The organism is Acinetobacter sp. UBA6571, assembly GCF_002434085.1.
GTDB lineage: Bacteria > Pseudomonadota > Gammaproteobacteria > Pseudomonadales > Moraxellaceae > Acinetobacter > Acinetobacter radioresistens.
In genome coordinates this window covers 1-43,001 of sequence record NZ_DJJJ01000024.1, presented here as the reverse complement: position 1 = coordinate 43,001, position 43,001 = coordinate 1, and the positions used below count along the sequence as shown (strand labels likewise).

Here is a 43,001-nt window from a genome sequence, read left to right as displayed (position 1 = left end):
GAATCTCCCCTTTTAAAGCCAGTTTTGCACCTTGGGATATACCATTATCCATCAGGTGCTTGATATTTTTAACCTGTTTACCGTTGATGATTGGCCCAATTAAGGTGCTCTCTTGAGCAGGATTACCATAGGGTAAGGATTGTACTTTTTATCAGTTTTTCTAGGAATTCGTTGTGACTTTTTTAATCCACAATTATCCGTAACCATACTAGTTTTTACCCTTATTTAAATTCATTATTCCATGTAATTTTCAAATTTAAGATAAATTAAAGCTTGTATTCCTGCTGACCAATATGATGATAACAGCGATTGAAATATATCAAGCCATGACAACTCTCTTTATTCTCATTCATTTTAATGGCCTCAACCTCACAGTAAAAAATTGTATGTGTCCCAACATCATTCATTTGTCTGATCCGGCAGTCGAAACTGACCAGCGCATCTGAAAGAACTGGGGACCCAGTCAGCAGTGTAGTCCATTCTCCATGGGTAAAGCGTTCGTCCATAGGTATTCTGGAAGCAAAAGCTTGAGAAATCTGCTGATGATGTGCGCCCAGCACATTGACCGATAAAATTCCATTATTCTTAAAATGACAGTGAGAACTTGATGAACGATTCATGCAGACCAAAAGTGTGGGAGGCGTGTCAGTTACGCTACACACAGCCGATGCGGTAAAGCCGAACCGTCCTGTTTCCCCTGCTGTGGTAATTACATTGACTGCGCCCGTCAGCAATGACATGCCATTACGAAAATCTGTTGTTTCTACCATGACTGTCTCCTTTGTCATCAGATATCCAGTACCAGGCGAGCCGACTTAGAACGCGAGCAGCACACCAGAATCTGTTCATTACTTGCCTTTTCTTCATCGGTAAAATAAACATCCCGATGATCCGGCTCTCCTTCAATTACATCACACATACAGGTACCGCATACACCCTGCTCACAGGACATTTCTATTTCAATACCTTCTCTGGCTAAGGCCTGTAAAATGGTTTCTTCGGCATTGACCAGAACAATTTTACCGCTACGCTGAGCCATAACTTCAAACACTTCACCGCTGGTGTCAGTATCAACCTGAAAGTATTCTTTATGGATCTGCTGCTCTGGGAAATTCTGGGTTTGTGCCAGATTAATCACCCAGTCCATAAACCCGGACGGACCACAGGTATAAATATGGCTCTGTCGATCAAGATCCTTTATAGCTGACTGAAAAAATTCGCGGTGACTGGCACCTTCAGATTTGAAATGAAACCGGGTAAATGCAGCCAGTTCACCATTTCGAATTTCATTTACGAAAGCACAGCGTTCGGGGCTGCTGCCACAGTAATGCAGTTCAAACGATGCGCCTTGATGCAGCAATTCATAAGCCATGGTAATAAGAGGCGTAATGCCAATTCCCCCACCAATCAACACAGTATGTTTAGCCTGTACCAACGGAAATAAATTACGTGGTTCACTGACCTGAATCTGCATGCCGTTTTGAATATCGTCAAATGCCGAGACCGAGCCACCACGTGATGCCGGCTCTTTCAATATACCCAAGCGAAAAACACCCTGCTTTGCCGGGTCCTGACACAGTGAATATTGACGGATCATCCCATTAGGCAGGTGTACATCAATATGTGCGCCTGCTTCCACTTTAGGTAAAGGCTGGGCGGTTGCTGATTCAAATTCCATGACTGCAATATCACCGCCTTCGATATGCCGATGTTTCACGACTACATCATAAAGTGCTGTCATTCCAAACTCCTTTTACTTCATCAGCCGCAGGGCTATCGCATAAATAATCCACCATTAATGTCCCAGGTAGCACCTGTGACAAAATGGGCATTCGGGCTGGCCAGCAAGGCACAGGTTTCAGCAATAAACTCCATACTGCCGAGTGCCTTGACCGGAATATTCTGGATGAACTGCTCTATCTTTTCATCCGGCACTACGCTATGCACAATGGGTGATTCCATCGGTCCAGGCGCTACCGCATTTACGGTCACGCCTTTGGCCGCGAACTCCTTGGCGAAAATTTTAGTCAGCGTTACGATTGCCCCCTTACTTGCCGCATAATGTGCGCCTGTAGCCGTCCCCCCATTTTGACCCGCCAGTGAAGCCATATTGATAATCCGGCCATAGCCCTGTTCAGCCATGTATTTGCCAATAATTTGACAAGCCTGGAAAGTCCCGCGCTGGTTTACCTGGGTGATCCAGTCAAAATCTGCAGCAGAAATCTCCAGTACAGGAGTAGCTTTGGTTACAGTGGCATTATTAATCAAGACATCAAGCTGGTTAAATTGCTGTCTGATGCACTCAACTGCTTTATGAAAATCTGTTTCTACAGAGATATCCAGTTTCAGGGGAAAGATATTTTCTGGAAAGCGGCTATTTTTTTTTGCATTTTCAGCTTTTTCCAGTGTGCTAGCAGAAAGAATAACCTGATGGCCCTGCCCGGCAAAATGCTCCGCAATTACATTGCCAAGGCCGGAAGCAGCACCTGTCACTAAAACCACTTGTTTCATCTATATGCTCCTACAGGATATAGCTAATACCAGCCAAGGTATCAGTTGAGTTGACCAAGCTGATAATCTTTCGATGAATACGAAAGCTGTTATCCTGATCGCGCATCAGATGATAGGTTACATCTGCCGTATAGTGACGCAGGTTTTCTTTACGGAACTCACGCAGATTTTGGGCACAGCGCAGGACAATCTGGTCATCCTGCTCGTCAATAATCCGTATCCGCGAGATACTGCGCACCGTATTGGCTTTAGGTGAAGTTGAAATGGCTTCACCATTAATCAGACGCTGAACACGTAATGTACGCATATGATGATCGTCATAGGCATAGTTCAGGTTATTTTCATAATCAGTCAATGCCGGATCAATCGGGATAATATATCTACCTTCTTCATCCCAGAGAGCAAGCCATTGCTGGTATTCAGCATGATCCAGCATATCTGCCTCAGTCCAGATAAAAGCAGTGACTTCATTTAACAGGTTTAAATTGATTTTCATTGCTCTCTCCTTAAGCCGTCATCATCTTTTTCCACTGCTGATAGGCACCGCGCATACCTGTCTCAGCACTGACATCGCTTTTTAAACCATCCTCAGTTTTAACTTCACTTGGCAAGCCGCGGTTTAACATGATCCATAAATCATTTCCGGCACTGGCTCCATGCTGTACACGTTCCCAGGCTTCTGCATCATCAGGTGTACCAAATCCAAATGGTCCCTGAAAATGTTCATGCAACCGCAAGCGATACTGGTTGGCAATCTGTGGGCCGCCATCCATGGTAATAACCGAATGATGAATCTCAGTTTCCTTGACTGAAACTGGCTGTAAAACGCGGAAAAATGCCATAGAGCAGGCAATGTTAGGGAACAGGTTCAGGTTAAAACCCGAGCCTCCTACTGCACGGACAATACGTCGCACTTGTAGTTCTTCATGCCCTTCATTGCGCAGGGCCTGTGCCAATTCTTCAAAACGTTCCTGAATCGGACGTTCCATCAGGTCTTCTTCAAGGTCAACCAGCTCAGGTATCATGACCATAACACTGTGGCCATTGCCTAAATCTTCTACAAAACCTGGCTGATTTTCAAAATTAAATAACTCTTCAGTTTTATCATCAACCGAGCTTAAGAATGACTTGTGCACCAATGGAAAATGATAGGCATCAGTTGTATTTTCCAGCTGTATTTTCCAGTTACCCGGAAAGCGGAAACGATGTTCGCCTAGCACCTTGACCGGATAACCGGCACCCTGTTTCATAAACAGGTCGATCCATTTCTTGGCTGGCCCCAAGAATTCTTCCAGAGATTGAATGTCCTGCTTAAATGAGGCAAAAATCATACCGTTATATTCTTCAACGCGCAGGCTGATCAGAGGGAATTCAGATTTATCCAGACATTCGCCATAACTCTCTGGTGAGGGCACACCACGCAGGCTGCCATCCAAGGCATAGCTCCAGCCATGATAAGGACAGACAAAACTATTGGTTTTGCCCTTTTTATGTTCACACACGGTAGCGGCACGATGACGGCAACGGTTTAATAAAACGTGAACTTTCTTTTTACGGTCCCGTACAGCCACGACTGGCTGCTTACCAATATTAATCGTTTTATAACTGCCCGCCTCAGGAATTTCGCTGGCATGGGCTACCCAGACCCAGGTGCTATAAAAAATTTTTTCCATTTCATCTTCAAAGATTTTTTCATCTTTATACAAAGAAGTATGGACACGGTCATGCTGGACCAGTTCATTATAATCGGTATCAATGTTATGCATCGGAATAATACTATTCATGGCAACTGTCCTTTTAAATTTTTCCTGTCTTCATTCCTGAGCCGGTACTGGCAGTTCAGCTTCACTGTTCCAATGCGAAACAGGACGGCTAAATATATTTTCAGTCTGGAAATGCTTGATTTTCCACAAACCGTCATACTGTTTTCTAAATTTCACAGTGAGCCTGGCTGCATTTAAGTGGCTATGGGTATCACGGAAGGTCGAGGTCTGTAACATCAGCCAGCGACCTGTCGCCTCATAGCCATTGATATCAATCTGTTCTGAGCTGACAAAGTGCGCATTCAAGACAAAATGTGATTCTTTCTGGGTATAGCTTTTGAACATGTCATAGATTGCTTGCCATGATTCAAACTGACCGAAGGACCTGGAGTATTTTTCTCCGATTCCTTCCCAGATACTGTGACGGTCAAACAGGCCCATTAACTCGTTCAGGTCAGTATCTGCATCTAGAGCATCGCAGATTTCCATATAACGGTTTATGCAGTTACGAATCGCATTTTGTGCCTCAAGCTGTTCAAGCCGCATTAATACAGAGGCCAAGACTACTCCATCAGTCATTTCTGTTCATCCTTAACGCTGGATCACCAGTTCACGGCCTACACGTGCTTCAACCTTGCAGTATTTCCAGAGCTTGAATGGCCCTTCTCCTACCACTGTGGTTCTAAACAGGTTGCAGGCTGCATGAACCGTTTCTATATCTGGCACATCTGCCAACAAGTAGGTTGTCCATGGCCAGCCAGCACTTGGCCCTACCATACTTTGGTCATCGTCTAAACTTCCATATACGGTTACGCCCGGGAGGTCATGAATACCGTGCCACATTTCACCAAAAGCAGCCCAGACTGCCTTAGCTTCTGCTGGCTCTGCATCAAAAAAGTTCTGGTTAATCCCCATACAGAACAGCACACGTAAAGTCTTTTTCGCTTCCATTTCAAGATTCCTTTTTTAAATAATGCGTTAAGTTTATAAATAGCCGGGTGTCGGATTCAGCCCAAAACTGATTGCACCTGCATTTTGTAAAGTAGCGTCTCCCATAAAGGCATGCTGGGTGACCACGTTGGTATCATTTACAAAACGGCTAAACGGATGATTAGTATAGATCGCGGTCATACCGGCAAGCATTTGCATCTTTCGGGCGACTTTGGCTGCTATACGGGCAGCATGTGTGCATGACAACCGCATATCGCTAACCTGCTGGGCGGTTGGTTTGCGCCCTTCACTTACTTCCTTCCATACCACATCCATAGTCTGATAAAACCAGGTTCGGGCAGCCAGAAATTCGGCTTCTGACTGGGAAAATTCATATTGGGTGACTGGTCGCTGAGCGATCTCTGTCCCGCCCGTAATTGATGCCTTACCCGGTGCAAGCTTTTTAAACTCATCCAGGGCTGCAGCGGCCACTCCAATCCCTACCACCGTTAATACCTGAGTGGCTAAAGATAATGATGGGTACTTAAAAAATGGCTCGGGTAATTTTGAAGGCTCACCACGAACAAAGGTCCATTCCTTGGGTACCAGTACATTTTCCACAACCAGGTCATGACTGCCCGTTCCTTTCAGGCCCACAGTATCCCAAGTCATTTCAATTTTAGCTTTACTGGCGGGCATAACTGCCATACGTGGCAGGCCATGTGCTTCATTATCTTTTCGTGGTGCAATACCCACGCCGACAATATCAGCGCCCATGCAACCGCTTGAAAACTTCCAGCGTCCCTTGACCAAAACCCCGTTATCCGTAATTTCTGCCGGCTGAGGTGGAAAAATCCCCCCTGCAAAAACTATATCAGGGCTATCCTTGTAAAGTTCCTGAAGAGTAGTTTCAGGCAGGCTGCCCAAATAAGCCGGACTCATGCCGAAGCTTGCAACCCAACCGACTGAACCATCTGCCATAGACAGCTTTTCAATCAGTTCGCAGAATTGACGTGGTGAGCACTCATCTCCACCAAAACGTCGTGGTACCAAAGCACGATATACGCCCAACTGCTTCAAGCGCTCAATAATATCTTGGCTGACATACGCCTGATTATCAAATTCTCCAGTGCAGGCGCGCTCACGAATTTCCTGACATAAGGCATCCAGATTGACCACTGGCCTGACTTTTATATCCAATTCCTTGGCAGATAATTGATTCATTAGCTAACTCCTTGTCATTTAATGCGCTGCCTTAATAATAAAATCCGCGACCGCACATAGCTGCTCGTCTGCATTTTTCCTGCCTACCAACTGCAAGCCCACTGGCATACCTGTCATAGTTTGTAAAGGAATATTCAAAGCAGGATGACCTGATAAATTGAATGGACGCACCAGTGCAGTAAGATTTAAAAATGCTACAGTATTTTCAGCCTCTGCCACTCTAGGGGGTATCTGCGGTAAGGTAGGTAGAATCAGGACATCATACTGTTCAAGTAGCTCATCAATTTCCTGAGTAAACCTGGCTTTTACATCTTCTGCCTGCCGAACCTGCTCTAAAGTCGTTTTCGCCGCGTTAAGTAGTCGCTGTTGAACATCTGGACTGATTTTTCCGCTTTCTGTAAGCGTTCCATAAGCTTGCCAGTTTTCATAATTAATAATCTGCATCCCGGCTTGAAAGGCTTCACTAAACGTAGTTACCTGTACTGGCTCTACTTTTAAATTTGTCTGAGTCAGATAGTCTTTAACACAATCCCAGACTGCTGAATCCGCTTCTACATTAAGTACCGCCAGTTTAGGTTGATGCTGGATTTTTTCTGAAGACTTAAAAGTAGGGTCAATAATCTGCATTGCGGTAATAATCATTTCGACTGAACTGGCAAATGGTCCGACACAGTCCAGTGAGCTTTGCACAGGATAAACACCTTTACGGCTTACCCGCCCAAAACTGGGTTTAAAACCAAATACGCCACAGCAGGCTGCCGGCATGCGGATAGAACCGCCCGTATCTGTGCCCAGACTAAAATCGGCCAGGCCAGCAGCCACCGCGGCAGCCGAACCGCTGGATGATCCCCCTGGAATCAGATCTGGATACTTTGGATTAACAGGTGTACCAAATACAGGATTAATTCCTGTAATACCAAATGCCAGTTCATGCAGATTGGTTTTTGCAGTTATGACGCAATCAGCTTTCAAAATAAGGTCTACAACTTCTGCATTTGCCAATGCAGGCTCTACCTCCATGAGTGCCTTACTTCCTGCCATAGTTCTTAGGCCCCGAATGTCGATAGAGTCCTTAACCATGACTTTCAGTGCACCTGTACCTTCATGGACTTCCTGTGCGATAATATTCATTCACTTTTCCATGTATTTTTATTTTATAAGCTTAATATCTGAAAATTTAATGTAATTGTCAAGTAACTTTTATGAATGATAAGAAAGAAAATATTTCATAATTTTGTTTATAATGAATTTACATTTTTTCAAAGATATGGCTTTGTCATGCTGAGTCAGCTAGAACAGTTTTTACCTAATAAAGATCCAAATAGCTTAAAAAATTTCCCATTTTTCTGGATTTCTCAAATTAATGGGAAATATACTCAACTTATTGAAAAATCTATAAAAAAATTAGGAATAGATAATACCCGACGTAAAATTATTTTAAGTGTAAATGCAGTAAGTGAAGCCAGTATTACTGAAATTGCCAATCTTTCAACAATTAAATTGACGACCGCAACCAAAGCTGTTTATCGTCTGGTTGAAGACGATATTGTGGAAGTTTTTTCCTCACAACTTGATGAGCGGGTGTCTATGGTGAAACTTACTGAAAAAGGCCAGCAGATGGTTGAACAGATCAACCAGATCAGCCAGGTAACCCTGGCCGGAATTCTGCATGCTTTTGAAGAGGATGAGCTGCATGACTTAAACAAGCAGTTAAAAAAATTGTTTGACCTGATGCCTTCTAATTGATGCCAGTCTTATTTATTGATACCGGATGCTTTAAAATATCCGGTTCAGGCTGTAGACCTGCTACAGCAATGCGAGTGGTAAAGGCCTTCAATACCTGTAATTTATAGCTATCAATATCTACTGTATGATAATTATAAAAGCCCTGTTTTTCACGTAGCCCATTTCTTTTATTTTGCATGTTTTCAGCAATAATAGCCGGAGCGCTATGACGTGTACCCAGTTCTTTTTCCAGATACTGTGAAGCATAAAACAAAATATCACCTCCACCCCAGTCAATAAACTCAAGCAGGCCCAGTACAGAAAAACGCAGGCCAAATCCGGTTCTAATCGCAATATCAATATCTTCTGCCGAAGCTACACCTTCTTCAACCATACGGGCAGCTTCATTCATGGCCAGTGCCTGAATACGCGGCACAATATAGCCCGCACTGGCCTGACATACGACGGGTACCTTACCAATAATTTTTAAAAATGCTTTAAGGCGCTCTACCACTAAATCTGAGGTTTCTGCTGTCCGGCTTAACTCTACCAAAGGCATCAGATAAGCCGGATTTAGCCAATGTGCATTGATTACCCGTTCCGGTACAGAAAGCATCTGGGCAATCTCGCTCACCAAGAAAGTCGAAGTAGTAGATGCAACAATACATTCTGATGGCAGATACTGATCCAGCCATTTAAATATTTCCTGTTTAATCTCTTTAAGCTCAGGGACAGCTTCCATTACCAGCTCACAATGACTTAAAAAGTTCTGTGATTTATTTCTGCTGGTTACTTCAATACGTTTTAAAATAGTTTCAACGTATGTTTCCTGAATAAAGTTGATACTAACCAAGAGCTGCAACTCCTGAGAAATATCGCTAATAATCTTCTGTCTGTATATATGGAATTCTTCTGGATCGCGTTCTCTGGCATCTATCAACTGAATATTTAATCCTGCATAGGCAAAAGCAATCGAAATTGCCTTCCCCATACGCCCTGCTCCAACCACAGCAATTTGTTTGATTAACTGCATATCAGGCTCCCTGCTGTAAAATGGCAGACATTTCCTGACGGCTTTTTTGTGCTAGTTGCAGATTTTCCAGGGTACGACCAGTTTGATAGAAATTCTCTCCTGTGACTGCCGAGGCAAGATTCAGTAAACCCTCGGCAACCGGTGTCGGTACTCCAGCCCAGCGCCCAACAGAAACTAGAAAAGACAACCCCAACTTGGTATCTTCGAGCATATATCGGTGGGTATGCAGATCGATATCTTCACGCCAGTCTCCACTGTCGGTCAATTTTCCATGTGCCCCGCGGCCATACATCCACTCATCACCCTCTCCTTCTTTATTATAATGATCTGCCAGAGGAAAATGTGGTGCACTATAACCAAGCGCTTCACGAACTTGAATACGTTCAGTATCCAGCTGAGTAGTCACCCTGCGAATAGACTGTTGAGTCCCTTCATTGTGAATATCCCAGGTTTCAAAATACTCTAGTGCTCCGGCATTCATTAGTATCAGGGGTGGATGGATTACTGGTCCGGCATTCATCAGTGCTCCACTTAGGCTATTTTCAAGTGGCTCAATACTCGGATAAGCCTGCTGAAGTATCTGAAAAGCCCGCTCAGATAACTGGCTCGGAAAAACACCGGTAGGTAATCGGGTAGCGTAGCCACTCACCACAATCTGGTCAGCAGCGTGTTTACGGACCAGATAAGGTAACGTACCTGTTTCTGCAAATGCGACTTGGGCATAATTTTCTGCCTCTTTCATGGCTTGCGCGAAGATATAACTTCCAAAAGTCCCCGGCGGCAGAAAAACCACTTGCCCTTCCTGCAAGTAGGGCGCTATCTGTCGGGCCAGATCCTCATGAGTTGTCGCTGGTAAAGGTATAACGATAAGCGCTACCTGTTGAACCGCTTGCTGTAAATCCTCACATAAAGTGATCTGACTATTCTGAAATCCGACACTGACTGAACGGTTACCCTGATAGTCCTTGATTTTTAACTTGCCTGCTTCTGCTAGCCGCTTTAGAGCCTGTGTATCACGGCGCCACCATATTACCTCGTGATTTTTTTCAGCCATTTCTACTGCTGCTGCATAACAGCCATGGCCACCGCCCAGTACCGTAATTTTCATTGGTAATTTTCCTGATCTGCTTTTACTTGATGCTAAACAGGAGAAATCGGGCTGTCTTACCCGATTACGAACAGATTGTTCAGTTTACGAAATAAGATGAGCAATGCGGATGTGCCTGCCTCAAAGTCTGTGATGGCAGACAACCGTACCGTTTTTTATAAAGTGTAGAAAAATGCCCTAAACTGTTAATACCATTACGCAGCAGAATATCAGTTACAGTTTCATGCGCTTGGCTATGCTGTAACTCATGATGGATGAGTTTAATACGCAAGTCTCGAATATAGTCAATTGGGGTTTGATGGAAATACTGGTTAAAGCCTTTTTGCAGGGTCCGCACCGATACTCCGCACTGCTTGCCCAGCTCTGCCAGTACAATATTATTTCGGATATGCCGGGCAATATACTGTCTGGCTTTGTTCATATAGCCAGGTAATATAACTTTCCCCCTTTGCTGCAGTTGCGCAGTATAATTATTCGGAACCTTCAGTAAAATCAGCTCAATCAGATATCGGCCGAAGCTTTCAGAAATAGTATCCCAATGCTGGATGTTGTAATGGGCATGACAAAGATAGTTCAGAGTTTCGATAATCGCCTCGACACCTTCTGTCGTACAGGATATACCGCAGTCAAACAGTAGTGGCTCTGCTACCATATGGCCGAGCATTTTGTAGAGCTGTGTATCAACCTCCTGTCTGGACAGCTTCAGAATAATATTACGACAGTGCTGGCTGGTAATAATCCGATTTTTACTATGGGGATGTGAAACCGTCATAATACCAGGTGACTGTATAATCAGCCGGGCATCATGTTCGATCTTGCACTCGCCCTCAAGCGTAACTCTGAACAGATAATGGGCAGAAGATTCATCTATAGTAATTGCCACAGGCGCACTGTATTTCAGATCATAGAGTGCTGATGTGCCAAAGCTAAAACCATTAAGACGCGTATTTAGAATCTGGCTGGAATCTACCTCAAACTGATGGGGGCACAGATAATGGCTGATCTGCTGTTTAATAGTGTGATAGTCGGTCGAACTGAACAATAAAAAATGATCAAGATAATGCAGACGGTCTAGTTGTGAAATCAGGCTCATATTCCAGCTCCATCTAAGTTTTATTTATTTTTAAATAAAAAATGCCTACTGCAAGCAATAGGCATAAATATGATATGTTCTCTTCCTAAGCTGCATGTTCCTTTTGCATACTTTGGGCAAACGCTTTACAGCCAAATTTCAGCAGCAGAAAAGCCACTACACATGAAATTGCGCCAACAATTGATAAAGACATGCCTACCATCAATGGATTTTCAAAGATTTTGTCAGTAATTAATGCAACCAGTGTCGTTCCAATTCCTACTGCAACCAGATTACTGATTAGCAGAAAAATTGCCGAGATCTGAGCACGTAACTGGTTTGGTGCCAGCATTTGCATCGCCGTAGTGGAAATAGGCATTGGAAATGACGCAAAGAACATTGCAGGCACCAGCAAGGTAACAGAGAGCCATAATGGTTCAACTTGCGTAAAAAACATGATCGGCAAAATTAACCCTGTGATTCCAATAACACCTGTAATCATAGGGGCATCTTTACGGCCTTTTTTAACAAACCAGTCATTTAACCAGCCTGCACAGAATACACCTAAAGTATTAGCTACCAGCAATACACTACCTAGCATATAACCGGCTTCTGTCGGGGTCATTCCATATTTCCGCATATAAAAAGCAGGTGTCCAGCTGGTTAAACAGTACAGTGCCATCGCATAAAATGTAAAACCCAGATAATGGCAAGTAAAAGTTTTACGGTGCTTTCCAATAAAACTGAAGCTGGATTTAAAACTGACTTTTTCTACTTCACCCTGAGCATTAAGACGCTGACCTTTACGCTTTGGCTCTTTCACAGTGAGTATAAACAGCAGGCCAATAAAAATGCCGGGTAATCCAACAATAATAAATGCCATTTGCCAGGCTTTTAACATACCAAAAAATGGCACATCAATCAGGCTTGTGTCCTTCAGCAATCCAATAACATAGCCACCGACCAGAAAGGCAATGCCGCCTCCAACAAAAGAACCAATCGAATAAACTGCTACTGCACGTCCCAGTTTTTCTTTGCTAAACATGTCGCTAAACATTGAGTAAGCAGCAGGTGACAGAGCAGCTTCACCAATTCCGACCCCCATACGGCTCAAGAAAAGCTGCACGAAGTTTTTACTGAGTCCGCAGAATGCTGTAGCCAGACTCCAGAAAATAATTCCGATAGAAATCAGTTTTGGCCGGGAAAAACGGTCAGCAATATAGGCAAGTGGCAATCCCATAAAGGCATAAAACAGGGAAAAAGCCAAACCATGCAGCAGGCTAAACTGGGTGTCAGTCAGATTCAGGTCAGCCTTGATCGGCTCGATCATCAGTGCCAGAATCTGCCGGTCAATAAACGAAAAAATATAGGCCAGCATACACAGCAGTACGACGTACCAGGTATATACACTTGATTTACTTATACTTCCTTCTGTCTGTATATTGAGATTACTCATATACTTACCTCCATGTCGGTCCTGTGTATCGGTTCAGGACCATTTTTCTGTTCAGTACTTATCATTTTTATATAATCTTCTTCTCATACTGTGCTCTACACCTGATCCGTGGCGCTTGAATAACAAAATCTAGTGAATGTAAGCCTTATTATTCAAAATTATTGTTATTCATTGAGCTAAATTGCTGCTGAGCTCCGGGTCTATATTATGAAAAGTACTCCCCCTCTATACTGAATAATTATTTGCTTTTTATCTGTAATTTTCCACAACTTTTTAAGTATAATTTTATACCTTAACTTGTTTTATCTCTAAGTATTCCTGTTGGTAGTTTTAATAAGTTAATGAAAAAATTAATTAATCTAGAATTATTTTATTTCTAGAAGAATAAAGCCCTAAATAAATGCATTATTTGTTTAATATGATGGTTTTGATTAGCCTTGTAATCTGTTTTTTCACCGCCTTAAATATAATTATATTTATTATTTTAAAACATATAGTTAAATTAAAAAATATAAACCAGTTTTAGCTTGAAATTCTATAATTACTCTTCTGCTTTGTAGGCTTGGCATTCATTTTGCTTAATCAGTATTACGTTTTATAAAATTTGTAATATTGAGGGGCAACACTATGAGTTACGTTGCACATGAACTCAGTTCAAGAAACAAACTGCTATTTGGCTTGGGGTCTTTTCTAATACCAGTTTTAATTTGGTGTGCAGTCAGTTATTTACCTTGGATCTGGCATCCACAAGTCCAAATTACGGATTCAGGTAGTGTTGCCTATTTACAGGTTGATAGTCGTATTGATAAAAATACCTTTTTTTCTGCTGCCCAGTCTGCAATAGATCAAGGTCTTGCTCCACCGCAAGGTATACTCGTCAATCCAATTTATTTGCCCGCACCGCACGAAGTTGCAACTGCACTGGTCACAGCTTTTACCACTGCACCTGCTCAGGCCAATGTTCCCTGGTTTCATGAAAGCCTTTGGCACAGTATCAAGCTGGTGTTTACGGCATTCTTTATTTCTTCACTGATTGGTATTCCACTCGGTATTTTATGTGGTTTTTCCAATAAACTTTCCCAGTTGACCGAACCTTTTATCGAGTTTTTCCGCTACCTGCCTGCCCCGGCCTTTGGCGCGCTTGCCGTCGCTATTTTAGGAATCAATGATGCACCCAAAATAGCCATCATTGTCATCGGCACCCTGTTCCAGCAAATTCTAATTATTGCCAATACCACACGTCTGGTCGATCGTAGTCTGATTGAGGCCGGTTTCACTTTGGGTACTAATAAAATTAAAAGTCTATTTCATGTGGTGATTCCGGCAGCCATGCCAGAAATTTATCGTAATCTGCGCGTGCTGCTGGGTTGGGCATGGACCTATTTAATCGTGGCTGAACTGATTGGTAGTACCTCGGGTATTACCTGGTTTATTACCCAACAGGCTCGTTATCAGAACTTTGCAAATGTCTTCGCAGCTATCTTGATCATTGGTGTGATTGGCCTGGTTTGCGATTTAATTTTAATGAAACTGGGACAGCGCCTATTTAAATGGAAACCGGGAGCAAACTAATGCAACACACTGAATTTAATACCCGTGAATACTTTGACAAAATTTACGCCCGTCCGGTGATTCTTGAAGCAAAGCAACTGACGCAAAAATTCAGTCATGGCAAAACCGAGCGTACGGTTTTAAATGCACTCAATTTGAAAATTCATAAGCGGGAGTTCATCTGTGTGATTGGGCCTTCCGGTTGTGGCAAGTCAACCTTTAGCCGTGTAGTTGCAGGACTTGACCCTTATAGCAGTGGTGAGATTCTGGTGGATGGCCAGCCGATTACCAGCCCAAGTCCGGAGCGTGGCATGGTGTTCCAGGGCTATACCCTGTTTCCATGGAAAACCGTCAAGGAAAATGTCATGTTTGGTCCGCGCATGAAAGGCCAAAGTAGTGCAGTAGCCGAAGCACAGGCCCGTGAATGGATCAATATTATTGGTCTGGAAAAGTATGAAAACCAGTATCCGCATGAGCTGTCTGGCGGGATGAAACAGCGTGTCGCGATTGCCCGTGCATTGGTCAATGAACCGAAAATCCTGCTGATGGATGAACCTTTTGGGGCACTTGATCCGCATACGCGGCAAAAAATGCAGCGTCACCTGATGGATCTTTGGCAAAACATTGATATCACCATCATTTTTGTGACTCACGATATGGATGAAGCCATTTTACTGGCTGACCGGATTGTGGCACTGAAAGCCAATCCGGGTGAAATCAAGGAAATTATTGAAGTAGATCTCCCTCGTCCACGCCACCCGGAACTGATGCTGACTCCAGAATTTAAACAGTTAAGACAGCATGTCGATCATCTGGTGCATGCTGAAGAAGATGAACTGGATCCGGCACTGGCAGAACTGCCGGTCATTCCGCGTATGACCAAGGTCAGCAGCAAGAAATAATCTTATTCAAAATGCCTTTGGGACGACCTGAAGGTTTTAATCGCTGTGTTGGACGACCAACATTAGAGGTGATTGTCATGCAAGCGCAATATGTACTCCCACTGGTTGATATTTCAAAATTGCAAAGTCCGGATTTAGCTGATCGTATTGAAGTTGCTCATGCTCTGGATCAGGCTTGTAAAGAGGTTGGCTTTCTTTATCTCAAGGGTGACCAGTTCAATTTTGATCACGCCAAAGCCCTGATTGAAATGGCCCAGTCCTATTTTTCTCAGGATCTAAACACCAAGATGCAGCACTATATTGGCAAATCAAAAAACCATAGTGGCTATGTGCCGATTGGCGAAGAACAGTTTGCAGGCAACAGTTATGATTTAAAAGAAGCCTATGATGTCAATTATGATTATCAGGGTACACAAAAAAACTGTCCTTTACTTGGCCCTACCTTATGGCCAGACCATCCGGATTTCAAGACTGTTGTCAGCCAGTATTATGGCCACTTGCGTGGAATCAGCCAGCAGATTTTTTCTGCCTTTGCACTGGCATTGGGCGTTCGTGAGGATTTTTTCGAAAGCAAAATTACTGATGCACCAAGTCAGCTACGCTTGATTCATTATCCCTATCATCCGGAAGTGCAAGATGCCGAAGGTATAGGTGCCCATACCGATTACGAATGCTTTACCTTGCTGTTACCGACCGCACCCGGCTTACAGGTTTTGAATAAAGCCGGTGAATGGATCGATATTCCATTGATTGAAAATACTCTGGTGATGAACATTGGTGACATGATGGAAATTCTGTCCAATGGTAAATATCTGGCCACCAAGCATCGGGTGAAAAAAGTGTCGGAAGAACGTTATTCATTTCCGCTGTTTTGTGCCTGCAATTATAACACCGTGATTGAACCGGTTATTCACACTGAAAACAGCAAATATGCTGCCCTGATTGGTGGTGAGCACCTGTTTAATCAGACCGCCCAGACCTTTCAATATTTAAAACAGCGCGTCGCTAGCGGTGAATTGGTCTTAAAAAATGCTGTACCACTTTCCTCTTTTGGACTTGAAGAACAGGCGGAGACAACATCATGAATCTGTTCGAAGTGATTAAGACTTTAAAACCTACGACTACTCAGCCAGAGATGATTCCGGACTTTTTATATGGGGCTTTCCGGCGTAAAAGCATCAGCTTTTTTAATGGCCTGACTGATGAAAATACCATTGTGTATTGGTTTCAGTCGCGCAGTTTTACCATTGATCTTCGTCTAAAAAGCCAGACAGGAACAGCTGTTCAGGAACGCCAAGGCTGGATTGGCAATACGCTTTGGGATAGCGCCAGCCAACTTTTGTCCTGGGAAGTGAAAGACTACGCCAATTACCAGAATCATGTGCAGTGGCCGGAACCAGCCAAGTTACATGCGATTGGCAACTGCATTCTGGAATTTTCTCCAAGTCATGTCTATGTCGAAGACTGGCGCCAGCAGGTACAACGTGGCCTGTTTTTAAGCTTGCGGCTTCAGTCTGCAATTGAAGTGCAATCTGGTCAGACACTGGAAATGGATGGTGGCCTGATTATTTGTGCTGATCATATTGCCTATGCCCTGACGCGTTTGCCTGAAGTGCAAAGCGCAGTCGCTCAAATGGACTTTAAAGCTGTCGATCCGACCGTGTTTGCCTTGTTGGAAAGTTTTGAGGTTTCTATCGGGACTGATGCTCAAGCTAAAACTTACAGCACCCGCACAAGCGAAACAGGCAAAGCCTTTAATCTGGAAAATTTTGAAGTGCTCAATGAAAGCAGTCTGATTCAGCGTGTGGTTCTCGATGACCGTAAAATCGATCTGATTTTTGAGCTGGATATATACCAGCCGGATTACCACTTTCAATATACAACCTCCACGACTACACAAGCTGAAAACTGGCTGAAATCAGAACAGGATCACCTGATGCATCATGCAGAACGGGTGCTATAGGGAGAAATATGTCTTTTTTATATCTTTCAATTGCCATTATTGCAGAAGTTATTGCAACATCTGCACTCAAAGCTTCAAATGGTTTTAGCGTGTTCTGGCCTTCACTTGCCACCATTGCCGGCTATGCAATTGCCCTGTTTTTTCTGTCACTGACTATGAAAACCATTCCGATGGGTATTGCTTATGCGATCTGGTCAGGGGCTGGTATTATCCTGATTTCAACAGTTGGCTTGCTGGTATTTAAACAGCAACTGGATCTTCCTGCACTGATCGGTCTGGCGTTTATGATCATTGGCATTATTTTTATCAATGTCTTTTCCAAAAGTACGCAGCTTTAATTTTTTAATCTTCATCTGACTATAAAAATCCCCAATCTGGGGATTTTTTATAGCTTTAGTTTACATTCCGGAATGAGGCGGCAAGCTCTATTTGAGTTCTTGTACCAAAGTTGGAACAATCACACCATCCACATTCATTTCCGTTGTATAAATGCCGTTAGCCACATTGAACTTGTTCACATGATAGGTTGAGCCATAAATTGAATCAAAACCATTACCTTTGGTAAATACTTTCTTGTTGGCTGCCAGATCCAGTAAATGTGTACCGTCAATAAACTGCATATAGGTTTTTGGGTCAACACCGACCCGTTTGGACATGATCTGTGCAGCGTCTTCTCGAGTCGCCGGATCATTGATGTATTTGACGGTTTTATCCCAGACCTGAATTACCTTTTTCCATTGCTCTTTATTGGCTTCCAGATGGGCCGGGTTTACAGTCAGGGTATCGTAGATCAGGCCAGGTTTATCTTTAGAGGTAAAAATGATTTTTGAACCAGCTACCGCAGATAGAGCCTGATTTGCCACCGGCTGCCATACAGCAATCGCATCAATATCAGGTGTGGCAAACACCTGTGGCAATTCATTGGTCATGGTATTGACCAGCTTAACCTCATTCAGGCCAACTTTGGCATCATCCAGTGCAGTGGATAGCAGCAAGTGATCCACCAGACCTTTTTCAGTCGCAACAGTTTTTCCTCGCAAGTCCTGTATAGAGTTAATTCCGTTCTTGGCAATGATTACATCATTTCCAGCTGAATAGTCAGTTGCCATGATCATCACGCCTTTGGTACCCCCTGAACCGGTGACCAGATTATCGCCATTAGTGACCATTACGGCATCCAGCTGATTGGCTGCAAATGCAGAGAGTGAAGAAGAATAATCAAACCACTTAAAATCGGCATTGATACCTGCTTCTTTAAGCCAGCCTTTTTCAATCGCTACCTGCCAGGCTACAAAGCCCGGCCAGTCGCTATAACCAATCCGAATCGGCTGGTTTTGCGTACTCTCACTTGCTTTGGTATTTGATGCAGGAATTTTTGCAGTATTGTCACAGCCACTAAAAAGGATTACAGACAGTACGGAAACGGACATCAGTGCTTTTTTGATCATTTTGCGACTTCCCCTATGCATTCACATTTAAATTTGGTATTTGAAAGTTGTCTAGATTTCATAAATTCGCGCCAGCCACCGAAATGACTGATATCTGTGGCATCTTCAAGCGCATAACCTTCACAGATAAAACTTTTGACCCAAGTACCATCAATCAGCTGGGCATTGCCAATGCCCAATGGTGCCGGTACTTCTGCAACAATGTCCCCGAATAGGGCACGCGGAATGTCCCAGACCTCTACTTCAATCGAGGAACCTGTCGCGTTGTATTGCAGGCCAGGTTTTGGCGGTGTGGTATTTTTTAAGGCATAGAGTTTGTAATGCGAAGCAGTCCGGGTCTGTTTGATCAGGGTGCCACCACGTGTGGTCAGCTGAAAATTCAGCGGCATGCCGGTCAGATGTGTACCGACGACAGCCAGTTTGACGCTGTGACCCGATGAGATTTCAGTTGTTTTTTCATAGTTGCGTTCAGAAGTTCCCAGTTTTAACTGGCTTGCCTGCTGCCATTTTTGCCCGAATTTGGCCAGTGCCTCATCCATCCAGGCTGGCGCAATAAAGGTCACGCCCGTTGGCAAACCATCGGCACGAATGCTATTTGGTAGCGCCAAAGCCGACAGATCGGCAAAATTGACAAAATTGGTATAAGCGCCCATGTGGCTGTTTTTGACCAGAGGATCAGCTTCTACTTCTGCAATACGATAAATGGTAGGTGCGGTCGGCACCATCAAGGCATCATACGCTGCCAGCGTATTTTGAATAACACGGCTCAGGCGGGCGCGTTCATATTCATCCTGCATGACATCGACCGCACTGAACCGGTCTGCCTGCGCAATGATTTGACCAATGACCGGATGGGTCTGCTTGCGTTGCACCATTTTTTCCACGGCACTGGTACGTTCAGCCACCCAAGAGCGATTATACAGGGCCGCTGCCAGTTGCTGAAATGGAGTAAAATCAATCGGCTCAACCGTATAACCCAAACTTTGCGCACGTGTGATTGCCAGTTGAAATACTTTTTCAGTTTCGGCGTCGCCATAAAATTCTAGTGTATCCGGAATGGCAATTTTCCCTTTTGAAAATTGGCTCGGTACATTCTGAGGATGCATTCTGGAATAATCATCGCTGGCATCATAGCCCTGCATGACTTGCGCTACCTGCCAGGCATCATCCACCGTTAAGGCAAAAATCGAAATCACATCGATGGTGCGACAAGCCGGAATCAGGCCGGTAGTCGAGAACCAGCCTTTGGTCGATTTGAGCCCGACAATGTTATTGTGCCCTGCCGGTACACGTCCTGAACCTGCAGTATCTGTACCCAGTGAAAATGGCACTAATCCGTTTGCGACGACTACACTGGAACCCGAACTCGAACCGCCACTGATATATTCAGGATTAAAGCTGTTCTTCACCGCGCCGTATGGAGAGCGCACCCCAACCAGACCCGTCGCAAACTGATCCAGATTGGTTTTACCCACGACAATCGCACCGGCAGCTTTTAATTTGGCTACTGCTGTTGCATCGGAAGTCGCCAGATAAGCTGCCTCTTTACATGCTACTGTGGTATAGAACCCTGCAACATCAATATTGTCCTTGACCGCAAATGGCACCCCATAAAGTGGCAAGCTTGCACTATCTGCACCAGTCAATGCATCAATTTGTGCCTGTAATTGTGCTGCCGTCGCAATTGAAATCCAGGCATGATCCTCATTATTCAACCCGGCAACATACTCAATCAGGTCACTAAGCTGGATATTGTTATTCTGGTAGGCGTGTTGCCAGTCCTGTACAGTCCATAAATTGTGCACAGCTGTTCTCCTTAAGTGTGTTCGGTATTTTGTGGAATGGGCGGCATGACGGCATCCATCAGTTCGAGATGGCCTTTAATCACGCCTTTCAGTGCAATAAATTGTTCGCTAATTTCTTTCAGATCACTGCTCGCGCCCTGCATCAGCATGACTTGCAAGATTTTTTCATCATCCAGCTGGATATGAAGTGAATTGATCACTTGCGCCAGATACTGCTGCTGCAGATCGACCAGCTGACTGCGCAGCGGTTTCAGACTGACGTCATAGAGCAAAGTGAGTGTGCCAACCATGACTTCATCGCGAATCACCAGATCATCAATCAGGTGACGGTTAATCATGTCGACAATGGCTTGCGAGCGGCTTTCATAGTGCTGCTCGACAATTTTTTGATCCATTGCATGCAGTGTGGTTTCTGGCACGGTAATACTGATACGTGCCAATTTTTGTTTAGGCACGATGTTGATCCTTGGATTGATATTGTGAAGATTGTTTAATGTGAAAGCCTGCGCGTACGCTAAGCAGCTCAACCAGAAAGTGAAGCCATGGATGCATTTTTTTATTTGATGTCGGATTGTTCATGTGCATCTCCTGTGGATATTACAAAACCAGAATTTCGTATTACTTAGGAAAATGCAGAAAGCGTGCCAGTTTTTACTTATTTGGATGAGGTAAATAAAGTTACATAAAAGGGTGAAAAAAAGCCCCATAAGATTGAAATGGGGCTTGTTCTAAAGCAAAAGTAAGTTTTGTATTTCACCGGTTTATTCCATTTTGATTGCTCATGTCCTTGCTATTCTTTTTATACATGAATGGTTAACCGATGTTTGGAATTTAGTGGTCAAGTGCTTTATTCTCCTCTATTTATAGTTGTATATAAATAAAAGCATAAAGCATGCCATAATATAAAATAGAATAGATTTAAGCAGAATGCGTGGGGAATTAATTACATACGCAAATTGAGGCAAAACAAGAATGATTTATTTTTTAAGTATGCCTAAAAAATATGCCATTTTGCACCATTGGGGTTCGAGTGTGCATCAAAGTGTGGCTAAAGGATGTTTAATAATGGCAAGCACTTCTTAGATAATTTTTTACATCTTTTATAGATGGCATCTCGACGATCTACATCTAGTACCAAAACGACAATTTTGAAGTCGATAAGCTGATATACTAAGCGATAGCCTGCCGATCTAAGTTTTACTTTAGATAAATCAAATGATCCACTAAGTTTATTTTTGGAATCTTAGAATTTTCCAAAAAAATGGTTTCGAGCTTACGAATGAACAATCGTAAAATTTAAAACCGTTATTTAATTTCTGAAATTAATTTTTTTGTAAGTTAAAAGCCTCTAAAGAAACCTCTCGATTTAAATAACTAGTTTCATCCTTAGGTAGAACCTTATACTTATATTCTATTCTACCTTCTTTATTTTTTGTTTTTTCAACCACCTCAAAAAGAGGATTAATAATGGTAGTTTTTATATAAATCTTGGTTGACTTAACCTTAGTGTCTAACAATATGAAATTACTCAATTTTCTATTTTCAAGAATAATAATTTCATAGTCTTCTTGTGCAAAGATTGCATCTAATTCTTGTTTTTCATTATTTGGAATAAAATTACTGAACGCAGAAAATTTCTTTTCGTGACTTTTATTTGCTAACAACTCAACTATTTCGTAAGAATTGTTAATTTCTGTATTATTTAGTGGAAAATCAGACCTAAAAAGAACATCTACCTTTAATTTTTCGCTGATTTTTCTAGCATTTTCTACATATTCTAATAATATATACATAGAGTTTATCCAATCTTTTTGAAAATTTTCAGTAATTACAGATGATATTTCAATTCCATTTACTGAAAGTCTAACCTTTAATTGATTACATTCTGCGAGAAGCTTATATACTCTTTTAATCTGATTAAAATAAGTTAGTCGTTCGACTGGTATATCATCCCAATTTTTAAGATGGATAGAAATCTCAAAATGTATTTTATTCGGCTCTCCAATTTTGATAGGTGAATTTTTATACTTTATGGTCATTAAACCTTCAAATTTCGTAATTTCTAAAGAATGTGATTTTTCTCCATAAACCACCTCAGAATTACCACTCAAGATAAGATTTTCTTTTTCATCAAAAAACTCTAACTCTCCTCTTAAATCGCTATTTTTCTTAACATATAGCTTTCCATCCTTTATCTGAGAAGGAAAAATAACATTTAAAGCTTCTGAATTAGAACTAATGGCATCAACATCTATTTCAAAAGTTTCCCCACCTTCAATTAACTTAGTATATTTCTTGGTAAACTCTTCAGCACTATTAGGTTTAAAATTAATTTTTACTGACTCTTCACTATCTTCTGCCACATCTATTCTATAATGAGTTGTGCTATTGATATAGTCACAGGAAATATTTAGTCTTGGATCAAGTATCCTAAGCTCTTCTTGAACTATTTTAGAAATAGTATTTAAAGAAGAATTTGCCACACCTATAAAGCTTTGACCTGATCTATGACTTTCAAGCACCCTTAATTGTGCTTCCTTTTGAAACTCACTTTCCGCATATAGAGGACTATTACTATTCGCCAATAATTTAAGCTCAGCTTTATTTTTCCACTCTTTTAATAACTCAACAGAATATGCATCAGGTTCTATATCAATTTTTCTAGCACAATGATTACATAACCAAATTCCATTCTCTATAGATTTTCTCTCTTGCTGAGACATAGTTTCATCATATCTTGGTCCTCCTACACTTGCTGCACATATATGTGCGGCTGTACCAGTAAGATTAATTTTATCTAAGGTAGCTTTTTGTGGCTCAATTGTTTGCTTACCACAATCTGGATTAGAACAAAGATTATTTACCCGTTCTCTTAATGCTCTCACAACAGGTTTTGAAAAATTATCTCTTCGTGTATTTGTCATAACATTAGAAAATTTATTGTAAGTATAAATATCATTTTAAACTAAACTATTAATTCATTGAATAAAAAAACCGCCCTTACGGACGGTCTTTTTTATTCCTATCTCATCAAGCCACTGGTGCCAATGTAAACAACACCTGCCCCGTTTTCACCGTTTGCCCTTTTTCAATGGTAACCGCATCGACACGCATACGCTCAGGCGCAATAATTGGAATCTCGATCTTCATCGCTTCAATCACCGCAAGCGTCGCACCTTCTTCCACAATATCACCCGACTGACATTCAATTTTCCAGATTGAACCGGGCATATGCGATTCCACCGCACAACCACCTTCAGGCACTTCAACACCTTCACCATCATCCACAGCATCTAGGCTTTCAGAGACATATTCCGCCAGTCCTGCTTCATGCCAGCGACGGCGCTCTGCATCAAAATTAGCTTGTTGCACCGCTTTAAATGCTGAAATAGATTCTTGGTTTTCAGTTAAGAATTCGTTGTATTCTTTAAGGTTGAGTACGCCTTCTTCAATGCGCAGTTTTAAACGCCCTGCTTTAAAGTCCTCACGCATGTGCATCAACTCGGACTCAGACACTTCATAAAACTTAATTTGGTCAAAGAAGCGCAATAACCACGGCATATCTTGTTCAAAATCAGGGTTTTTACGGTAGCGTGACCACATTTGCGAAGTACGACCCACAAACTGATAGCCACCCGGACCTTCCATGCCGTAAACACACATATACGCACCACCAATACCGACGGCATTTTCAGGTGTCCAAGTCCGTGCAGGGTTATATTTGGTGGTGACTAAACGCTGACGTGGATCAAGCGGTGTTGCCACAGGCGCACCCAAATACACATCACCCAAGCCCATAACCAAATAACTCGCGTTATACACCACATCTTTCACGGCTTGTTTGTCTTTTAAACCATTAATACGGCGGATAAATTCGATATTGTCCGGACACCACGGTGCATCTGGACGTACGGTTTGCATATAACGCTCAGTTGCAAGCTGTGTTTGTGAATCTTCCCAAGCCAGTGGTAAATACACAGTACGTGATGGCACTTGCATTTCCGTCACATCAGGCAATTGTTCTTCTGCGACTTGAAGCATATGCAATAAATCAATTTGATCGAGCTTGGTCGAATCAAAATGGATTTGCAGTGAACGAATACCCGGTGTCAGGTCAATAATGCCTTGGATATTTTGCTCTTTGACCCATTGCATCAGCGCATGAATACGGAAACGCAGGTTTAAATCTAAAACCAGATCGCCATATTCCACCAGCATATAGTTGTTGCTCGCAGGACGATACACCACATCAGGCGTACCATTTTGACCTTTCAAAGTGTCTAAAATGGCGGTTTTCAGCGTACTGATTTCAGGATAGAACGATTCATTAAAAGTGACTATTTGCGTATCTGTTGATACCAATTGTGCATGATATTTTTCATTGAGTACTTTGGCTTGGGTATAGCTCACAGGCACAAATTTCACTTTATCGCCTGCTTTGAGCTGACCCAATTTCCACAGTTCAGAATTGATCACCACCGCAGGACACACGAAGCCACCAAGGCTTGGACCATCTGGACCCAAGATAATCGGCATATCACCAGTGAAATCAATCGCACCAATGGCATAGGCATTATCATGAATATTGGATGGATGCAGACCTGCTTCACCACCGTCCTGACGAGCCCATTCAGGTTTTGGTCCAATCAAACGGATACCGGTACGGCTTGAGTTAAAGTGAATTTCAAATTCATTGGCAAAGAAGGTATCAATGTCATTTTTGGTAAAGAAATCAGGCGCACCATGTGGACCATACATCACTGCAATTTCCCAAGAATTTGAGAATGTCGGGATTTGATCTTGGCTTAATGCTTTGCCATCACTTGATGTAAATGCCGTGATTGGAAGCATATCGCCAATGAGTAAATTACGCCCTGCATGCCCACCAAACTGACCTAGGGTAAAGGTTGCTTGTGAGCCTAAATATTCAGGGACATTGAGACCGCCGTTAATACCAATGTAGGTACGACAACCTGTGGCGATCTTGCCACACTTCAGCACCTGACCTTTACGCACATTCACGGTTTGCCACATTGGTACAGTTACGCCATCCAAAGTCGATGGCATATCGCCACCTGCAAGCACGATTTGACTGTCACAATGGAATTTTAAGCTTGGTCCTTGCAAGGTACATTCTAGACCTGCGGTATTCGGTGCATTACCTAACAGTTGGTTGGCGACATTTAAAGACAGCGGATCGATTGCACCCGATGGTGGCACACCGACATCCCAATAGCCCAAACGCCCTGTAACATCCTGCACGGCGGTTTGAATGCCTGCTTGCAGGACTTCAATCTTTTGGGTTTTCCACTCAAAGGTATTTAAGAAGCGTGTGGTTTGCGTACCCGCTTTAAATACATCACAGTCGATAATGTTTTGTAGATATTCAAGGTTGGTTTCAATGCCTGCCACAGAAGTTTTGGCAAGTGTATCGGTCATGGCTTGAATGGCAGAATCACGATCATCCGCAGTCACAATAATTTTGGCAATCATTGGATCATAGAATGACGATACGTTGGAGCCTGTTTCTACCCACGTTTCATTACGGGCATTGGCATCAAACTCGACATGAGTCAGTAAACCTGCGCTTGGTTGGAAGTTTTTAATTGGGTCTTCAGCATATAACCGCACTTGAATGGAATGACCTTTAGAATCAAGCTGTGCTGTTGGTGGCGTCCAATCACCACTGCCTAAAGTCACCATCCATTCAACCAAGTCCACACTAAACACTTGTTCGGTGACACCATGTTCGACTTGTAGACGAGTATTCACTTCCAAGAAATAGAATTCTTGCGTGTCGGTATCCATCACAAATTCAACCGTACCTGCCGAGCGGTAGTTCACCGATTGCATCAGTTGGATCGCAACATTTTGAATATAGGCACGTTGTTCATCGTTTAAATGTGGTGCAGGTGTTTCCTCAATCACTTTTTGGTTACGACGTTGTACCGAACAATCACGCTCGCCCAAAGCCAAGACTAAACCGTGACCATCACCAAAAATTTGCACTTCAATATGACGGGCATTTTGCACGAACTTCTCTAAGTACAAACCTGCATCTTTAAAGTTGGCTTGCGCTAAATATGACACCGTTGCATAAGCATCTTTCAGCTCTTCAGCATTCCAGACCAAACGCATGCCGATGCCACCACCGCCTGCGGTACTTTTCAGCATCACAGGATAGCCAATACGTTCCGCTTCTAGCAGTGCTTCGGCTTCATCAGCCAACAATTGACTGCCCGGAAGTAATGGCACATTGGCTTGAATTGCCAATTCACGTGCGGTGTGTTTCAGACCAAAAGCTTTCATTTGTTCGGCATTTGGCCCTAAGAATACGATGCCTTGTGCTTCACACAGATTACAGAATTCGGCATTTTCAGAGAGGAAGCCATAGCCCGGGTGAATCGCTTCTGCACCGGTTTGTTTTGCGACTTCTAAGATTTTATCGACATTTAAATAGCTTTGGCTCGCAGGTGCATCACCAATGAAAACAGCTTCATCTGCTAAAGTCACATGTAATGAATCACGGTCGGCTTCTGAATAGACGGCAACCGATTGGATGCCTAATTTTTTAAGGGTACGAATAACACGACACGCAATTGCACCACGGTTGGCGATGAGAACTTTATTAAACATGGCTTATTCCTCGCCTTCACGGACAATCAGTTGAATTTTTGTCGGGTTATAGGCATTACACGGATTATTCAGTTGTGGACAGTTTGAAATGAGGACAATCAAATCCATCTCCGCTTTAATCTCCACATATTTCCCCGGAGCAGAAATACCATCATCAAATTTCAAATGACCATCTGAAGTTACAGGTACATTCATAAAGAAATTAATATTTGGACCGATATGGCGCACATTCAAATCATGCTTTTTCGCAATCGGATGTTGTGACAATGCAATCATGAAATTGTTACGGCAACTGTGCATTGGGTATTTGTCATGGGCATAGCGCACTGTGTTACTTTCACATGAACATGCACCGCCTAAGGTGTCATGGCGACCGCAGTTATCATCGTTGATGGTGGCGATTTTATTGCCAAAATTGGTGTATAACGCTGTGCCTTTTTCTAAATATATTTGACGATTCATCGCCAAAGTATCGGTTGCGCTATAACGCTCTTCAGGGTTATGTGCGGAGATAAATAAGGTATCTACCGCCTGGTTGCCTTCTAGATCTACAATACGGAAATACTGTCCTTTTTTGACTTCGCACATCCACGCTTCACCGGCAGGACAAACTTCGCTGAGTACTGGTTTTTCATGATTTTGTGTTGGGTTTACGAGTGCAGTCATGATCATTCCCCTTAAGCAGTTAAAGCGTAGTAGCGGTTATTATTTTGGAATGCACGCTGATTTTGCGGGCATGAATCACGGCAGACATCTGTCTCGCCTAAAGGAAGTGCTTTAAAGAGTGATAGTTGAATATCAGCTGGTGCATATTCAGATGAGTTATCTAAGGCATGCGGTGCACTCGATAAAAACACCAGACAATCTATTTCAAAACGTAGTTCAATCACTTGATGAGTATTGTCAGATGCCACATAGCTGAGGTTGCCGTTATCATCAGGTTGAACTTTAGAAAACAGATTTAAAGTACTGCTGAGGTCAGTTGCCGATAATCCAAATTTGGTCATTTCCAGTAATAAACTGTCTTTGCCGTTGCGGTACATCTCATTACGGGCATCTTGAAACGTTTTTGAACCAAATTGATTTTCGATTTGCTGTGCAGTACTTGGTGCGCAGAAGGCATCATTCCAACCGTGATCATCTTTCACAATCGAGATCATGGCACGACCCAAATCAGAGGCTAAAATGTGCCCTGTACTTAGAAATGCGGTATGTTGCCCTTTTAAGCTGTCTGGCATGTTATAGGCTTCCAGCTTGTCTTCTGCATTGACACAGAACAGCGAAACATTGGCATTTGCGCCCAAGGATTTGAGTTGTAAAACTGCGCCACGTTGAATGCGCGCAGACCAGTGATGGCCACCCGGTAAAAGTTCAGTCCACAGTGCGGAATCTTCGTGATAAGTAGTCGTGCTCATAACAGCCTCTGCATCTAACTTGTACGGTTTACCTCCCGGGCTTTTATCCCTCCGTGTAGCTTTGGTTTTGGAAAACCTAGCCGTGAACTCTCGGTCTCAGACGCAGGCTTTAAAAAATAACTGCCGGAACCCTAGATCACTTTATGCTGTAGAGGTAAATGCAAAGGGTATGCCAACTTAATCATACGGATTTGGTATTTCGTAATACTTTTCTATAACACTTGTAGTGCGTTTCGATAATGATGCACTGTTACTGAGCACTATATACAAACAACTCTTGAGTTGATGCTTGATAAAGGCTGTAATGCTGATAAGTGTATGTGCACTTTTTCAAACATTTTAATAGGGTCAATTCTTAGACTCGTATTTAAAACTCAGAGTCATCAACTGGATTAATTTAAAGCAGCCCTGAATTAGAAATATTCAACGATAAAATGGGTTTAATTACTAAAGCCTGTAGAGATAGAGAAATAATTTCTATTTATAAATTGGTAAAATATATCTTGAATAAAAATAAAGATCTTTGGGGAGCATTTTGAAGATGATGTAGAAATGCTTTATTTGCTTGACAGGGTTTAGTGAAATTTTTATTAAATACAGATTTTTCACTAAATTTTCACGATAAATATATGAAAGATAGCCTACTTTAAATTATATTTTTAGTGAGTTCTGGATAGCTTTCTGGGCTCTGATTCTTGCGCTTCTTTATGACTTGATCAAAATTTAAATTTAAACCTGTTTAATATAGAAACCTTTCTCTCTCAACTTTCTCCTATAGGTCAGGCTCTAGAATTCTCAAATTAAGAATCAAGCCTGTTACCAGGCAGATAGAACAGACTCATGATCAGAAATTACAGGCTTAATCACTTCTCTTTAAAAAACCTGATAAAACATAATTTTTGAAATAAATTAATTTATATCCAATATTTTAAATAATAAAATTAGCTTTTCGAGAAGTTTAATGACTGTTTTTATATATAAATCATAGCAATTATTATTTTTTATCATTATGGCTTAATAAAACGAAATAATTAGGATCTTTATATTCTTTAAGACCAATTGATTACATAAATAGTGACTAATTACATCTAAATTATCTTATCAAAAGTTAAAATTTCATTCCTATTTATTTATACTTCTATGTATGAATACATATTTAGAAAAATGAATACTATATGGCGAAGAACTGGCTTATAAGAACAAATCAGTCTATTACCTTTTTACCTATGATCATTGTTATATTTATAGGTTTAATTGGCTATGAATGGTTGCGTGCCGAGTTAGTAGGTAGCTGGGCGCTTTTTATTGCCTTGTTATTATTAGGACGTTTTCTTAATCTGGTTCAAGCTGTTATTCTTAGTGTACTGATATTTCTACTGTTCTTTATTTATCTTTTATTTGATATTCAAAATACCAACTTTGATACCAGTACTAAAATTCTACAACTTTTTATTTTACCTATCGCCCCGTTATTTCTAAGTATCTATTATGAAATTATGTCGACTAATCAGGAGACAGATAATTTACTGGATGCTTATAGAAAAAATTTGACCTATAGCATTTTACCAATTGGTAGCTACCAATATAACCATCTACAATTTCAGCGTATGCTTTCACTTAACATGATTCAAAATTATGCTGAAATTAGGGTGGATATTACCAATCACGAATTATTGCGTGACATGCTGCAAGTTGACGAGTTTAAAGCAGTACAGCAAAAGATTTTTGATGTACTGGAAACCCAGCGTACTTTACCTCACTTTTATTTCACAGATACCCGCCTTTCCATTATTCGGATTATCATTATTACAGATGGAGATTTTAGCAAGGTTAAAGAACTGGCTGAACAGCTCAGAGTACTTGACCTGCTTAAGATGCAAATCACAATAAACACGCATACGGTAGAAGAATCCTCCTCGGAGGTTCTCCAATGAGCACATTAATCTATGTTTGCGGCCTATTGCTTTCGGTCAGTACCTTACCGGATCCTACTCTCTCATCTTACTATCAGACCTATTATGATTGTCCGTTGCGGCCTGCGAATACTTTAGAATCCAAAAATGTTTCCAGTATTTATCAGATACCAGAACACTTTCCTACTGAAAGAAAATTATGGCCTGTATTTACTGTTGATCAGGTTCATTCAAAAAACTTTAAACAGATCATGGATCAGGGCATTAAACCGGGGTTATTGATTCCAGAAAATTTTATGAATCCTCTCATTTATTTCCAGTTAAAAAGACAGATAAATAGAGGTGCCATACCTTTACTTGACTTTAGTAGCGTGGAACCTTCACGTTTTAACAGCCTGGCTACTCTAGCGACCAGTGCCGGCCTGCGGCCTATGGGTGCTTATGTTCATGATGGCTGGAATCCTTTATTAAAAACTCTTCCAAAAGGGTTATATATTATTCAGGCCAACGAAGGCCAGATTCCCCTACCTGCTTTACCAATTCAGAGCGGACAGCATTTATTTTATACCGCTTATCCCAATTCATATGGTTTTAATGGGACGGGGATTTTATTAAATCCGGAAGGCAATCTTTCAAATGAAGATATTAATTATCCGGTGTTAGGAATTGGTTGGAAATTCCTGAATGTCTCCTTTTACAGTCAGCCCGACCGGATCCATACCAGTATTGCTGGGCGTATGCTGCTAGCTGCTGGTCTAATGATTCTACCGCTCCATCTGATCTTGTCTCTTCATTATCCTGAATTACTGGGTTTCTGGGGTACATCCACATCCTGGTTATCTGTATTCATGATTATTGTATTAATGATTATCCTTGTAAGTACCATGCTATGGAGGATATTCAAGAAATCATGAATACAATTGATATCTGTTTTATTGTTGGCTTTATTGGTATCTGGATTCCCCAAGCTTTTTGGGCTTGGCTGAGTTTTTCGGCTTGGCGTTATTCGATTCGGGCCAATCAGGAACTTTCGAATTTACCTGTACCCGAACGTTGGCCAATGCTGAGTGTACTGATACCGGCTTACAATGAAGAAGTAGTTATTGAAGATACATTGCGGGCTTTAGCAGCACAGGACTATCCGCCAGAAAGCTATGAAGTACTGCTGATTAATGACGCTTCCAAAGACAGGACACAGGAAATTGCTGACCGGATGGCAGCCGAGTACCCGGTAATTCGTGTCATCAATGTTCCTAAAGGCCAAGGTGGTAAAGGTAAGTCCCGCACTCTGAATAATGGCCTAAAACATGCCCATGGTGAGCTGATTGCAGTTTATGATGCAGACAGTACCCCTGAACCAGATTGTGTAAGACTTATTGCTCAGACCCTTCTGGCTGACTCAAATCTGGTTGCGGTTAATGGTAAAGTTCGGACCCGCAACTGGAAAGACAGCCCGCTAAGTACATTTATTGCCATAGAATTTATTTATTTCCAGTGGATTTTTCAAGGTGGTCGCTGGTTACGCTTCCGTCTTTCTACCCTCATGGGAACCAATTATGTAATCTGGCGTGATGCGCTGGATATTCTAGGGGGATTTGATGAAAAATCCCTGGTTGATGATACCGAAATGAGTTATCGCATTTTTCTGGGCCATAAACGCATTAAATGGGTACCTTATGCAATTGGATGGCAGCAAGACCCGGGTGATCTAAATATTTTTATTAAACAACGCTCCCGCTGGACACAAGGAAATTTTTATGTCACACGCAAGTATCTAAGTACGGCAATACGTCATCCTTTCCCGATTGGCATGGAAATTGGCAACAATATCATGTGTTATATCATGTTTGTGCCCGCTTTATTTTTAAGCCATATGACACTGGTCGTAGGACTGCTCGGTATTGATGGCACAACTATACCTGGGCCTTTTACTTTACTCTTTATTCTTGCATTCATTCTTTACCTTACACAAATCTGGTTTACTCTAAGTCTGGAAAAAGAAGTTCCAAAACGTTTTTATTTTTACGCGTTCATCGCTTACTTTACTTACTCACAGGTGTTTCTTTTAATCGTGTTTAAAGCTGCCTGGGATATGCTTAAAAGTAAAATTAAAGGTGAAGGTATAACCTGGTATAAAACAGAGCGAAAAAAGGAAAAAAAATGATCAGTCACTTTAAAAAATCCCGTTTTACGGTGTTATCTTCTGTTCTTCTTTCCTTATATGGCTCTCAGGTCTATGCTGATACCTGGCAGCTAGATGACCTGATATCACGTACTGCCCAGTACCAGTCTCCTTATTTCTTTTATGTGGGCAAGGGTGAAACCTGGCAAAACATACAGTTCAATAGCCAGTTTGACAGTCATGGCGAAAGCACGCTGGTAGTCCGTTATGATAATCAGATGATTCATAGACAGGATTTAAATGGTAAAGGTGAGTTGAGCTTTACCTTACCTGCAAGTACTGCCGGTTTTCATCGCCTCGATGTCATGCTTTTACAAAAGCCGTCAGTTAACGGACCCATCAGCAATAATTACTGTGTAGAGTCCACTAATCTTTATACAGCCCTAACCAAACTGACATTAAACTATCAGGCTCAGCATGGCATATTACAGCTCAATCAACTGCCTGATGCCCTGTTTAATACACAGCTGAGCCGTACAGCGCCAATTAAGGCTTTACTACAATTTAATAACCAGAACCGTTTAGAAGCATCCATGATTGCCCGCCTGGCTACAGCATGGAAGTTTAACACCCCAGTTCAGTGGCAAGTTACTGAGTCTACCCAGCAAGAAGCACCTGATTTTGTAATTAGCATACAACAGGTAGAACAGCCTCTAGCAGGTGCAAAAATCAGTTTAAGCCGGAATAATGAGATTCCCCGGCTAAATATTGAATACTCATCAGAATCCCAGCTGCTTATGGCAGTTAATGCTTTAATAAACCAGAATTATCTGCAACAGCTTAATACAGCTACTGCTACATTAAGCGAACCGGTTGCCGAGCCAGCATGGGCGGTAATACGCAAATTTGAGACGCTGGCTGACTTGGGTATTTCTGATTTTGCTCTCGACAGTTCATCTAAAAATATTTCTCTAGTTTTCCCGCCTGTATGGGAAGCAACTGATGTGTTAAAGGGAAAATTAGCCTTTCGGGCACAAAGTGGCTTATTACAAGGCTCAACTTTACAGGTCTGGTTAAACGAATATTTGGCCGGCAGCTTAAGTCTGGCTAAACTAGATTCAAATCCGGTTGAGCGCCGTTTTGATTTCGTTGGTGCGGATTATCCTTATGTCAACAATTACAATATGACTTTAATAAACTCTCAATTAAACAATGAAGCCTGTTTGCCAAATGCGGGCACTGCACTATGGATTGATGCAAATAAATCACTTGTTAACCTCCCCCATCAGATGAAACAGGGCGTAATCAATCTCTCTACCATTTTCGCCAGTACTCCAGAGATAGCCATCAACAATCCGGCTGCCACCAGTATGGCCATTACTGTAGCAAATGTTGCGAAAACAATGCTGTTAAGCGACCAGCCTGTACCTGTAAACATTACTGAGCTGAATGCTAATAGGCTTAAAAAAATCAATATATTAGTTAATACAGCCCGTTTTAATGATGAATTACAGCGATACAGCCAGCTACTTTACTTACCTGCTACGGCAGGCGGATTTATTGTTTCTGTGAAAGATGGCAGATTCTGGATTAATACGGATAGTGCAGCCGGAGCACAGACTTTTACCCGTTTTTGGCCCGTAATCCAGCAAAGCATTCCCAACAATACAGCAGTACTATTTGTTTCAGCACAAGGCCAGATTACGGTTTTGAGTAAAAATTCGGTGAATAAAGCTAAGGCGCCCGTTGTCGAGCAAGTCTCTACCCGTACTCTTGTTATTGTTCTCACCATAATTACACTGATTATTATCGCTTTAATTCTATGGCGCAGAAGCCGTCGTAAAGTCAAGGGAACAGGTGAATGAGTATAAGGCAGTATGCATTTATAGGTTTACTGATATTTATATGTTTTCCTGTGGCCGTGTTTGTACTTTCTGCTTTATTAATGGAGCAGGCAGATGCCAATACAGCAGCACCTAAAATTGAGGGTATTTTTTGGCAAGTCGACCAGATGAGCCAGCCTTCTGGTAACTGGCAGCTTTTGGGTGTAGATACGCTGGTTAACCAGTGGAGTATTGTAGACGGACGGTCTTTTTTTAATGAAATTCCGGTGCAGCCATGGGATGTGCAACCCGATTGGCAACATATTGGTAAACAGCCTTGGGCAAAACATGTAATTTTAGGGCTGGCCGGCAGATTTCAGGAACCTGTAGCCCGTGAAAATATTGATCAGCTTTATCAGCAGTCTAGGCAGATTATTCAAGCCAAATTACCTGTACCAGTCACAAGCTACTATTTTCCTGTAGAAGCTGACCCTACATGGAATGGTGTCCATACTCTAGGACAATATATTGCTCAGTTTAAATTACCTGTCTGGGTAAGTATTTATAGTGCAGAACCTGAAGCCCCATTTCTAGAATATTGGTTAGAAAGCTGGCTGCCCCCCAATGCAAAAGTTTTTTTCCAGGATGGCGTGGGTGTAGGAACGCGCAGTCCTGAAGAAGCTGCACAAATTTATGAAACTTTAAAAGAGCAATTTGGTGAAGACCGGGTGGTAATTATTTTAGAGGCATTTCGACTAAAAAAAGATGGAACATTCAGAGCTGCCTATCCTTGGGAAATCAGTAAACAGCTTAAAGCCTATTCCGGACAGCGAATTTTCATTTTTGATGGTCCCCACTATTTAAATAGAGCCAGTGTTTTATGGCTCTATATATGGATGAAAATCAATTTTTAAGAGGAAGCAGGGTTTAAATCTTTGATAATCTGCTCAAGAATGCGACCCGATGCCCGGCCATCACCAAATGGGTTTTCAACTTCAGCATGCTGAAGGTAATATGAATGATCATCCATCAGTCGTGAAAATTCCTGAACGATTTTAGTCACATCTGTGCCAACCAGAACACCACAACCAGCCTCCACTACTTCTGGACGTTCAGTGACATCCCGTAAAATAAGAACTGGTTTTTGATAGGTTGGACTTTCCTCCTGAATCCCTCCAGAATCTGTCATAATCAGATATGAGGCCTGCAAAATAGCAAGCAGGTCAGGATAATCTAATGGACTAAGTAAATGTACCTGCGGATGTTGAGCGAACTCCTGATGAGCAACTGTATGCACATGCGGATTAAGATGAACTGGCCAGGCAAAATGCAACTCTGGATAACGTTGACATAGCTCATGTATGGCCTGACATATATTCTGTATACCCTGCCCAAAATTTTCACGTCGATGGGCAGTAATTAGAACCAGTTTATTTTTTTCCTGCAGATTTAAGCTAAGTCTTTTTAAACGCTGTTGAGATTGTTGTGAAGAAGCCTGCATAATCTCACGCGCACTGTATATGGCATCTACTACCGTATTACCTGTGACAAAAATATGTTCTTCAGGCACATTTTCCTGTAACAAGTTACTGGCCGAAAGTGCAGTCGGGGCAAAATGCCAGCGTGCCAGACGAGATACTAACTGACGATTTCCTTCTTCTGGAAAAGGATGCAGCAAATCGAAAGAGCGCAAACCAGCTTCTACATGAGCCAGTCCAATATTTAAATTAAATGCGACTAAAGCACCAGCCAGTACTGTTGTTGTGTCGCCCTGCACCACAATAGCATCACATTTTGACATTTGGGTATAGACACGGTCCAGTTCGGTTAGAGCCGTGCTCAATAAAATATTCAAGCTTTTGCCCGGCTGCATGACCTGTAGATGATGGTCAATTTCAATCTGGAAAAAATCTATAGCATCACGTACCAATTCTAGATGCTGCCCGGTAAATACTACACTTACTTCGAAACGGAAATCTTGTCGTGCTTGTAAAATTACTGGAGCCAGCTTAATCAGTTCAGGGCGAGTTCCGAAAATAAAAGAAATATGTATTAGCATTATTAGAAACTCCGGTAAAACGTTAATTCAACACGGGTATTATCAAAGCTACTATCTACAGATGCCGGGGTTCCATTAACATATTTCCCGTACATTTGTTCAATACGTAGTTTTAACGGCAGCCCTGCTGGTTGCCATGCGATGCCGGGCCCTATTTCTGCTATGTTATTATAATATTCCTGTTCACTATCATTAATGGTATGCAGTTTCACATAAGCCTGTATATTACCCCAATCATTATAGTTAAAATTCCAGCCTGTCCGTAATCGCAAATCACTGATCAGATTATAATCCTCACGTGAATAAGCAGCGGCATTACCATAAAGTTCAGCAAAATACTGATTACTTTGCTGAGCTGGCATATGGCTGGCCTGATCCATCCCCCAGTACCACTCCTGATAGCCTGTTAAACCACCATTAATGCTTTCCCTAAATTTTTTCCGGTTCAGATCAATCAGATCATAGCTACCACCTGCTTCCAGATATAGGTAAACAGGCCATTTCCACGGACGGTAGTTTACCCCCAAACCTACTATGGCGGCATTCTGGTCAATAATTTCTGGACGGGCGCCGCCTGTGGAACGGGTATCACGATTGACACTGGCAAATCCATAGATCTGGCCTTGATTGTTTTCATCGAAATAACGGCCATAACGAATCTTTAACGGTAAAATTGTAGTGTCATAACGTCCTTCATAAGAAGGCGAGAAATAAACATCAGCAAAGGTTTTCTTGGCTGACGTATTACCTGTTCCTGACAGGTTCTGTACCGCCTGTTTAGACTGGGATGCAATTTCCTGATTGGAAGAGCTTTGTAATTGCTTGAATATAACGAGTGCTTCATCATTTCTATTCGCCACATTTAACAAATAAGCTTTTTGCATGAGAAGCTGATCATCAGATGAGTCTAAGGCAAGCGAACGATTAATATATTCTAAGGCTTTATTATTATCATTTTGACGCAAGGCCAAGTATGCCCAAGTTTTCCAGACTTTAGGATCATTTGGTGTCTTTAGGGCAATCTGGTTAAGTAAACTGTCTGCTTTATTAGTATCCTGACTTTCAACCTGGTAATACTGCTCCCACAATGGATAAACGTCAGCGGTATCCATTGGGTTATTTTGAGCCTGTACCCCTAAACTTATCACAAACCCAAAAATCGTTAAGTAGATTTTTTTCATTGTTTTATAAATACTATAAAGTCACCGAGATAATGATTATCTTATATTCTCTAAAATAAAAATACAGATAAAACCGATAGTACTGTGAGAAAATTATTTATTGATTACATATTAATTTTATTTAAAACAGGGAATTAAATAATAAGAAGACTAATCTTTTTAACAAATTCTAACATTCAATAATAAGGATTAAATAGAAATTATTTTGCTACATTAATTTTTATATTTTTATTGTCTACACTACTCTTATTAATAAATGGCTATTATTAAAGAGACAATGATAAAAAAATAAGCCGCTAGATAAGCGGCTTATTTAGAATTCTGGCGGAAGCGGTGTCCGTCTAACAGTAGTCCTAAGCAATCCCAGATAATATTATAAACATATATTTTTCAATTATTTAATATTTTTACTGTCCTAAGCCATCTTGCCTAATCCTACCATTTCCAGTATTTTATGAGGGGTAGGTTGTGGGGTAAATCAAGACATGCCAAAGAAATCTAAAGAGCTATCTGCACTCAGTGTAGCAAAAATTAAGAATACTGGGCGACATTCTGTAGGGGGCGTTGATGGCCTTTGCCTGAATGTTGAAGGTAACTCCCGTGTCTGGATTTTGCGTGCAGTTGTTGGCAAAAGGCTAGATAAAGATGGGAAGTTAAAACCACATCGCCGTGATATTGGAATCGGTCCCTACCCTGAGGTTTCTCTAGCTGAAGCTCGTGCCAAAGCCACCGAATTAAGATTACAAATACGAAGTGGTATAGACCCAATTGCTCATAAACAAGAACAACTAGAAAAGCTGTATGTTCAGAAACTTCGTGACAAAACATTCATGGAATGTGCAAAAGTTGTTATTGCCAATAAAACCCGTGAACTGAAAAATGAAAAACATATCGGACAATGGACATCTACATTAGAAACCTATATCTACCCAACTTTAGGTGATATTAGTATTGGCACCATTACTAAAGTTGATATTGCCGAAGTTCTTAGGCCTATCTGGATTAAAAAAAATGAAACAGCCAAACGTATTCGTGGCCGTATAGAAACTATTTTTGATTATGCCAAGGCTATGGGATATTTTGAAGGTGACAACCCTGCTGAATGGAAAGGTAATCTTGAACCTATATTCGGTAACATAAAACAGGAATCACGCCCTCATCCATCGTTACCTTATGAACAGGTTGCTGGGTTTATCCAACATCTGAGACAGAAAAAAGGGATTTCACCTAAAGCTCTGGAGTTTGCAATTTTAACTGCTTGTCGATCTGGTGAAATTTTCGGAGCTAAATGGCAGGAAATTGATTTTAAGAATAAAGTTTGGATCATTCCTAAAGAGCGCATGAAAGCAAACAAAGAACACCGTGTGCCTCTATCTCAAGAAGCGGTTAACTTGCTTAAATCCATCCAAGAATATACTCAGCCACAAGATTTTATTTTTCCAGCACCACGGAATGGTGCAATGCTTTCTGATATGTCTCTAACAATATTGATCAAGCGTATGCATGAGCAGAAGCTTAAAGAAAATGGTTTAGGCTATATTGATCCGAAACAAAATCGGGTAATTACTACTCATGGTTTTAGGTCAACTTTCCGTGATTGGTCTGCTGATAAAACGGATTACCCTCGTGAGGTATGTGAACATGTTCTTGCCCATAAACTTCCTGATGAAGTCGAAGCAGCATATTTACGAGGGGCTTATCTGGAAAAACGTAAAGGTTTAATGGCAGATTGGGCTGAGTTTTGTTCTGCAAACATCGTTTTATAAACTCAACAACATGATATTAATTCTAAAATAAGCCTTAATAGAACCTTATTACCGCTGTTCTCCACTCATTGAAAGACTAACTTCTCTATAAAGTGCATATACCAATTCTTGCTGAGTCATGGACTGCGATTATCACGGTAATCTATCATGCAATCTGTCCTTTAAATATTACTAAAGGCAGATGGATTAAAAAGAACCTATAAAACTCGAGAAATAACCTGTGCAGATGTGTTTGATTATATCGAGATGTTTTACAATCGGATCAGGCGTCATTCCTATCTCAATGGGATGAATATAAAAACCTTTGAAACAGCTTCATTTTGAAGCTGTTTCATGTCTAAGATACTGGGAGCAGTCCAATGACGGGGCATGGTTTTCATGGACTGGCATCTACAACATCACATGAGCAAGGCTATATGCATGATGCTATTGAAATTCAGTTAGCACATACTGTTGGTAATGCCGTATCATAAGCGTATAACCATGCGCAGCATTTAGACTATCGAACAAAGATGATGCAGGAATGGGCTAATTTTATTGATAATTTAAGGGGGAAAATATGACTTTATTACAATTCAAATACCCGTAGAACTCAAAAATAATATTTTAATTAATGTGTTAGAAACTTATTGCGAATAAAGATTTGATAAAATGCTTTTCTATTACGTCTCTAATAAGCCTCATGTTTCTTTTTGTTAAGAAGCTGATTCTCTGCTAAAGTGCGTAAATAATATTCGTTACTAAAGTAAAATTTGATGGAAAACATATCTGAAAATATAAATAAATTATTATCTTTTATTCAGCCAGTACGTCTAAGAAAAACATCTAAAGTCTCTGAAACTCTTTTAGAAGCAACAGAAAGTGATAAAGGACGCGTCATCAATTCACCAGCTTTTCGCCGACTACAACAAAAAGCTCAAGTATTCCCTTTAGAAGCAAATGCATCTGTCAGGAGTAGGCTAACACATTCTATAGAAGTTGCTCATATCGGTTGCTATATTGCCCAAGAAATTCTTTATAAAATCCAGAAGGAATATAAAGTAGAAGGCTTAGACTTTGAAAAGATGACATCTTTTGTAAATACAGTTGAAACAGCTTGCTTGTTACATGATATTGGCAACCCTCCATTTGGACATTTAGGTGAAGCTGCAATTAGGCAATGGTTTAAAAAACAAATTGATAATTATAAAAATAACCTAGGCGAATGTATGTTTAAAGAGTTATCTAGCAATATTAATAACCTAGATCTTCATAAATTTGATGGTAATCCTCAAGGTTTTCGATTAATAAGATTATTAAGTGGAAATGATGAATTCGGTTTAAACTTAACGTGCTCTTTACTTTTATCAACAGTTAAGTACCCATATACCATTGATAAAATACAAAATAATGAAAAAATTGGAATTTTTAAGCTTTGCTATCCAAGCTATCAAGAAGCCTGTAAAAAAATCAATTGGCCGGAAGGAAAACACTTCCCACTTAAAAATATTATGGATACAGCTGATTTTATTGCATATTCGATGAGTGATCTAGAAGATGCTATTGAGAAACAGATTGTCACAGAGAAACAAATTATTAGTTATTTCGTTGAGTTCTTTAACAGAAATAAAGAAATTGATGCCAGCACAATATTTAACGTAGACAAATTAAGTCATGAACAACTTAATTTCTTAAAGTTTAAAACGTGCATTATAAATACTGCCGCAAAAGAAGCTGCCACAAACTTCTGTGCAAATTTAAGCTTATTATTAGATGGGACAGATAATATAGAGCTTATAGAAGAAAATACAGACATCCATAAAATTCTAGATGAAGTATTCGATTATGCTAAGAAAAATATCTACTGCCATGAGTCAGCTGAAAAAATTGAACTCGCAGGGCGAAATATTATACAAGGCCTTTTAAATCACTGCGAAATTTTGATGTGCTTATCTGAAGATAAATTCAATTGTTTACTTAAATACCCTGAAAAAAGCATGCTCTCCCCTAAAAAGTTAGGGCTCGACTTTGAATTGCGTCTATTAAGACGCTTGCCAAAGAATCATATTAAGAAATATATTCTATCAGTGGAAGCAGACCCATCAAATGAAATCATTTATAGAGCACATTTAATCGTCGATTACATTTCAGGAATGACCGATGATTTTGCCTTAGAAATGTATCAGTTATTAGAAGGCATTAGAATTCAATGATTAATACAGATCACCCTTATTTTTTCATTAACAGTCTTTTAGATAGTGAATCGGCATATTCACTATCTAAATATACTTATCTACCCGATTCTTTATCTGATGATAGAATTATTAACACTATATCAGGTGAAGATTTTTCAATAGATTATGTTAACTCCATATTGAAAAGTTTAAAAGAAGATCAAGAACTTGCATTCCATTCTCTAGTTAAAACCAAAAGTAGGAAAATATACCATATTCCAATGATAGATTTTTCTACCTCAAGGTTAGATAGAGAGGTTTATTATCGGTTAAAAAATTTTATAGATTACAAGATACTTTCAGATATGACATTCTATAGCACAGGTAACTCATTTCATGCTTATTCGTCTAAACTTTTAACCCATAAAGAATGGCTTAAATTTATGGGATCATTATTATTGGTCAACCCATCAAACTCATCCTTAAAAATTATTGATAATAGATGGATTGGGCATCGTATAATGAGCGGATTCTCCTCATTAAGATGGTCAAACAATTCTGGAATATATAAAACCCTTCCAAAGAAAACCACTTTTAACTTACTTTAATTCAAAACAATTAACAACCATCCCAAACTATGGCCAGTTGGTTATACTCAAAATTTTTTAAAAAAAATAGAGTCTATAATCATCGTTTTATAAACTATGAAAATTTAACACCTTGCTTTACAAGAAATAAATAATTAAACTAAAATTTAAATAATTTTTATACAATAAATCAAAGGGTAACGTAATATGTCAGGTTCAGGTGGTGGGGGCGGAACACCAATTCCAGATTTCCAATCTTGTGAAGATTTAACAATTAATGTTCAACTCAGCTCACCCAAAGAAGCTATCATTTCAAAATTAACAGAAGGTGATATTTTAAGAATTGGCTTTGAATCAAATAATATCACCACTGTATATGCTTTCTATGAGGACGATATTGCTGGCGGTATTGCTGCCCCAGTTATAGGAAAATTACGTGAATGCTTACGTAGTGGCACGAAATATCAAGGAAGAGTATCAAGTCAATCAAGGACAAGTTCGAGTTAAAATAACAGCAATTAAACACTAAAAAAGGAGCCACTTATGATAACTATTACAGGCGGAATATATGAAGAATATTGTATGCATCCTTATAGATATAATATTTTTGGTTCAGGAGGAAGAGCTGCTTCTGCAATTGCAGCAATGAAGGGAGAAGTTAAGTTAACCACGTATTGCTCTAAAAACATACAAGAAGTTATTCAGGCCCGTGCTGAACTGGAGGGCTTCGAATTAAGTATTATTAATATTCCAGTAAATACTAAATTTCATTATACTCATGCTCTTGCTAAGCCCTTAATTTACAATAGAACCACTAATAATCCGCCACTGGAAATTAAAGAAAAAAACGTTATT

General features: G+C 41.0%; 38 protein-coding genes, 4 pseudogenes and 1 riboswitch. Of the genes and pseudogenes, 18 read left to right on the top strand and 24 right to left on the bottom strand.

Annotation, left to right across the window (positions count from 1 at the left end; genetic code table 11):
- The 10 genes and pseudogenes from B3X18_RS15245 to B3X18_RS03490 all read right to left on the bottom strand — a co-directional run.
- Positions 1-136: pseudogene (locus tag B3X18_RS15245) on the bottom strand (aldehyde dehydrogenase family protein); the annotation flags it as partial.
- A 130-nt stretch (positions 137-266) separates the two neighbouring features.
- Positions 267-770: a flavin reductase gene (locus B3X18_RS03530; protein ID WP_005025161.1), complete on the bottom strand. Its 504-nt coding sequence runs from the start codon at positions 768-770 to the stop codon at positions 267-269.
- Between the two features lie 17 nt (positions 771-787).
- Positions 788-1,741: a PDR/VanB family oxidoreductase gene (locus B3X18_RS03525; protein WP_017400907.1), complete on the bottom strand. Its 954-nt coding sequence runs from the start codon at positions 1,739-1,741 to the stop codon at positions 788-790.
- A gap of 32 nt (positions 1,742-1,773) precedes the next feature.
- Positions 1,774-2,511: an SDR family NAD(P)-dependent oxidoreductase gene (locus B3X18_RS03520; RefSeq protein ID WP_017400906.1), complete on the bottom strand. Its 738-nt coding sequence runs from the start codon at positions 2,509-2,511 to the stop codon at positions 1,774-1,776.
- A 10-nt stretch (positions 2,512-2,521) separates the two neighbouring features.
- Positions 2,522-3,007, bottom strand: a complete 486-nt coding sequence (locus B3X18_RS03515) for an aromatic-ring-hydroxylating dioxygenase subunit beta (protein ID WP_017400905.1) — start codon at positions 3,005-3,007, stop codon at positions 2,522-2,524.
- Between the two features lie 10 nt (positions 3,008-3,017).
- A complete protein-coding gene (locus tag B3X18_RS03510; RefSeq protein WP_017400904.1) occupies positions 3,018-4,295 on the bottom strand; it encodes an aromatic ring-hydroxylating oxygenase subunit alpha in 1,278 nt (425 codons plus the stop codon).
- A gap of 30 nt (positions 4,296-4,325) precedes the next feature.
- The gene (locus tag B3X18_RS03505; RefSeq protein ID WP_017400903.1) at positions 4,326-4,853 is read right to left on the bottom strand and encodes a nuclear transport factor 2 family protein; all 528 of its coding nucleotides are present in this window, start codon (positions 4,851-4,853) and stop codon (positions 4,326-4,328) included.
- A gap of 12 nt (positions 4,854-4,865) precedes the next feature.
- Positions 4,866-5,225: a hypothetical protein gene (locus tag B3X18_RS03500; RefSeq protein ID WP_005015237.1), complete on the bottom strand. Its 360-nt coding sequence runs from the start codon at positions 5,223-5,225 to the stop codon at positions 4,866-4,868.
- Between the two features lie 33 nt (positions 5,226-5,258).
- The gene (locus B3X18_RS03495) at positions 5,259-6,428 is read right to left on the bottom strand and encodes an acyl-CoA dehydrogenase family protein (protein WP_017400902.1); all 1,170 of its coding nucleotides are present in this window, start codon (positions 6,426-6,428) and stop codon (positions 5,259-5,261) included.
- An 18-nt stretch (positions 6,429-6,446) separates the two neighbouring features.
- Positions 6,447-7,559, bottom strand: coding sequence for an amidase (locus tag B3X18_RS03490; RefSeq protein ID WP_017400901.1), 1,113 nt, complete (start codon positions 7,557-7,559; stop codon positions 6,447-6,449).
- A gap of 147 nt (positions 7,560-7,706) precedes the next feature.
- Here B3X18_RS03490 and B3X18_RS03485 point away from each other — a divergent pair, with 147 nt between their 5' ends.
- Positions 7,707-8,174, top strand: a complete 468-nt coding sequence (locus B3X18_RS03485) for a MarR family winged helix-turn-helix transcriptional regulator (RefSeq protein WP_005015243.1) — start codon at positions 7,707-7,709, stop codon at positions 8,172-8,174.
- On the opposite strand, the gene B3X18_RS03480 is transcribed toward B3X18_RS03485, so the two are convergent.
- The 4 genes from B3X18_RS03480 to B3X18_RS03465 form a co-directional block, all read right to left on the bottom strand.
- Complete coding sequence (locus B3X18_RS03480; protein WP_017400900.1) at positions 8,167-9,186, bottom strand: 3-hydroxybutyryl-CoA dehydrogenase; 1,020 nt, start codon at positions 9,184-9,186, stop codon at positions 8,167-8,169. The genes B3X18_RS03485 and B3X18_RS03480 overlap by 8 nt on opposite strands.
- Before the next feature lies 1 nt (position 9,187).
- Positions 9,188-10,294 (bottom strand): NAD/NADP-dependent octopine/nopaline dehydrogenase family protein, encoded by a 1,107-nt coding sequence (locus B3X18_RS03475; RefSeq protein WP_005025141.1) that lies wholly within the window; start codon positions 10,292-10,294, stop codon positions 9,188-9,190.
- Between the two features lie 79 nt (positions 10,295-10,373).
- Positions 10,374-11,387: an AraC family transcriptional regulator gene (locus B3X18_RS03470; protein ID WP_005025139.1), complete on the bottom strand. Its 1,014-nt coding sequence runs from the start codon at positions 11,385-11,387 to the stop codon at positions 10,374-10,376.
- Positions 11,388-11,472: 85 nt separating this feature from the next.
- Positions 11,473-12,822, bottom strand: a complete 1,350-nt coding sequence (locus B3X18_RS03465; protein ID WP_005015253.1) for a spinster family MFS transporter — start codon at positions 12,820-12,822, stop codon at positions 11,473-11,475.
- A 627-nt stretch (positions 12,823-13,449) separates the two neighbouring features.
- Here B3X18_RS03465 and B3X18_RS03460 point away from each other — a divergent pair.
- From B3X18_RS03460 to B3X18_RS03440, 5 genes are all read left to right on the top strand, one after another.
- Positions 13,450-14,394 carry an ABC transporter permease gene (locus B3X18_RS03460; protein ID WP_005025137.1) on the top strand — a complete coding sequence of 315 codons (945 nt, stop codon included), beginning with the start codon at positions 13,450-13,452 and terminating at the stop codon, positions 14,392-14,394.
- Complete coding sequence (locus tag B3X18_RS03455; RefSeq protein ID WP_005015262.1) at positions 14,394-15,275, top strand: ABC transporter ATP-binding protein; 882 nt, start codon at positions 14,394-14,396, stop codon at positions 15,273-15,275. The genes B3X18_RS03460 and B3X18_RS03455 overlap by 1 nt, the downstream gene beginning before the upstream one ends.
- 77 nt (positions 15,276-15,352) lie before the next feature.
- Positions 15,353-16,360, top strand: coding sequence for an isopenicillin N synthase family dioxygenase (locus tag B3X18_RS03450; protein ID WP_005025134.1), 1,008 nt, complete (start codon positions 15,353-15,355; stop codon positions 16,358-16,360).
- On the top strand, positions 16,357-17,238 hold the full coding sequence (locus B3X18_RS03445; RefSeq protein ID WP_005025133.1) for a hypothetical protein: 882 nt from the start codon (positions 16,357-16,359) through the stop codon (positions 17,236-17,238). Before B3X18_RS03450 ends, B3X18_RS03445 begins: the two co-directional genes overlap by 4 nt.
- An 8-nt stretch (positions 17,239-17,246) precedes the next feature.
- A complete protein-coding gene (locus tag B3X18_RS03440) occupies positions 17,247-17,576 on the top strand; it encodes a DMT family transporter (protein ID WP_005025131.1) in 330 nt (109 codons plus the stop codon).
- Between the two features lie 87 nt (positions 17,577-17,663).
- On the opposite strand, the gene B3X18_RS03435 is transcribed toward B3X18_RS03440, so the two are convergent.
- From B3X18_RS03435 to B3X18_RS03400, 8 genes are all read right to left on the bottom strand, one after another.
- Entirely contained in the window at positions 17,664-18,686 is a 1,023-nt protein-coding gene (locus B3X18_RS03435) for an ABC transporter substrate-binding protein (protein WP_017400899.1), read from the bottom strand.
- Positions 18,683-20,491 carry an allophanate hydrolase gene (gene atzF / locus B3X18_RS03430; protein ID WP_005025125.1) on the bottom strand — a complete coding sequence of 603 codons (1,809 nt, stop codon included), beginning with the start codon at positions 20,489-20,491 and terminating at the stop codon, positions 18,683-18,685. Before atzF ends, B3X18_RS03435 begins: the two co-directional genes overlap by 4 nt.
- 11 nt (positions 20,492-20,502) lie before the next feature.
- Positions 20,503-20,946, bottom strand: coding sequence for a CopG family ribbon-helix-helix protein (locus B3X18_RS03425; RefSeq protein ID WP_004280384.1), 444 nt, complete (start codon positions 20,944-20,946; stop codon positions 20,503-20,505).
- On the bottom strand, positions 20,939-21,043 hold the full coding sequence (locus B3X18_RS03420) for a hypothetical protein (RefSeq protein ID WP_372410767.1): 105 nt from the start codon (positions 21,041-21,043) through the stop codon (positions 20,939-20,941). Before B3X18_RS03420 ends, B3X18_RS03425 begins: the two co-directional genes overlap by 8 nt.
- 770 nt (positions 21,044-21,813) lie before the next feature.
- Entirely contained in the window at positions 21,814-23,415 is a 1,602-nt protein-coding gene (locus B3X18_RS03415; protein WP_005025118.1) for a hypothetical protein, read from the bottom strand.
- 106 nt (positions 23,416-23,521) lie between these two features.
- Positions 23,522-27,127: an urea carboxylase gene (gene uca, locus B3X18_RS03410; RefSeq protein WP_005025115.1), complete on the bottom strand. Its 3,606-nt coding sequence runs from the start codon at positions 27,125-27,127 to the stop codon at positions 23,522-23,524.
- Positions 27,128-27,130: 3 nt separating this feature from the next.
- Positions 27,131-27,793 (bottom strand): urea amidolyase associated protein UAAP2, encoded by a 663-nt coding sequence (locus tag B3X18_RS03405; protein WP_005025112.1) that lies wholly within the window; start codon positions 27,791-27,793, stop codon positions 27,131-27,133.
- A gap of 11 nt (positions 27,794-27,804) precedes the next feature.
- Complete coding sequence (locus tag B3X18_RS03400) at positions 27,805-28,542, bottom strand: urea amidolyase associated protein UAAP1 (RefSeq protein ID WP_034670458.1); 738 nt, start codon at positions 28,540-28,542, stop codon at positions 27,805-27,807.
- Positions 28,543-28,572: 30 nt separating this feature from the next.
- A riboswitch (guanidine-I (ykkC/yxkD leader) is annotated at positions 28,573-28,688 on the bottom strand.
- A gap of 1,029 nt (positions 28,689-29,717) precedes the next feature.
- Between B3X18_RS03400 and B3X18_RS03395 the strand changes: the two genes are divergently transcribed.
- From B3X18_RS03395 to B3X18_RS03375, 5 genes are read left to right on the top strand one after another with little or no spacing between them, the layout of a single operon-like run.
- Positions 29,718-30,476, top strand: coding sequence for a hypothetical protein (locus tag B3X18_RS03395; protein WP_005015290.1), 759 nt, complete (start codon positions 29,718-29,720; stop codon positions 30,474-30,476).
- On the top strand, positions 30,473-31,369 hold the full coding sequence (locus B3X18_RS03390) for a hypothetical protein (protein ID WP_005015293.1): 897 nt from the start codon (positions 30,473-30,475) through the stop codon (positions 31,367-31,369). The genes B3X18_RS03395 and B3X18_RS03390 overlap by 4 nt, the downstream gene beginning before the upstream one ends.
- The gene (locus B3X18_RS03385) at positions 31,366-32,619 is read left to right on the top strand and encodes a glycosyltransferase family 2 protein (RefSeq protein WP_005404254.1); all 1,254 of its coding nucleotides are present in this window, start codon (positions 31,366-31,368) and stop codon (positions 32,617-32,619) included. The genes B3X18_RS03390 and B3X18_RS03385 overlap by 4 nt, the downstream gene beginning before the upstream one ends.
- Positions 32,616-34,442 (top strand): hypothetical protein, encoded by a 1,827-nt coding sequence (locus B3X18_RS03380; protein WP_005025104.1) that lies wholly within the window; start codon positions 32,616-32,618, stop codon positions 34,440-34,442. The genes B3X18_RS03385 and B3X18_RS03380 overlap by 4 nt, the downstream gene beginning before the upstream one ends.
- The gene (locus B3X18_RS03375; protein ID WP_005025102.1) at positions 34,439-35,314 is read left to right on the top strand and encodes a hypothetical protein; all 876 of its coding nucleotides are present in this window, start codon (positions 34,439-34,441) and stop codon (positions 35,312-35,314) included. The genes B3X18_RS03380 and B3X18_RS03375 overlap by 4 nt, the downstream gene beginning before the upstream one ends.
- On the opposite strand, the gene wecB is transcribed toward B3X18_RS03375, so the two are convergent.
- A complete protein-coding gene (gene wecB, locus B3X18_RS03370) occupies positions 35,311-36,459 on the bottom strand; it encodes a non-hydrolyzing UDP-N-acetylglucosamine 2-epimerase (RefSeq protein ID WP_005025099.1) in 1,149 nt (382 codons plus the stop codon). The two genes, B3X18_RS03375 and wecB, sit on opposite strands and share 4 nt — an antisense overlap.
- 2 nt (positions 36,460-36,461) lie before the next feature.
- Positions 36,462-37,640, bottom strand: a complete 1,179-nt coding sequence (locus tag B3X18_RS03365) for a tetratricopeptide repeat protein (RefSeq protein WP_005025097.1) — start codon at positions 37,638-37,640, stop codon at positions 36,462-36,464.
- Between the two features lie 485 nt (positions 37,641-38,125).
- On the opposite strand from B3X18_RS03365, the gene B3X18_RS03360 reads away from it, so the two are divergent.
- From B3X18_RS03360 to B3X18_RS03330, 7 genes and pseudogenes are all read left to right on the top strand, one after another.
- Entirely contained in the window at positions 38,126-39,406 is a 1,281-nt protein-coding gene (locus B3X18_RS03360) for a tyrosine-type recombinase/integrase (RefSeq protein ID WP_005015309.1), read from the top strand.
- 189 nt (positions 39,407-39,595) lie between these two features.
- A pseudogene (locus tag B3X18_RS03355) lies at positions 39,596-39,730 on the top strand (IS3 family transposase); the annotation flags it as partial.
- A gap of 35 nt (positions 39,731-39,765) precedes the next feature.
- Positions 39,766-39,969 (top strand): annotated as a pseudogene (locus tag B3X18_RS03350) (tyrosine-type recombinase/integrase); the annotation flags it as partial.
- Between the two features lie 192 nt (positions 39,970-40,161).
- Positions 40,162-41,598, top strand: coding sequence for a dGTP triphosphohydrolase (gene dgt / locus B3X18_RS03345; RefSeq protein ID WP_005015322.1), 1,437 nt, complete (start codon positions 40,162-40,164; stop codon positions 41,596-41,598).
- Positions 41,595-42,167 carry a hypothetical protein gene (locus B3X18_RS03340; RefSeq protein ID WP_005015325.1) on the top strand — a complete coding sequence of 191 codons (573 nt, stop codon included), beginning with the start codon at positions 41,595-41,597 and terminating at the stop codon, positions 42,165-42,167. Before dgt ends, B3X18_RS03340 begins: the two co-directional genes overlap by 4 nt.
- 186 nt (positions 42,168-42,353) lie before the next feature.
- Positions 42,354-42,653, top strand: coding sequence for a hypothetical protein (locus tag B3X18_RS03335; protein WP_005015326.1), 300 nt, complete (start codon positions 42,354-42,356; stop codon positions 42,651-42,653).
- Positions 42,654-42,689: 36 nt separating this feature from the next.
- Positions 42,690-43,001, top strand: a pseudogene (locus B3X18_RS03330) (nucleoside 2-deoxyribosyltransferase); the annotation flags it as partial.

Coding starts and splice junctions, on each gene's coding strand:
- B3X18_RS03515 (WP_017400905.1), bottom strand. CDS start 3,007: ATGAAAATCAATTTAAACCTGTTAAATGAAGTCACTGCTTTTATCTGG.
- B3X18_RS03360 (WP_005015309.1), top strand. CDS start 38,126: ATGCCAAAGAAATCTAAAGAGCTATCTGCACTCAGTGTAGCAAAAATT.
- B3X18_RS03465 (WP_005015253.1), bottom strand. CDS start 12,822: ATGAGTAATCTCAATATACAGACAGAAGGAAGTATAAGTAAATCAAGT.
- dgt (WP_005015322.1), top strand. CDS start 40,162: ATGGAAAACATATCTGAAAATATAAATAAATTATTATCTTTTATTCAG.
- B3X18_RS03380 (WP_005025104.1), top strand. CDS start 32,616: ATGATCAGTCACTTTAAAAAATCCCGTTTTACGGTGTTATCTTCTGTT.
- B3X18_RS03510 (WP_017400904.1), bottom strand. CDS start 4,295: ATGAATAGTATTATTCCGATGCATAACATTGATACCGATTATAATGAA.
- B3X18_RS03415 (WP_005025118.1), bottom strand. CDS start 23,415: ATGACAAATACACGAAGAGATAATTTTTCAAAACCTGTTGTGAGAGCA.
- B3X18_RS03495 (WP_017400902.1), bottom strand. CDS start 6,428: ATGAATCAATTATCTGCCAAGGAATTGGATATAAAAGTCAGGCCAGTG.
- B3X18_RS03405 (WP_005025112.1), bottom strand. CDS start 27,793: ATGACTGCACTCGTAAACCCAACACAAAATCATGAAAAACCAGTACTC.
- B3X18_RS03520 (WP_017400906.1), bottom strand. CDS start 2,511: ATGAAACAAGTGGTTTTAGTGACAGGTGCTGCTTCCGGCCTTGGCAAT.
- B3X18_RS03525 (WP_017400907.1), bottom strand. CDS start 1,741: ATGACAGCACTTTATGATGTAGTCGTGAAACATCGGCATATCGAAGGC.
- B3X18_RS03450 (WP_005025134.1), top strand. CDS start 15,353: ATGCAAGCGCAATATGTACTCCCACTGGTTGATATTTCAAAATTGCAA.
- B3X18_RS03505 (WP_017400903.1), bottom strand. CDS start 4,853: ATGACTGATGGAGTAGTCTTGGCCTCTGTATTAATGCGGCTTGAACAG.
- B3X18_RS03335 (WP_005015326.1), top strand. CDS start 42,354: ATGTCAGGTTCAGGTGGTGGGGGCGGAACACCAATTCCAGATTTCCAA.
- B3X18_RS03440 (WP_005025131.1), top strand. CDS start 17,247: ATGTCTTTTTTATATCTTTCAATTGCCATTATTGCAGAAGTTATTGCA.
- wecB (WP_005025099.1), bottom strand. CDS start 36,459: ATGCTAATACATATTTCTTTTATTTTCGGAACTCGCCCTGAACTGATT.
- B3X18_RS03500 (WP_005015237.1), bottom strand. CDS start 5,225: ATGGAAGCGAAAAAGACTTTACGTGTGCTGTTCTGTATGGGGATTAAC.
- B3X18_RS03365 (WP_005025097.1), bottom strand. CDS start 37,640: ATGAAAAAAATCTACTTAACGATTTTTGGGTTTGTGATAAGTTTAGGG.
- B3X18_RS03530 (WP_005025161.1), bottom strand. CDS start 770: ATGGTAGAAACAACAGATTTTCGTAATGGCATGTCATTGCTGACGGGC.
- B3X18_RS03475 (WP_005025141.1), bottom strand. CDS start 10,294: ATGAAAATTACGGTACTGGGCGGTGGCCATGGCTGTTATGCAGCAGCA.
- B3X18_RS03375 (WP_005025102.1), top strand. CDS start 34,439: ATGAGTATAAGGCAGTATGCATTTATAGGTTTACTGATATTTATATGT.
- B3X18_RS03340 (WP_005015325.1), top strand. CDS start 41,595: ATGATTAATACAGATCACCCTTATTTTTTCATTAACAGTCTTTTAGAT.
- B3X18_RS03460 (WP_005025137.1), top strand. CDS start 13,450: ATGAGTTACGTTGCACATGAACTCAGTTCAAGAAACAAACTGCTATTT.
- B3X18_RS03490 (WP_017400901.1), bottom strand. CDS start 7,559: ATGAATATTATCGCACAGGAAGTCCATGAAGGTACAGGTGCACTGAAA.
- B3X18_RS03435 (WP_017400899.1), bottom strand. CDS start 18,686: ATGATCAAAAAAGCACTGATGTCCGTTTCCGTACTGTCTGTAATCCTT.
- B3X18_RS03485 (WP_005015243.1), top strand. CDS start 7,707: ATGCTGAGTCAGCTAGAACAGTTTTTACCTAATAAAGATCCAAATAGC.
- B3X18_RS03480 (WP_017400900.1), bottom strand. CDS start 9,186: ATGCAGTTAATCAAACAAATTGCTGTGGTTGGAGCAGGGCGTATGGGG.
- uca (WP_005025115.1), bottom strand. CDS start 27,127: ATGTTTAATAAAGTTCTCATCGCCAACCGTGGTGCAATTGCGTGTCGT.
- B3X18_RS03420 (WP_372410767.1), bottom strand. CDS start 21,043: ATGCATCCATGGCTTCACTTTCTGGTTGAGCTGCTTAGCGTACGCGCA.
- B3X18_RS03455 (WP_005015262.1), top strand. CDS start 14,394: ATGCAACACACTGAATTTAATACCCGTGAATACTTTGACAAAATTTAC.
- B3X18_RS03445 (WP_005025133.1), top strand. CDS start 16,357: ATGAATCTGTTCGAAGTGATTAAGACTTTAAAACCTACGACTACTCAG.
- B3X18_RS03390 (WP_005015293.1), top strand. CDS start 30,473: ATGAGCACATTAATCTATGTTTGCGGCCTATTGCTTTCGGTCAGTACC.
- B3X18_RS03395 (WP_005015290.1), top strand. CDS start 29,718: ATGGCGAAGAACTGGCTTATAAGAACAAATCAGTCTATTACCTTTTTA.
- B3X18_RS03400 (WP_034670458.1), bottom strand. CDS start 28,542: ATGAGCACGACTACTTATCACGAAGATTCCGCACTGTGGACTGAACTT.
- B3X18_RS03385 (WP_005404254.1), top strand. CDS start 31,366: ATGAATACAATTGATATCTGTTTTATTGTTGGCTTTATTGGTATCTGG.
- B3X18_RS03470 (WP_005025139.1), bottom strand. CDS start 11,387: ATGAGCCTGATTTCACAACTAGACCGTCTGCATTATCTTGATCATTTT.